Source organism: Pseudomonas sp. GW821-FHT02H09, from assembly GCF_059421425.1.
This window is the reverse complement of the sequence record NZ_JBWKVA010000031.1, coordinates 1-57,671: the sequence shown is the minus strand read 5'-3', so window position 1 is coordinate 57,671 and position 57,671 is coordinate 1. Positions and strand designations below refer to the sequence as shown.

Sequence of the window (57,671 nt, the reverse complement as noted above, 5' to 3'; positions counted from 1 at the left end):
ACTTATGAGCAAGATGTGCAATGGAAGCTTATTCTGGATCACGCGTGCGATTGTCTGGAGGATGATGACTTCGAGGACGAAAAGTTGATGTTCTTTCTAGAGGACGACGGTGCGGTGATTCATTTTCTTAATACATTCCTTGAAATGTACCAACGCTCATCAGCGGTATTTCCTCGTTCAGCATCTTGAGGGCCTGCTCCAGACCCACGGGTGTCCCCAAAACCGAGGAGTCCGCCAAGTCAGACTTCAAATCCAGCGTGGATAGAGGTTGGGAGGGAATGCGTTGGGGCGGTGTTATGACGCCACACCAGCCTACGCAAATCAGATCTACGTCCAGTCGTTCAGATTTGGGTGCCCCTTCCACGGTCCGTTGGTGACATCTCCCATCGCTGGAAGCGCTACTCACGGGACTCTGAACCCTCATTGAGTGATTAGCGCTATCGTATCCCTTTAAGATTTTCACCCCTCCCGCCGATACAGACACAAGCGCTGGCTTAAGTTTTGTGATTCCAGTTTGGATGAGCATCGGACATATTTTTTCGGCTGCAAGAGGGTCTTGTCGTGTTTGATCAGTTACTTGCCATGGTTAATCTGGGAGAGAGACTGCCGGAGGCTGTTGGCTGGAAGTTTATTGGCCCCTATGGGCTTTCTCTTCCCGAGGAGATTTTGGAAGCAATTAGCGATGAGCAGGCGAAAATCGATAGCACCTTCACCGGCTCAGCGTTGGTTGTGTACAACTACTCAGGTGTTTCGAAGGCTGAAATACGGGTTCTGTATAGCGGCAGCTTTAAGTTCAGACCCAAAGTCTCCTATGGACGCCGGAATGTTCCTGTGAAGTGGGAACACGACAGTGAGAACAATGAATTCGTCTTTTATGACACACCTCCCAACGAGAGCATCGAGATAGAGCTGTTTAATGTCTATCAGGATTTTTCCGTGGACCAGGTTCTCGTTGACGGAAAATTGATTACGAAATTCATGAACAAGAGGGCGTTGGCCAAGGCGTATCCCGATCTATTTTCGAGGGTAGTGCTTATCAGCTTGCCGATTCTTTTTATCGTGGTTATCGCGATGACCGCCTACACCAGCTATGCCGCTTACAAACAAAGTCAGGATAACAAGCTGGTCAGTGGAGCCTTTGCTGGTTTTTCCGGATGCGCGCTCTCCGTATATGACAACCCACCGGGTGAGAAAAGTAGAGAGGAGCTCGCCAGGAAAATCAAAAAACTGGAACCTTGGATGAAGCAGGTGCTGCTTGCAAGGAACAAGGTCTCTTCGGAAGCTGATCTTTACGACCTCGACCGGGTAATAATTTGCACCCCAGACGCGGTGTAAGGCGAGAGTCGCTTCGGTCCCTCTATGGCGGATGCACTCTCACGAAGTGTTAGACGCGATCGCCGGTGAAATCCGGCTCGGCTACGCGTGATGGGGGTTTCCAGCCAATACACCTGCTTTTGGGAGTAAACCATAACGGGGGTTTCGTGCCTCGAAACCTCTTGGTTCGCGCAAGTAACTTGACGTTGGAAAACGACCCAGAAGCCTCACTGGGTAATCTCGGAAACATTAGGTTTTATTACCAAAGCACTGAGCACTCCGCTTGAGCGTCAGCTTTGGTCAATCACAAAACCCGAATCGCGCGGGCCTAAAAACAGCAGTTTCGAAATCCCCCAGCTCAAGACGTTCACGTTTTTCACGGGCGCTAAACTCAACCGCGGCTATCGAGAGCTGACTTAGCAAAGTGACCAGCTTTGCACCACCACAGATCCGGTCATCAAACTGGGAATGTCGCGCTCGAATGCGTGCAAGTGACTCATTGGCTTGCCTAGCAATTTCGAGCGCCTTGCGCAGTTCAGCCCTATCTTGACCGAAGCCGACCACCAATACGCCAATGCGGCTCGCCATAAGGTGTGCTAGCGACTCAAGCGACTCAGTCATGCATTCTGCACAGCGCCAGCGATTGCAGCGCTGGGAACATCCTTAGGCGTCGGTCGGGGTGTTGGCACATCAGTCAGCCCAAGCAGAAAATCTGCACTCACATCGTACAGGCTGGCATACCGCAGAATTTGGAGGGTGCCGGGCAAGCGGCGGCCTTTTTCATGTTGGCAGACCTGCCCAAGATTCCGCTGGCCTAATGCTTTCCTAGCGTCATCAAGAGTCATCCCTGCCGCTGCCCTGGCAAGCTTTAGTCTCCTACCCAACTGAGCTGCCAATGCACTCTCGGCTTGGGGATCAATCCGAATTGCCATTAAGCTGAATGCCCCGCGGCTATGCGGTGCGGCAAGGCTTCGATACGGGCTAACATCTGGGCTGTCTCGCGAATGGCTTGACGGCGACCTTCAGCGTTTTGCCGCAACTCCTGCGCTCGCAAAGCCAGCGCCCGAACATCTGGTTCAGGTCCGATCGCAACCAATACCTGCGATTCTGTCAAACCGGTTTTAATTAAAACGGCGAATTTGCGCTGGTACTCAGAACTAGCCACCTTGCACTGAAGTTCAAGGTGCGCCGCCTCGGCATCGAGCTCCCGGGAGTAAACCCTCTCAGCCATCGCAACCTCATCGTTAAGCAGACGGTGAGCAGTCTCGCTTTCGACTTTCCGTGCCAGTTGAGCAACCTTGCGCCTAACTTCCAGATCGTCTAGAACTCGTTTTTGGAATGCACAAATATCGACCCCTGCATCGGCAAAAGCGAATCGGAGCTGGTCGATAGATTCATCATACCCACCCGCTTCAACTACTGTGGCGCGCGCCTTCAATACAGCGACCGACAACGCTAGGATTTCTGCCTGTGCTTGCTGAGCATCGCTCATGATTGGCCCTCCGGCCATTTGATTGAGACTATAGTTTGACCTCTCAGATCGAAGATCGAATGTCCGATATTCCGGCTCACTCAATGGTTACGGGCACACCCCAGCGGGCGTAAACGCAACCAGACGCGGGAGCCTCATCGGTGGGAAGTGCATTGCTTTCAAACACGCGGCGATGGGCGTTGTTGTCCAAAAAAAGGCGGGCGCCATCAACGCTATCATTGGGAACAGTGCGGCAGAGTGTAACGCCAGAAACGCAAAACCCCAGCAAGGCCGGGGTTTAGGGGGGTTGCTAGAGGTACCTTCTGACGCCGATACCAGCCCCACTCAGCTGGCGTTAGGAATTCAAACCTGCTCTTCGCAACGACTTCAATTTACGCCTGATCAGAACACTTGTCGAATGACTGCTGACTTCTCGATTACCGCCTTTGCAGCAAAGCTGCCAGAAGGCATGCGTTATCGCCTGCGCCTATTCGTTAGCACCTGCTCCAAAGGTATTGTCTCTGAACTACCAGCCCGAATATCAGCCAGGCGTCGCTCTGCGATACTCAAATCTTCAATATCGTCGAGATGCAGCGCAATAGCTTGAGTGACGTAAAAGGCTGTGGACCTGCCAGTAGCTTGAGCGAGCTTTTGAAGGCGTTCTTCAAGATCTGAGGGCAATTGAAGAGTAAGCATTGACGGGCTCCTGAGCTAACCACTACGCGAGCATAGCAAAAGGCTGATTCTTCTCGGCCTATTTAGGCAATGTGGGTGCTCGCAGCTTTCTGAAGCGGTCATTACCAAAACCATAACCATTCCCTCCATGTAGGCAGTGAAAAGATGACAGGGGAAGAGTTGCAATCCAACAAAAAACCGCCGAATTACCTAATTCTGGGAACACAATCATAAGGAGGGCGTACCTCGAAATCTCTTGGTTCACGCAAGTTACTTGACGTCGGGAAGTGCCCCAGAAACCTGTGGGACATCTGGGAAAGATTAGGCTTTATGTCCAAAGCACCGCGTGAAATGTGTCGCTTGTGGTGGTCACGGCGCTAGATGGGCCGCCCGTCAGCATCAGCTACTTGTCGCGTAATTGCATCGCAAATGACCACCAATTGCATTGCTACTGACCAGGCAGTTGCATTCGAGGTGACCACTGCTTGCGTCCGGTTGAGCAATGCACGCGCAAGAGACGAGCGGCAGAGAGCGGCCAGCAGCGGACTGTTGGAGCCGGCTGAAATCGACCCTTTGGAAACGTTCCGGAGTTCTGTTCCGGGCGCCCCCAGTTTTTGACCGCAGGCGCGGTGGCTTCGGCACCTCCCCAGCGATACACTTTGTCGCTGCAACTCAGAGGTGCTGAACTAGCAATCGGGGACCTACGACGCGCTTCAAGCCCACCATAAGGCTGCGAGGGCCTGCACCTCTGCATCTCGCCGACAGATATGACACAGCTACAGGCATTCGGAAGCTAATGGCCCAGTCTAAGAACACATCGAAGCCGAAAGCGCCTCGCAGCAGCAGCGTGAAACGCGCGTCCGCAACGCTGCGGTCGACGAGCGGCGCCGGGTTCGAGTTCGAGGACCTGATAAGCGCTTGGCAGTTGGTCAAGGCCCTGTCTGGTGAGCAGGCACCGGGTATCGGCGGCGTGGTCACCCAGGTCCAAGCCCAAGTCTCGACTTTGGGGTGGCGCATCGACGACCTACTGCTGACGGCTCAGGCCACTACCGCGCGGCGGCGGCTTGCTATCTCGGCGAAGGGCAATTTGCAGGTGACCGCGGCGGGCCTCCCCGCTGACTTTGTGACGCGCGCCTGGGATCAGTGGCGTGACCCGCAGGGGCCTTACAGCCGAGTAGCTGACGGGCTCGCCTTGGTGACGATCGGGACCGACCCGGCGTTCGACCCGGTGTGGCGCGAGGTGAAAAACGCGTGCAGCGGTACGGAGATGGCGCTCGCGTTGAGCCGCATTCGCAGCAACACGAGGCAGTCGCGCGTCTTCGACAGTGTCCAGAAGCCCGGTAGCGCGTCTGACGAAGAGACCATCGAGCTCATTCGCCGCCTACACGTGCTGCCGACTGACTTTCAGTTCGCGCACTCCGAGACCGAGGCCCAGGCTATCGCCCAATGCCGTCGCTTGCTCGCGTCTGGCCGTGACGACGAAGCGCAGGCTCTCTGGAAGGGACTCATCAATGTCGCGAAAGAGGTGCGCCTTCGCAGCGGGACCATCACTGTCCCGGATCTGTTGTCATTGCTTCGGGGCCAGTTCGGCCTCCGCCATCACCCAGACTTTGAGCGTAATTGGGAGACGCTCTCCAACATCACCGAGGACCACAAGGCGCGGATAGAGACGGAGCTGCCCTCAAGCTATACCGTGCCCCGTACGGCGGAGAAAGCGTCGCTCCAGACAGCGGTCGCCGACAACTCGGTCACGGTGGTATTCGGGGAGTCGGGCTCGGGCAAGTCGGCGCTGGTCAAGTCGGTGTTGGGCGGCGCGTACCCATCTTGGAACCAAGTATGGTTCGGTCCGGAAGACCTGAAGACGGCGCTCAGCGCGGCGCGCCGCAACACCCTTCCCCTGACGCACGAACTTTCGCTTGTGCTGAAAGCCACGGTGAAGCCGAAGAACGTACTGGTCATCGACTCTGCGGAACGCATCGAGGCCGGCGAGTTCGTCGTTATCCGCCAGTTGCTTCAAGCCATCCTGCCGAATGACGGCGGAGAGACCGAGGGTGCGTGGCGGGTCGTCATCATCACGCAGACGCAGAGCTGGGTCGAAGGCGAAGAGACGATACTCGGCGGACAGAACGCGCATCTGGTCGAGGTCGAAGCGCTCAAGAGCGATGCTGTGAAGTTGGCACTTCTGCCGTCGCCCACCTTGGGCTGGTTGGTCGCGCATGACGACACCATTACGGCGCTGACGAACCTGCGGACACTGGCGTGGGTCATTAAGGCTGGCGCGGCGCTGGGGTCAATCGCCGGCGGGCTGGCGTCTCACACCGCAATCGCCGACCGCCTCTGGAAGTATTGGACGAAGGACCTCGCTGACGTGCAGGCGCTGATGATGCGCTTCGCCCAGCGAGAAGCATCTTTCGAGCGCAGCTTCGCGCTAACCGACTTGGAGCCGGCGGACACGGCGACGTTCACGCAGCGGCCCCACGAGCTTCCGCTTCGCCTGAACGAGCGGACCAACTGCATCGAGTTCGAGCACGATCTCGCGGCGGATTGGGCGCGCTTCCAGTTCCTGAAGCAGATTTGTACTGACACGCCGCGGTGGGCCGCCTTGGCCAGCAATCCGCTCTGGACAAACGCTCTCCGGATGCTAGGCCAGTTCCTGCTGCGACAGCCGGCCGAGACTGGCACGGCCTGGGACGTCGCCTTCTCGCTCGCGGAAGCCGCGAAGAACGATCTGGCGGGCGATATCCTGCTTGACGCGCTCTGCTTGGATCCCTACGCCGAGCGCTTCCTGAACGAACGCTTCGACCTCCTGCTCGGCAACGGTGCGAAACACTTCACGCGGTTGCTTCTGCGCTTCCACCACATCGCGACGGTGCCGACCGGCGGCGGAATGGGACTGAGCGCGGTGGTCGGTTTGTACGTAGAGGCGCAAGACCGCTCGATTGTCTTCGGACGTTGGCCGCCCGTTCTCCGCTTCCTCATCGCCCAGCGAGAGCGACTGGCTGGTTTGGTTTCATCCGCTCTCGCAAAGGTCATCGAGACCTGGCTAGTAAAGACGCCACACATGCTGAGCAGCGGCAATCCGATGCCTTTCCGCCTGGAGATGGCGGAGATGGCGCTCGCCATGGCTCGTACCGTGCAGGTCGAGAAGGGCCACGGCGTGATGTACCTAATGCGTGAGTCGTCGCTGTACACCGCACCTCTGGCTGGCGCGGCAGACCTGCCAAACGAGGTCGGAAACTGGGCGCTCGAACTCGCAGGACGCCGAGAGGTCGACGCTGACGTCAAAAGACGCATCGCCGAGGTTCAGCTACAGAATACGAAGGCGCACGCCGAGCGCCTGAAGACCGATGCCGAGTACAAGGCACGGCACGAAGAACGGAAGCGGATGCCGCCATCCCTCGGGTCGTTCCGCGAGCGATTGCCGCCTTGGCCGGCAGGGGCCCGCGACAGGGTCGACATGGATTTCCGGACCGCGTGCATCAAGAATAACGGCATCCAGTCTCTGATGCGTGCGCAGCCTGAGCTGGCGGCCGAAGTACTGCTCGCGCTCATCATCGAAATCCGGCCGGAACAGAAGTACGGGGCCGCACGATTCGAAATGGATCTCTGCCTCGAATACTACCGGGACGCGTACCCGACGGCCTTCTGGAAGAGTCCGTTCTTCCCCTTCTTGCAGCTGGCGCCGGAAACGGCACTCACCTCGCTCATCATGCTAGTGAACTTTTGCACGGAACGCTGGGTCGCCGAGGTCATGAAGGGGCGCACCGGTGAGGCTCCCGGGGTGACACTGCAATTCGCGGACGGATCGGATAAGACCTTCCCCGGCTGGTGGCAGGTTTTTGGCTGGCCGCAGTCCAATGACTCGATGCGCAACGGAAACCTGTTCTGCGTTCTCGATGCGTTGGAGCGCTGGTTGACGCTGCGGCTCGACGCGGGTGAAGACATCACCGCTGATATCGAGAGAATACTCCAGGAGGGGAACTCTGCGGCGCTCGTCTGCGTGCTCCTTAACGTCGCCAAATATCGACCGTCGTTGCTAACGGGGCCCCTCGCGGCCCTGATTACATTCCCAAATCTGTTCTATTGGGACCGCGTCCGCGTGGAACAGGTGGGCGACAACTTCATCGCGTGGAGCAACGGGCTTCGGGGTGGCCAGGCGATGTTTGACTTCGCGCGCGTTTGGATCCTGGCGCCCCATCGCCAGCAGAAGTTCCTGGATGTCGTTGTCGAACTCCTGTTGGCTAACGACAACGTTGCGCGGCGCCTTCAAGCCCTGCTTCCGACCTGGGTGCTGCCTGAAGACCCGAAGGAAGCATTGGAGTTCAAGCTGCTATTCGCCGCGCTCGACCGAGTCAACTACCAGACCATCACCGACCCAGCGACGGGCGCGGAGACCCAAGGTCTCGTGTACCCTGATCAACTGCGCCTCGAAGTGCAGTCGTGGCAGACCGACAGCGCGCCAACCCTCGCGTACCTGCTCGTGCCAGACCGGTGCGACCAGCGGCTTCGGGGCGGCCAACTACTCAACGACGATGAGGCCGCAAATCTCTTCAATCTGCTCCAGGAGTGTGAGGCCGGAGCGGAAGGTAAAGATGAGGCCGCGAAATCGAATTGCCGTTTCGCTGCGGCCGGTACGCTCGTCGCATTGGGAGGTGCTTGGCTCGTCCAGAATGCCGAAGCGCAGAAGCACGTGTTCGAAGTGGTGCGCGCCGGTGTGACAGCGGTCGCGTCGACAGGAGAAGAGATTCGCGGGCGGCGCATGGGGAGCCTCCGCGACGAGCTGAAGTTCGTCGCCTACGCGGTCATGCACCTGTGGCTCACCGATGGAGATGGCGTTCAGGAATGGGAGACCGCCGTCCTGCGTCTTCTGACGAGCGGCGACACGCTAGCGACCGCCGTTGTGGTCGGCGTCGCCTACGCCTATCGAGAGCAGCTTGGCACCGCGTGGTGGCGGCTGCTCCGCGCCGGACTGTTCTGGTCGGGCCTCATCATGCTCGCTCCGCACCACAACGATGGCGACGACGCGGAGCGCGCCTGGAAGGCGTGGCTCGCGCGGCTGCGGCGTTTTCCGCTCCGTGGACCGAACGCGTCCCCGGACGACCTCGACTTCAAGCGTATCGTCGCGGGCCGAAATCGTTTGGACTTCCTGCGCCGGATGCGGCTCTACAATGCCGGCGACCAGACTTGGCGCGGAAAGCCGAAGCGTGAACGGGGCGGTTCGCTAGATGGTCACTTCCTCGAAGTCCTGTTCAACTGGCTCATCGAAGGTGATGGCACTGGCGACCGCGATCTCGACACGCGCTTGGCGCTGCGCATCTGGGACTACGACGCCACGCGCGCCAAGGCGCGCGAAAAGAAGGAAGACGGCGAGTACGACTTGCCGAGCCAGAACCTCGGCTACGACATCCTCCTGAAGCTAGGAGCCCTGGCGATCGCCGCGCCTGAAGGGAAAGAACGCGCAGTTTGGAAACCTGTTCTCTCCCACGGCCCGGCCGCGCACTACGCGCTGCAGCACTTCATTCGCGGCTTGTTCCTGCGTCTCGGGAAAGGTGACAACCCTGTGGCATTCGAGCGCGTCTGGCGAGCCACTGCGGAGTACGGCCTTGCCGTCGATTGGTCTCTTCCCGGCCTCTGGTTCTACGGCGAGCGCTTGATTTGTGACCTGCTCGGCTTCGGCTACGAGGACGCGCTGTCCCGGCTGAACCCAGGTACGGCTCTGCGGATGAAGGATCTCTACGAACGCTGGGGCGCCACGCACCTGGTTCACGACGAAGAATGCGTCACACGCTTCTGCCACTTTCTGACGACAAACTTCGGAGCCCCTCTTCGCCTTGACGGACTTCGCTGGATCGCCGCCATGCTGAAGGAGCGCGAGCCTTCCGGTCACTTGTACCGCGAGGGTACGGGCGACGCGTTGGTGGAGCTGGTTGCGACGGCGCTGAGTTCCGACGCTCATGCCCTGTCGCAAGACGCTCAGGCGCGGCAGGCGCTTGTCGAGATAGCAGCTGCCCTTGCAGCCAAGAACATCCCAACCGCCCTGGCTCTCCAAGAGCGCATTAAGCAGCTGCGATAGCGGTCGAGACAGGCTTCACTCGGTCGGCGTGACGAAAATTCAATCGTTGTCTCAATGTCTGTAATTGGCCGATTCTGTTGAAAAAGTCGGTTCTTCCAGACCGCCCACATACTTGCCGCTGAAAACGCGTTTTTTGCGTGCCGCTACGCGAAATCTGAGCCCGGAATCCTCTGTTCAATGTGAAGATTTCAATCTCACGCGCGTACTTTCTACCGTGGAAATCAGGGCCGACTTTTTCAACAGAATCGGCCGTTTTCAGTCGGTCGCGGCAGGCGGAAAACGGCCAGAAGCGGACCTTCCAGAAAATTTTGGTCGGTGATACCAACCAGCTCAAGCTCAAGCTCGTGACAGCGCCATAAAGCGCTTGGCCTTTTTCTAGATGCCTATCTCACAAAGCTTCGCCTACACCGGTGTTCGACACTACTCTTGCAACGCGTCAATCAAGGTAACGGAGGCTCTGCAGATGGGAAACTGGTCTGCAAATCGCTCATGGCCATTCACGGTCAAGATTTTTCGCGTGATTCCAATAGTTTGCGTCGCAAATCACTTTGCGTTAGTTTGGCCACACGTCGCTACATGGTCGACGGGCTGCCCACCCCTTGAGGCCTCACCGGCCGCAGCTAACCGGATCGAACCATGATCATCACAGCAATCTCTTGACCTAAGCCTCTTCCGGGCATTGGGGATGGCGGGTGGGCGTCTCCGATGTCGCTCCTTGGGAGCAACGGAGAAACTTATGGTACCGACTACACGCCGCGAAACCATCAAAGTGCAGGCCAAGCGCCTGCGTAATTTGTTCGATATCGACCTGACCACTGCCAAATACGTTTTAGCGCGCGGCCCCTATGGCTGTGCCAATTGGGCGGATCTGTGTACCCGACTCGATCAGGAGCCTCATCTTCAAGGTCCGCTGCAACTGGCCGAATTGCCCGAGTCCCCGAGCGCAACAGCATATCTGGCCAAGCACCTAAGTTCGTTGGCCGCCTCGGTCAGCCAACTGATCATCACCAACCACAACCTGCCTTCGCTCTGCGAAGCGCTGCGACAAGTCTTCGCGGTACCGGGCAACCCGGTGGCGCTGCAGGATGTGTTGCAGGCCATCACGCCAAGTGAGTGGCTACCCACCGACATGGGGCCTGACCCACTGGCAGTGATTCAAAGTCGAGTCTGTGTTAACGGGGCGAATCTGCTGCTGTTGGGAACCCGGATTTTCTGGCCGCGGTTATTTGCCTTTGATGCAGAGATCACCGTCGAGCCAGTGACTGCAGAGCCCTTTGGCGACGACCTCAAAATCATGTGGGAGGTCGCTCCGTGGTATCAAGCGAGCCGAGACTACCTGTTCGAGTATCAACGTGGAGACGACTGGGACGATCTGCCAGACTTCGTGGAACCGCTGATTCCCGACTGTGCGCGAATGCAACAGCATGCTCGGTGGTTTGCCCAGTGTCTGAAAGGGTGGTCGCAGGAGCGTCACTACAATGACGAGGGCGAGGAGTTCATTCCGTTCCTCTACCAGGGCCACGCCTACCTGGTCTTCGGTGTGCCCTGCGCCGAACCGGTGATGCACCCGCCGTTGCGTCGGCAGTACATCCAGTTCCCGGGCGAAGACAGTAACCGCTCTCAAGTTATCCTGCTCGGTGGCCAGTTGCTGCAGATCGAGATGCTGATCGTGCCCAAACCAGCCCAATACCAGGATTGGGATTACGCCGACTATCACCAGGCGCTGTGCAACGGATTGCTGGGCGGCGCAGCGGTCGCCGGCTGGATCAGCGCGCCCCTGCACGGTTGGGGTGACCTGTTACTCATCAACCCCGCCTGCCGCTTCACCCTGGAATGCCAATTGCGGGTGGAGATCAAGCCCGAGCCAAATGAAACGCTCCTTACCCTGCAGACCGACAATCCAGACCTTGCCATAGAAGTGCTGGAACGGGTGCACAAGGGGGATTTCATTCGCTACGAGCACGCTACGTTCGGTGTGCAGTACGCCATGCGCATTGATCTGCCGGCCGACGACGCCAGCGTTGATCTGAGCCTGTCGATGAACTGTATCGAACAGACAGTCTTCCACAGTGCCCATATGATCGGCCGGCGCGTGATTCAAAGCGATGGGGACAAGAAGACGCTGTACTGCAATATTGAATCAAACTTGCTCATACTGGTGGAACGCCAGCCGCTGAAGTTGCTGAAGAAAGCCATCCGCGAAGGGCAGATCCTGCGCGTCCAAGGGCTGTCCGAGCAGCTTCAGGCAGCGCCAACCTTGCAGGCCAGTGGACCGGCGTTCGATCCAACCTCCAACGGAGGGGCCAACCCCCTGGAGGAATCAATGTTCGATGGTGACGGCGAGTTGAGCTTCCACTTGATCCGCTATCAACGCACTAACTTCTAACCAAGTGCCCAGCGACGCGGCGGATACCGCGTCGCTGGACAAACGAGCCCTTCTGCCCTCCGCCAACCAGGCCTGCTCAACGCGCCCAATCGCCAAACGGAGCGGCGGCCTCGACATAACGCAGCGCCAAATAACGCTGCAGCCAATTTGGCCACCACGGACGCACTTACACTGCTCTTGTACAACGAGCACGCCATATGTGCGGCCATGGAAACGCTGGACCGGAATGCTCAAGACATCACAGACGCAATCATGCAAATACGTCAGTTATAGGTATGCCTTAGCTGATACGCGCAAATTTGCGTATATTTGCCCTTTCCGCTTGATAAGTAACACTCAAAGTGAAACAGTATTAGTGAGACACCTTAACTGATACGGGACGCACATCATGTTCATCCGCGCATACCTCCGAGCATCAACAGACGAGCAGGACGCCGGTCGCGCCCTATTTTCGCTTGAGCAGTTCGCCACGGACCATAACAAGGTTATTGCGAGCGTGTACCTAGAGAACGCGAGCGGCGCTACGGCAGACCGCCCTGAGCTGATGCGCCTGCTCAAAGATGCGCGCAAGGGGGACGTGCTGCTGGTGGAGTCGATAGATCGGCTCTCACGGCTACCTGTAGAGGATTGGCAGAAACTCAAGGCTGCGATCGACTCCAAGGGGCTGCGCATCGTCGCGCTCGATCTACCGACCAGTCACCAAGGAATGCAAGACACCAAAGGCGACGAGTTCACCGGTCGGATGCTGGGGGCGATCAACTCAATGCTGGTGGAGATGATGGCCGCGATCGCACGCAAGGACTACGAGCAGCGCCGCGAACGCCAGGCCCAGGGTATCCAGAAGGCCAAGGCGGAGGGCAAGTATCAGGGTCGGCCGGTCGACATCGATCTGCACAAGCGGGTGAAGGAATTGCTCAAAGCAGGCCTCGGCATCCGCGCCACCGCGCGACACGCCGATTGCTCCACGACCACAGTACTAAGGATAAAAGATGCACTTCTACCCTCTATCGAGGTGCAGGACTAACGCCTGACGAGTATGGCGGTCGTGTTCCAATAATCTGCAGCAAGGCCAATCTTAATGTCATCAATCACCGCCTTGCCAGCACCGTCAGGTGTTGGGTAAACCCGAGCTGCGTTGATACCTGCTTTGCTGCAGAGAAGCAAAAGCCGTACAGCCTCATAGACCGGAATCGTCAGTTTTATCAATGGCGATGGAATATCCGCAAAATAGTTTTCCAGACCCTGCACCAAAAATCTGCCCGCTCTATGCCCTGAGTGAGGATGCACGCTGAACAAACCGCCCTGAGCAGCTAAATGGCTGCTGACTGATCCTGGAGCGTTGTAAAGCGTAACGTCCGGATGCAAAGGTAGCTGTTCTGCATTCAACGCCCACACCGCTAGTTTGGAGTTCTCAGTCCATGCGGAGTACCGGCCTACAGCGCCGCTTGCGGCGAAGTACATCGCCACAGCGGGATTTACGCTCCAATCAAGTAGGCGAGTTGGAACACCATGATGCTGAGCCATCGCCATCAAATTAAGGGCAAGCTTGTTCGGCCATAGCGCAGGCACCTTGTAATAGGCATCCGCTCTCTGCGTGTTGATTACCTCGTCGCGAAACTCCCGAGAATCGCCGAAAATAGTGATCCCTACAGTGTCGCAATGAGCCAGAAAGGTTTGGAGAATGGCAAGCTCTAAAAAAACCATCTCACTGGCGTCGTCAAATGCGTCTAAAGGGATAATTGGCGATTCTGATGATTTCCGCAGAATCGATGGAATTAGAGACCAGTCAGCGTCACCATGACCGCGGTAGACGAACCGCGCAGGTCCTTCAGCAAGATCTGATGTAGGAGAAAGAGCCAGCCAGAGCTCATCAGCGGTCTGGAAATGACGCTCCTCGTATGTTCCAAATTTCCGGCTCAACCACTGTTCCTTAAAAGCAATATTTTCCAACGAAAAAGCCCCGACGAGCACTGCCGATCGGGGCTTTTTATTTCTTGCTGCTGCCACCCTGCTGTCATGAGCTTTTAAGCTGTCAGGCGAAATAGGCTGGAAGCTTTGGATTATATGGTGTCCCAGGGCAGGTTCGAACTGCCAACCTTCCCCTTAGGAGGGGGATGCTCTATCCAATTGAGCTACTGAGACATAGGGCGACCGCAAAGACATGCGCGGTGCGAAGGATGGCGTGCATGTTAACGGCCAAGCCGGCATTTGTCATGTCGTCTATAGGGCTTTTTAAGTGTAGGTCAGAGCCAGCGCAGGACCGCCGCGTCGGCGATCGTGAAAACGGCATCAATACAAAAAGCCATCACTGACGCCCTCCCGCACCAGCAGCCCGAGGAAATGCTCGACAGTGACAGACAATTCCCCGGAGTTATCCAGCCGTATGACAGGAGCGCCGTCGCCTGAGGATCCGCTGGCGAGAAACAGGTCATTGCGCTTCAGCCTCGCTTCAATTTCCTCGGCATTTTCACGCCTGCGTCGCACAAGGCGATGACGTAAAACCTCACTCTTCACCGATAACAAAACAGGTAGCAATGTCGGATAACGCTTGCGCGCTTCAGCCAAGTACTCTCTGGAGCCGTTGACCAGTACATTGCGCCCGAGGGCCAGCCATTCATCAATCTGGACCGGGATTCCGTAACCGAGACCGTTGGCGTGCCAATACAAGGCAAAACCTCCTTGTTGCTTGAGTCGCTCGAACTCCGCTTGAGAGACACCCATGGCATCCTCCCCTGCGGACTCGGCCGAGCGCGTAATGACTCGTCGCGCCACATCGCAGCCAATTCTGCGCAATGGTTCGCGGGAGGCATCGATAAGGCTGTCTTTACCCGCCCCCGACGGGCCCATCAAATAAATCAGTCTGCCCGGCATCTCGGTAACGTCTCTAGTCGCTTGCATGCCTAGTAAATCGGCCATTTGCCACTATCCTATACAAAAAGGATAAATGATCGAATCCGCATAAAATGCTCGCTCCGGAGGCTTCAGACACCTCCTGTCAGGCAATTGGAAGCGGTCAGATGTGCCGCATAGGGTAATCTTTTCAAACCAATGCGCATTTCTGATAATTAGTGCTGGCATAACGCCTTTATCCAGCTCAATATTTGTCATAGAATTGACGCCAACGATCTGGCATTTATGAGGCATGATGCGGGCCTCTTAACAATTCAGGTTGAACATTTGGTTGTGAAGCTTGTCCTAACAGACATCTTGCGGCCAATTCCGAAAACCGCTCCCCTGAACTAACCGGTTAAATATATGCGCCCATTGAAACAGGCAATTTATTCCAGCCGCACGGCTGACAAGTTCGTCGTGCGTCTGCCCGATGGAATGCGTGAACGCATCGCCGAGGTGGCTCGCAATCATCATCGCAGCATGAATTCTGAAATCATCGCGCGCATGGAGCAAAGCCTGATTCAGGAAGGCGCGCTGGGCGAAGAATTGAGCATGCGCCTGGACAGTCCGGAACTGTCACTCCATGAACGCGAACTGCTTCAACGTTTCCGCCAACTCTCACATCGTCAGCAAAACGCACTGGTCTCCTTGATCGCCCATGACGCCGAAATGGCAGCAGACGCCTCCTGATTCCACCCTGAAAGTTCAAGCCAGCCTAGCGCTGGCTTTTTTTTGCCCAAAATTCGGCACAACCGATCATGTCGGAGGGCGCACGCACCGCCCTGCTCAAGACCCATCAAGAATGAATATAAGGAGAATCGCACAGCCCGCCAAACGGTAAGACTGTGCAGGGAAGATTCAAAGCAGGAAAATCGTCGCCAGCCCAAGGAAGATAAAGAACCCGCCACTGTCGGTCATGGCGGTGATCATCACGCTCGCCCCCATTGCAGGGTCACGCCCGAATCTCGCCAGTGTCATGGGAATCAGGACGCCCATCAACGCCGCCAGCAACAGATTGAGGGTCATCGCTGCGGTCATCACCACGCCCAGCGACCAACTGCCATACAGCAAGTAGGAGACCACACCGATCACCCCACCCCAGACCAGGCCATTGATCAATCCGACGGCCAGTTCCTTGCGCATCAGGCGTGAGGTGTTGCCGGTGCTGACCTGATCCAGCGCCATGGCGCGCACGATCATGGTAATTGTCTGGTTACCCGAGTTGCCGCCAATACCGGCAACAATCGGCATCAAAGCAGCCAGGGCCACCAGCTTCTCGATGGAGCCTTCGAACAGACCGATCACTCGAGAGGCGACAAATGCGGTAATCAGGTTAATTGCCAGCCAGGCCCAGCGGTTGCGCAGGGACTTCCAGACTGAGGCAAAAATATCTTCCTCTTCACGCAGACCCGCCATGTTGAGAACTTCGTTTTCGCTCTCTTCACGAATCAGGTCGACCATTTCGTCGATGGTCAGACGGCCAATCAGTTTGCCGTTCTTGTCGACCACAGGAGCCGAAATCAAGTCATAACGTTCGAAAGCCTGAGCGGCGTCGTACGCATCTTCGTCCGGGTGAAAACTCACCGGATCGCTGGCCATGACATCCAATACTTGTTTGTCCGGGTCGTTGACCAACAACCGCTTGATCGGCAGCACGCCCTTGAGCACACCGCCGTAGTCGACCACGAACAGCTTGTCGGTATGACCCGGCAGTTCTTTGAGCCGACGCAGGTAACGCAATACCACTTCGAGACTGACATCCTCACGGATAGTCACCATCTCGAAGTCCATGAGCGCACCGACCTGCTCCTCGTCATAGGACAACGCGGAGCGGACACGCTCACGCTGCTGGCCATCGAGGGTTTCCATCAGTTCGTGGACGACGTCTCGCGGCAGCTCTGGCGCCAGGTCAGCGAGTTCGTCGGCATCCATCTCCTTGGCAGCCGCCAGGAGCTCGTGATCATCCATGTCGGCGATCAGCGTTTCGCGAACGGAATCGGACACTTCAAGGAGGATATCGCCGTCGCGCTCGGCCTTGACCAGTTGCCAGACAGTCAGACGCTCTGCAAGCGGCAAGGCTTCAAGGATGTGGGCAACGTCGGCGGAGTGCAGGTCATCGAGTTTGCGCTGCAACTCGACAAGGTTTTGCCGGTGAACCAGGTTCTCGACCCGGTCGTGATGATGACCTTCCTGGCGATGAGTCAGGTCTTCGACTACCCGCTGGCGCTGCAGCAGCTCAACGACTTGAGCGAGGCGGTCTTGCAAACTTTCTTGCGTTTTCTTTACTTCAACTTCAGACATAGGCGAACTCCACTCCCAGCAGCGGGGCACGCCGGAAGGATCAATCAGTCAATTCATGATTGTAAAAACGGGGTACTGAGTAACTACTGGGTAAGTCCATGGAGGTATTCCACAAGCCCCGGCGGGGCTGACGGGCGCAATGATACACCGCTTGATGTCGTTTAACGCTAAAAAATCTCGGCAAGAACAAGCGCTTGCAACGCAATCCTGATCGCTGTCCGAATCTGTAGAGCTGCGACGACTCATTCAGAAAAGAAAACACACCCGGGGCCAAAAAAGTACCGTCTATCCTGTTTCGGGACCGTCACGGAGGACGTCGCTTGCCACTGAGAAAGACCTCGCTCTTGTACCTCGCCCTGCTTTGGCTAGCGTCGCAAGCAAGCGCCACGACTGTGCAGCGATGCGAAAACGCTGACGGCCATGTCACCTTCACCTCCCAGGGTTGCGCGCCACAAGAGACACTTCGAATTCAGAATGTGGCCAATCCTGCTCCGAGCGGGGTCAAGGCTGCTTCCTCGAAGAGCAGCCCCCTGAAAATATTCAGAGCGAAATCAGCAAAAGAGGAGCCGGTCATTGTCGGGCAGCCCGATGACGTTTGTGCAAGCCTGCTCAGCGCCAAAGAACGCCGCCAGGCAATCATCAATCAACGAATCGTACCTGGCATGAGCCAACAGGAAGTCGAAAGCGCACTCGGCAAGCCAGACAAAATCAGCATTCGAAATGCGACCACGAGCTATCGCTACAACGCAAAGAAAGGTCGCAGCGCTCAAATCGTGTTCGATGAGAAAGGCTGCATAACAGGCAAACGCTAGCAGCAAAAAGCCCGCACTCGGCGGGCTTTGTGTTTTACAGCCTGTTTACGCCTTCGCGCCCAGCTTCTTCAGTTCTTCGCTGCGCAGTTCACGGCGCAGGATCTTGCCCACATTAGTGGTTGGCAGCGCATCGCGGAACTCAACGGCTTTCGGCACTTTATAGCCGGTGACGTTGGCGCGCATGTGTTGCATCACCTGCTCCTTGGTCAAGGTCACGCCCGGTTTGGCGACGATGAAAATCTTGATCGCTTCGCCCGATTTCTCGTCCGGCACGCCAATGGCTGCGCACTGCAACACGCCCGGCAAAGTCGCCAGCACGTCTTCGAGTTCGTTCGGATAGACGTTGAAACCAGAGACCAGAATCATGTCCTTTTTGCGATCGACGATGCGCATGTAACCGTCTGGCTGGATGATCGCGATATCGCCGGTCTTCAACCAGCCTTCGCTGTCGAGGATTTCATCAGTGGCTTCCTGACGCTGCCAGTAACCCTTCATGACTTGTGGACCCTTGACGCACAGTTCGCCCACTTCGCCCAGCGGCTGTTCGACACCCGCATCATCAATGACTTTGCAGACCGTGGACGGTACCGGAATGCCGATGGTGCCGATCTGGATGTTCTGGATCGGATTGACCGTGGCCACCGGGCTGGTTTCGGTCATGCCATAACCTTCGCAAATGGAGCAACCGGTCACGGCTTTCCAGCGCTCGGCAGCGGCCAGTTGCAGGGCCATGCCGCCAGACAGAGTGACTTTCATCGCAGAGAAGTCCAGCTGGCGGAATGCCTCGTTGTTGCACAGCGCCACAAACAGCGTGTTCAAGCCGACAAAGCCGCTGAACTTCCACTTCGACAGCTCCTTGACCATCGCCGACAGGTCGCGCGGGTTGCTGATCAGGATGTTGTGGTTGCCGATCAGCATCATCGCCATGCAATGAAAAGTGAAGGCATAGATGTGGTACAGCGGCAGCGGTGTGATCAGAATCTCGCAACCTTCATTCAGGTTGGACCCCATCAGCGCCTTGCACTGCAGCATGTTCGCCACCAAGTTGCGATGGGTTAGCATCGCGCCCTTGGCCACGCCAGTGGTGCCGCCGGTGTATTGCAGTACTGCGACATCGCCGCTGGCCGGGTTGGCATCAGAGACTGGCTGGCCGCGACCTTTGCTCAACACGTCGTTGAATTTGATGGCCTTGGGCAAGTGGTACGCCGGGACCATCTTCTTCACATACTTGATGACGCTATTGATCAGCAGGCGCTTGAGTGGTGGCAGCAGGTCGGCCACTTCGGTAACGATCACATGCTTGACTGAGGTCTTGGGCACCACGGCTTGCGCCAGGTGCGCCATGTTGGCCAGGCAGACCAGCGCCTTGGCACCGGAGTCGTTGAATTGGTGTTCCATTTCCCGCGCGGTGTACAGCGGGTTGGTGTTGACCACGATCAAACCGGCGCGAATGGCACCAAACACGGCGATCGGGTATTGCAGCAGGTTTGGCAACTGTACGGCGATTCGATCGCCTGGCTGCAAGTCGGTATGCTGTTGCAGGTAAGCGGCAAAAGCGCCCGACAATTCGTACAGTTCACCGTAGGTGAGCGTCTTGCCAAGGTTGCTAAAGGCCGGCTTGTTGGCGAAGCGTTGGCAAGATTGCTTCAACACCGCCTGAATATTCGGATACTCGTCTGGGTTGATCTCGACAGCAATCCCAGTTGGGTACTTATCCTTCCAAAAGTTTTCGATCATGGAAGCCCACTCCTCAGCAACGCGAATTCATCACCGCATTTAGTGCGATTATTATTGGTGTATGTATTGGTGAATCTGGCTTTTTACTTAGGCCGAGAAGTCACAAAGCGGGCCGAGAGTAGCAGCTTTGCCAATGGCCGACTAGAGCCAAAGAAGGCCTTACCAGTCACAAATATGACTTAAGAAAACTCAATAGTCACTTTTAGAGCAAAAATTCTATAAGCTCGTCAATCGCTCTAGAACGGTAGTTTCAGCTGTATTTATCAACCAAAAAAAAGATCACAGCCTATCGGTAGCTCCTACGCCGACCGTGTTCACCCATGAAATTGAGATGAGCACTGATCTCGCAGGAACTGCCGCAGGCTGCGATCATTTCAGGATCGATCGATCCCGCACTCTACTTACAAAATATTACGCGATATCGCGCAACTCCCGTCGCAGGATCTTGCCCACCGGTGTCATCGGCAGCGAATCGCGCAGCACGATGTGCTTCGGCACTTTGTAGCCGGTGAAATTTTCCTTGCAGTAAGCCTTCAGCTCTTCAAGGCTGACACCCGACTCGCGAGCGACCACAAACAACTTCACCGCCTCGCCCGAACGATCGTCCGGTACACCGATCACCGCACAGTTGGCGACTTTCGGATGGGCCATGACCACGTCTTCGATTTCATTCGGGTACACGTTGAAACCCGACACGATGATCATGTCTTTCTTGCGATCGACGATCCGCACAAAACCGTCCGGATCGATCACCGCAATGTCACCGGACTTGAACCAGCCTTCGGTATCCAGAATTTGCGCCGTGGCTTCCACTTGCCGCCAGTAGCCCTTCATGATTTGCGGGCCTTTGATGCAGAGCTCACCGCGCTCGCCCAGTGGCTGCTCGACGCCGTCATCGTCAATGACCTTCAGCGTTGTACCCGGCACCGGAAGACCGACCGTGCCCAGCCGCGATTTGTCGCCGTAAGGGTTGGTACACGCAACCGGCGAGGTTTCGGTCAGCCCGTAACCTTCGGTAATGCGGCAACCGGTCATTGCCTGCCAACGCTCGGCAGTGGCCTTGACCAACGCGGTACCACCGGAATTAGTGAGCTTGAGGCTGGAGAAATCCAGGGTCTTGAAATCCGGGTGATCCATGAGCGCAACGAACAATGTGTTGAGTCCCAGCAGCGCCGAGAAGCGCCAGTTTTTCAGCTCTTTGATAAAGCCGGCAATGTCCCGCGGATTGGTGATCAGAACGTTGTGGTTGCCGGTCACCATCATGCACATGCAGTTCGCGGTGAAGGCATAGATGTGGTACAGCGGCAATGGCGCGATCATCACCTCCTGGCCTTCCCTGAGCAGCGGCTGGCCATCGGCACCGAGCTGGGACAGGCAAGCCCGCGCCTGTTGCATGTTGGCAACCAGGTTGCCATGAGTGAGCATCGCGCCCTTGGCCAGGCCCGTAGTGCCGCCGGTGTATTGCAGCACCGCAACATCGTTGAGGCTGACGGTTAACGGCTTGATGCCATGACCACGTCCCAGCCGCAGCGCGCTCTTGAACGAAATGGCCTGGGGCAGGCTGTACGCCGGCACCATCTTCTTCACTTTGTCGACCACGGTGTTGATCAACCACCCCTTGGCACTGGGCATCAGATCACCCATCTTCGCCTCGATCAGGTATTGGATCTCGGTATCGGCCAGCACTTCCTGGACTTTCTGGCCGAACATATTCAGGTAAACCAGTGCCCGTGCACCGGAATCCTTGAACTGATGACGCATCTCACGCGGGGTATACAGAGGATTGGTATTGACCACGATCAACCCGGCACGCAACGCTCCGAACACGGCAATCGGGTAATGCAGGACATTGGGCATCTGCATCGCAATCCGATCGCCAGCGACCAGATCAGTGTGCGCTTGCAGATAACCGGCGAATGCTGCGCTGTAGCGTTCCAGCTCAGCGTAGGTCAGGGTCACACCCATATTGCTGAATGCTGGACGATCAGCGAACTTCTTGCAGGAACGCTCGAAAACCTCGATCACCGACTTGTAGGCACCCAGATCGATATCCAGGGGAACGCCGGCCGGGCGTTTGTCATTCCAGAATTCAGGTTGCATTGTTCTTGTCCTCTTTACCTGAGCGTGTCCGGGCCGCATCTCTGCTTCTTTGAAAGGCGGGGCTCTTCGGACGTTAGCAGCTATAGCGATTCAGGCAAATACACGCCGGCGTGTCATTGATAGCGTGAATCTTGTTGCTGAGGCACACCCTGATCAGGCGGCAATTGTCTGATGAGCTATACAATGCAACGACCCCGTGCAAAGGAATCGCCATGATCCACGATACTTTCTGGCTGACCGCGAGTGACCACTGCCGCCTTTATGTCAACCAGTGGCTGCCTGAGACTGCGCTCAAAGCGGTGATCTTGTTGGCCCATGGAATGGCCGAACATAGCGGCCGCTATGCCCGTCTGGCCGAAGCGTTGAGCAAACAAGGTTATGGGTTGTACGCCCTGGATCAACGCGGTCACGGCAAAACCGCCGAGCACGGCGTTCCGGGGCATTACGCAGACAAGGACGGCTGGCGCAAAGTGGTCGGCGACCTGGCCTGCCTTAACCAGCACATTGGCCAGAAGCATCCCGGAACGCCTATTGTGCTGCTCGGGCACAGCATGGGCAGCTACATCGCCCAAGCCTACCTGCTGCATCATAGCGCCAGCCTGCACGGGGCGATTCTGAGCGGTTCAAACTTTCAGCCCGTTGCGCTCTACCGCGTCGCCCGCCTGATCGCTCGTTTCGAACGCATGCGCCAGGGTGCCACCGGTCGCAGTGCGCTGATCGAATGGCTGTCATTTGGATCGTTTAATAAAGCCTTCAAACCCAATCGCACACCTTTTGACTGGCTCAGCCGCGATTGCGACGAAGTCGATAAATACGTCAACGACCCGCTCTGCGGCTTCCGCTGTACGAACCAGCTATGGATCGACATGCTGGGCGGGTTGCAGCAAATCAGCAAAGCGTCCAATCTCGCCCAGATTGATCCGGGCCTGCCGCTGCTGGTGATCGGCGGCGAATGTGATCCGGTGAGCAACGGCACACGTCTCAAAGACTTGGTCGATGCGCTGCGCGGGGCCGGAAGCCAGTACCTGCAACTGATTATCTACCCACAGGCTCGGCACGAACTGTTCAACGAAAGCAACCGCGACGAAGTAACGAGGGATGTACTCGCGTGGCTGGAGCAGGTATTGAAGAATCGTCGGCCACCACGAACTGAATAATTTTTGTTTAATATCAATAAGTTGATTTAATTACTTCGTCACAGGACTTGAGATAGATGACCCAGGTTACCAACACCCCATACGAAGCCCTCGAAGTCGGCCAGACCGCCAGCTACAGCAAAACCGTTGAAGAGCGTGATATTCAGCTCTTCGCCGCGATGTCCGGCGACCACAACCCGGTGCACCTGGACGCCGAGTTCGCCGCCGCGACCATGTTCAAGGAACGCATCGCTCACGGTATGTTCAGCGGCGCCCTGATCAGCGCTGCCGTTGCGTGCGAGCTGCCTGGGCCGGGCACTATCTATATCGGTCAGCAAATGAGCTTCCAGAAGCCGGTGAAGATCGGCGACACCCTGACCGTGCGCCTGGAAATTCTCGAGAAACTACCGAAATTTCGTGTACGCATCGCCACCCGGGTGTTTAACCAGCGCGATGAGTTAGTGGTAGATGGCGAGGCTGAAATCCTGGCGCCGCGTAAACAACAGACCGTGACACTGCCGACATTGCCGGCGATCAGCATCGGCTGACCCGATCGTTCCCACACTCCCGGACACTGGTGACGCGCGAGCGTGGGAACGATCAATGCGACCCACCCGCGCCCTTCTCCACCTGCACGCTAGCGGTCATCCCCGCGCTCAGGTTGATGCCTTCAGGCAGCTTATCGCGCTCGATCCCTAGCGCAATCCGCTGCGCCAGGAGCCCTCAGTTGAAGGTCGGCTCCACTTCCGCCAGCCGTTGCCCGTCCATCTGTATGATCTGCCAATTGGCCCGCATACAGAATGCCTGTATTTTCCAGGATGTTTGAATCAAGACGGCCGCATCATGAATCCCGAAAAGCTTGAACTGCTGGTCACCCGCGAAATGCCCTTTGGTAAATACAAGGGCCGCATCATTGCCGACCTGCCCGGCCAATACCTGAACTGGTTCGCCCGCGAAGGTTTTCCTCACGGAGAACTGGGCGGCTTGTTGGCCTTGATGCAGGAAATTGATCACAACGGTTTGTCCGACCTGCTCGATCCACTACGCGCCAAGCACGGCAAACCCAAACCTGGTGGCCTGTACGGCTAGTTCGTTAGCTCAAGTTCGGATGCCAGAAGTTCATAGCCAAAGCGCTGTGACGAGTCATAGCCCGCTATGGCGAGGAACAGCAACGCTGGATATGGGCTTCTGGCGCCGAAGTTGACTAACAGAACTAGCCACACAGGCCACTAACCACTGACCGAGTCGCCCCATGCCCGAGAATACCCGCCACGCCCGCGACGAAGCTTTTTGGCGGACATTCGCCGACCGCTTTGACATCGAACCGGGGCCCATCAACCTGGAAAACGGTTACTTCGGGCGCATGAGCCGTACCGTGGTTGATGAATACCAGCGCAATATCGCCTTTATCAACCGCAGCAACTCGGTGCATGTGCGCCAGCATTTCGAACAAGTCGAAAGCGTGCAGATCCGCCGCCAACTGGCCGACCTGCTGGGGGTCGATCCCGAAGCGGTCGCCCTCACCCGCTGCGCCTCCGACGCCCTGCAATCGTTGATCCGCAACTACAACACCTTGCAGCCCGGCGACCAGGTGCTGTTCAGCGACCTGGAGTACGACACGGTCAAAGGTGCCATGCGTTGGCTGGCGCGCAATCGCGGGGTGGAGGTGATCGAGATTGAGCATCGCCACCCCGCCAGCTTCGACAGCTTGCTGGCGAGCTACCGCGACGCCTTCATGCGTTACCCGCGTTTGAAGCTGATGGCATTGACTCACGTGACCCATCGCACCGGGCTGGTCATGCCGGTGCAGGCAATTGCCGCGGCAGCCCGGGAACATGGCGTCGATGTGATTCTCGACGGCGCCCACGCCCTCGGTCAGATTGAGTTCAACCTCGTTGAGCTGGGTATCTGCTTTGCCGGTTTCAATCTGCAGAAATGGATCGGCGCACCGCTGACTCTGGGCTTTGTCTATATCGCCCCGCAGCGTCTGGCCGACATTGATCCGGACATGGGCGAAAGTCATTTCCCGATCACCGACATTCGCTCACGCACGGCCTACAGCACGCCGAACATCCCGGCGTTGCTGACCTTGCCGCTGGTGCTTGAAGAACATCGGATCATCGGCGGTGCAGCCACCAAAGGCGCGCGACTCAATTATTTGCGTGATCTGTGGGTGAGAGAGGTTCGCGAGTTACCGGGAATCGAAGTGATGACTCCGGACGACCCGCGACTGTATTGCGGCATAACCTCGATGCGCTTCACCCGGCACGCCAATCAGCAGGTGATGGTCGAGCGGCTGCTCAACGAATACAACCTGTTTACCGTGGCACGCAGCGGCTCGGCGGTTGGCCCATGCATTCGGATTACGCCGGGGTTTATCACTTCGGCAGCAGATATGCGGTTACTGGCGCGGGCATTGATTGAGTTGAGCAGTTAGGTCTTTGTTGCCAGCACCATTGCCTTCGCGGGCAAGCCTCGCTCCTACAAATTACGCATACCTGTAGGAGCGAGGCTTGCCCGCGATGGCGCCCTGAGCGGCGATACAAAACCTGACGAAGATGGCTTTTGTTCAGGCAAAAAAAAACGGCGCACTGACCAAGTGCACCGTAAAGCCGTAGAACAACAACGATTTCAGTAAAACCAATCAGTCCAGCAGGGCCAGAGCCTCTGCAGTGCATTCCTGGATCCGGGCCCAGTCACCGTTTTTGATCCACTCGGGATCCAGCATCCAGCTACCGCCGACGCACATCACATTTTTCAGCGCCATGTAGCTCTTGATATTGGCCGGGCTGACGCCGCCAGTCGGGCAGAAGCGCACTTCGCCGAACGGACCGCCAAGGGCTTTGATCGCTGCGACGCCGCCGCTGACTTCCGCCGGGAACAGCTTGAAGCGACGATAGCCCAGTGCATAGCCTTCCATGATCCCGGAAGCGTTGCTGATGCCGGGCAACAGCGGAATCGGGCTGTCGACGCTGGCTTGGAGCAAGTCGCGGGTGATGCCCGGGGTGACGATGAATTGCGAACCGGCCGCTTCAGCAGCGGCAAGCATGTTGCGATCCAGCACAGTGCCGGCACCGGTGACCAACTCTGGACGCTGCTCGCGCAGCAGCTGAATCGCCTTGAGGCCGAACTGCGAACGCAAGGTCACTTCCAGGGCAGTCAAACCGCCGGCCGCCAGCGCATCGGCCAGCGGCAGAATGTCTTGTTCACGAGCGATGGTGATCACTGGCAGAATCCGCGCCTTGGCACAGAGGCTGTCGATCAGGGCAACTTTGTCCGCCATGGAAACGGTCGGGAGTGTGTTTGTCATAGCGGCTGATCCTTGGCTCATGGGCACCAGTAAATCTCTAACGTAGGTTGCAAAAATGCGCGAATCGGCATAACGGCGATATCGTCACCAGCCAGCGCGGCACTCAGGGTGGTCAATTTGGATTGACCGGAAATAGACAGAACAGTGACCTTCGCCGAAGCCAGCAGCGCACGGCTCATGCTCAGACGCTGATGCGGCACGGTCGGCGCCAGCATCGGCCAGCAGCGGCGCGAACCATCAAGCTTCAGTGCCTGGCCAAGGTTCGGGCTGTTGGGGAACAGCGAAGCGGTATGCCCATCATCGCCCATGCCCAGCACCAGCACGTCGATCGTCGGCAACTCGGCCAACAAGCGGTCTGCCAGCTGCGCAGCTTCTTCCAGGTTTGCCGAAGCGCTGTACAGGCTCAGGAACCGCGCTTTCGCAGCCGGGCCTTGCAACAGATAACGCTTGAGCAGGCCGGCATTGCTGTCAACGTGCTCCACCGGTACCCAGCGCTCATCGGCCAGGGAGACCACGACCTTCGACCAATCCAGATCCTGCTTGGCCAGGCACTGGAAAAATGCCACCGGACTGCGTCCGCCCGACACCACCAGAGTCGCTGCGCCACGGGCGCTGATGGCCTCGCGCAGCTGCTCGGCTACATTGAGTGCCAGGCCTTCAGCCAGCAGCATCGGAGTAAGGAACTCATGGGCGCTGACGCCCTGAGGCAGTTTGAATTCAGATATCGCCATACCACGACCTCCCATCCCGCGTAATCAGTGCAATTGAGCTCATCGGCCCCCAGGACCCGGCCGCATAAGGCTTGGGCGCATCACCGGATTTTTTCCAGCCGGCGATCAACTGGTCACACCACTTCCACGCAGCTTCGATTTCATCTTTACGGACAAACAGGTTCTGATTGCCGCGCATCACTTCCAGTAACAACCGCTCGTAGGCATCGGGAATCCGCGCGCTGCGATAGGTGTCGGAAAAGTTCAACTGCAATGGACCGCTGCGCAGTTGCATGCCTTTGTCCAGCCCTTGTTCCTTGGTCATCACGCGCAAGGAAATACCTTCGTCCGGTTGCAGGCGGATGATCAGTTTGTTGCTGATCTGCAGGCGCTGCTCGGGGGCGAAGATGTAGTGCGACGGTTCCTTGAAGTGGATGACGATCTGCGACAGCTTCTGCGGCATGCGCTTGCCGGTACGCAGGTAAAACGGTACCCCGGCCCAACGCCAGTTGCGAATATCGGCGCGCAGGGCAACGAAGGTTTCAGTGTCGCTCTGGGTGTTGGAGTTTTCCTCCTCCAGATAACCCGGTACCGATTTGCCTTCGCTGTGGCCGGCGATGTACTGGCCACGCACCACTTGAGTGGTCAGGCCTTCCGGACTGATCGGCGCCAGTGCCTTGAGTACTTTTACTTTCTCGTCACGAATACTGTCGGCAGACAAGTCGGCCGGAGGATCCATGGCGATCAGGCAGAGCAGTTGCAGCAGGTGATTCTGGATCATGTCGCGCAATTGGCCGGCCTTGTCGAAGTACCCCCAACGGCCTTCGATACCGACCTTCTCGGCCACGGTGATTTCCACGTGGGAGATGTAATTCTGGTTCCACTGGGTTTCGAACAAGCTGTTGGCAAAGCGCAGTGCGATGAGGTTCTGCACCGTCTCTTTGCCCAGGTAGTGGTCGATCCGATAGGTACGGTTTTCCGGGAAGAACTGCGCTACCGCATCGTTGACCTTGCGCGACGACTCGAGGTCCGAACCGATGGGTTTTTCCAACACCACGCGGGTGTTCTGAGTCAGCCCGACCTTCGACAGGTTCTCGCAAATCGCACCGTAGACCGCCGCCGGGGTGGCGAAGTAAGCAATCACACGCTGCGCGGTTGCGGCCCGTTCGGCCAGGGCGACGTAATCATCAGCCTTGAGGAAGTCGACATGCAGGTAACTCAGACGTGCCAGGAAGCGATCGACCACGGCTTCGTCGAGTTCCTTGGCATCCACATACCGGCGCAGTTCGGCCTCGATGAATGCCAGATGCTGCTGCTCGCTGCCAGGCTCACGCGCCAGCGCGATAATCCGCGTGTCGTCGTGCAGCAGGCCAGCACCATCGAGCTGATACAAAGCAGGAAACAACTTGCGAAGCGCCAGATCGCCGAGGGCGCCGAACAAGGCAAAGGTGCACGGTTCAACCGTAATCGAGGGCATGATGTTTGTTCTTTTATCAAGTTAAGCTACAAATACCTTTTTTTAAGGCATCACTCAAGAGAAAATGTAGTAATAAACACAACATTTACTCAAAATATAGATTCCGAGTGGTGGTAGGTCGAGGCCATCAGTAGGATAGGCCACCGCCGAGGGCCGCTTCAAAGGCCCAATTTGCATAGCCGACCCAAGGAACATATATGGACCGCGTGCGAAATCTTCTGGAACAGATCCAGAAACGCCTCGAAGAATTGAACAAGGCTGAACGCAAAGTCGCCGAAATCATCCTGCTCAATCCGCAGCAGGCGACCCGCTTCAGTATCGCCGCCCTCGCCCAGGCCGCTTCGGTCAGCGAGCCGACGGTCAATCGTTTCTGCCGCTCGTTCGGCGTCAGCGGCTATCCGGAACTTAAACTGCAGCTGGCCCAGAGCCTGGCCAGCGGCGCGGCCTATGTCAGCCGTGCAGTGGAGGCTGACGACAATCCTGAAGCCTACACCCAGAAAATCTTCGGCAGCGCCATCGCATCCCTGGACAGCGCCTGCCAGGCGCTGGACCCGAACCTGATCAGCCGCGCGGTAGATCTGTTGATTCAGGCACGGCAGATCCACTTCTTCGGCCTCGGTGCTTCGGCTCCGGTGGCACTGGACGCCCAGCATAAATTCTTCCGCTTCAACCTGGCCGTCACAGCCCATGCGGATGTGCTGATGCAGCGGATGATAGCCTCGGTCGCTCACACCGGTGAGTTGTTCGTGATCATTTCCTACACCGGCCGCACTCGCGAACTGGTGGAAGTGGCGCGCATCGCCCGGGAGAACGGCGCTTCGGTACTCGGCCTGACCGCCGCCGACTCGCCCCTGGCCAAGGCCAGTACCCTGAGCCTGAACATCCCGCTGCCCGAAGACACTGACATCTATATGCCGATGACTTCACGGATCATCCAGCTCACCGTGCTCGACGTACTTGCCACCGGCATGACCCTGCGCCGTGGCGTGGACTTCCAGCCGCACCTGCGCAAGATCAAGGAAAGCCTCAACGCCAGCCGGTATCCGATTGGGGATGAGTTCAACTGACACACTGATCGTTCCCAGAGACATTCCCACGCGGAGCATGGGAACGATCACTAAGCCCCGACTCTCGCCTGCAAGCTCAAATGCGCCCTCTCCCCCGGTGCCAGGCTGAGGCTGTCGGTCCCGCCGCTGGCCGCTTCAACGCAGACGAACCCAGAGACCTCACTCCAGCTCACGCCCAACAATGGCCGCGTCCCGGGATGCCAGACCACGGTGTCGGCGCTGTCACCGGTATCGATACACAATTCGCGCTGCCAGGCATGGTCCTTTAGCTGCAATTCACCCTCATGCTGGAACACCCGCTGGCAGCCGCCGTCCACCCGCAGTTCGCCTTCCTGTTGGCAAACCTTGCGATTCAACTGGTCATAACCCTGCGCGCCGTCGAGCCCAGACAGCGCTACCTCGCCAACGTCACCAATACGCCAGTAAGCGTGCAAAGCATGACTCAACTGGCACGGCAGACTGTCCTGATGCTCGGTGCTCAGGCGCAAGTCCATGCTTTCCCCCAAATGCGCATGGAGGTCCACTTGCCAGTCGCACAGTTGCAATTGCCAGTGCAGGCATACGCCATCATCGTCACTGCTGCTGTCGAGCAGCTTCCAGTCGATCAACCGTGCCCAGCCATGGGAGGGCCAGGCGTTTTCGCTTGGATGTCGGCCATACCAGGGCCAACACACCGGCACACCACCGCGAATCGCCCCGACCTGCGGCCACTTCGCCGCACACCAGAGCCAGGGCTTTTGCCCCCGTGGCTGGAAGTGCAGCAGTTGCGCCCCCTGGCGACTGAACACCGCCTGGCACAGCGGATGATCGATCACCAGCACATCACGCAACTGATAGCGCTCCCACGCAAACGTCGGGCGTGCGCGGAGTGATTTGAAAAAGCGTTGTAGCGGGTGCTCATGCATGTGCCGCGGTCCTGAAAATCATTTGCCTACCTGTTGATCGTTCCCACGTCGAGGCGTCGAACCGTCTGCGTGGGAATGCCGCTCTGGACGCAGAGCGTCACGGGATGCGTTCCCACGCGCGCGCGTGGGAACGATCATATGTGTGCCCCAAAAAAAAGCGGATAGCCAAGGCCATCCGCAAAATGCGCACATAGAGAGGGAGCTTATCGCAGCTGCGTTAGAACACCGACTGAATTTTCAGGCCGGCGACGATTGCGTTGTCGACTTGATCGACACCACCTGGGTGCATCACGTATTGCAGGTTCGGGCGCACGGTCAGCCAGTTGGTCACATGGAAGCCGTAGTTCAGCTCGGCGTTGTACTCGGTTTCCTGGATCGGCAGGAAGCTCGGGTTGTCAAAGTCGCTGATGCCGTTCAGGTCGTTGGTCAGACGACGTTGTTTTTGCGCATCGTCGTTGACGTGGATGCGGGCGATGCCGATACCGACGTCATCCTTCGGACGGGCATCGAACGGACCTTTGTAGACCAGCATGATCGACTGGTAGTTGTCGACGACGTTGGTGTCCTTGTCGTGGAAGGTGGCATTGGCGGCGATATTCAGGCCGCGCGAGGCATCGCCGTTGTGATCGGTAAGTTGCTGCTGGGCGACGAACCAGTAGCCATGCTTGCTGCTGTGGGATTTGAAGGCGCCACCGGACACCGGTTGCGGCTGACCATCGGCACCTTCAAAGACGTCGTCGGCCTTGGCGGTGCTGTAGTAGTAACCGACGCGGTATTCGCCTGGCAGGTTGTTGACCTTAGGCGACCAGACCAACTCCACCGGCAGGATGGTGCCTTTGGTGCCGCTGCCGCTGAGTTTGAAACTGTTGCCGGTTTCCAGCTGGGACGGGTTCTGGTTGTAGGCGCCAATCTGCGCAAAGAGTTCAGGCGTGATGTTGTACTTCACACGGATCGCCGCCTGACTGACGGGCCAGTTGAACCAGATGTTACCGACCCAGTTACCCACCTGGGAACCGCAGAACGCCAGGTTCTGGAAGTCGCAGGGGAAGGTGTTGAAGTCTTCGCCTTCACCGAAATAGCCGGCCTTCACGTCCAGCTTGCCGTCGAAGTATTTCTGCTTGAGCCACAGCTGGGTCAGACGCCAGGTCTGCCCACGCCCCCAGACTTCCTGAGATGAACTGAAGGTGCCGGCACGCGGATCACTGATCCGGTCGTTAGAGATGTTGCGACCGCTACGCTCGGTGATCGCCACTTTGAATTCAGTGTCTTTCCAGCCGAGAATCTTCTCCAGGTCCAGATGCGCGCCAAGCCCGAACTGGTCGCTGTAGCGTGCTGTCCTGTCGTTGTTGAAACCACCTTTGAGGTTAGCGCCGACCTCACCGACGTAGTCCAGCGTGAAGTCGTAGCCCTTCTCGATCAGCGCCGTCCGTTCCCCACCCCAGTCACCGGTCATCCACTTCGAGTTTTCGCTGAACGCATCTGCAGCCTGTACGCTACCGACCAGACTCATCGCCGCCACGGCTGACAACTGGCAGATAAGCTGGCTATTGGCGTTTCTTTTTTTCATCCCTACATCCTCGTCTTTATTGTTATTAACTGTTTTTATCTAACGCGGTTTACATCGATTGCGACGCGTGACAGACCACCCCGCCACGAACTCAGTGGCCCTTGAACTGCGCCACGTTGGTGCTACGAGCCTCAACTTGCGGCTGACCGGCAACCCCCAGACGTTCACCGGTTTTGGCGTCGAACAGCAGCACTTTGGATGGATCAAATTGCAGCGTCAGGGTTTCTCCCGCTTGCGGCGCGACGTCCGGCGCCAAACGGCAGCAAACCTTGGTTTCATTGAGATTGACGAATACCAGGGTGTCCGGACCGGTGGGTTCGGTGACCTGGACTTCAGCACGAATAATCGGCAAGCCGTTCGGCTCGTGCGCTGCCAGAACGATCTGTTCCGGACGCATACCGAGGATCACTTCACGTTCTTCAAGACCCGCATCCTGCATACCCAGCGGCAGCTCGCAACGCGCCTGGCCGCTGTCGAGCAGCGCCACCAGACGGCCTTCCTTGCGCTGCAAACGCAGCGGGATGAAGTTCATCGGCGGCGAGCCAATGAAGCTGGCGACGAACAGGTTGGCCGGATCGTTGTAGATCTGCTTCGGCGTACCGAATTGCTGAATGATCCCGTCCTTCATCACCGCCACTTTGTCGCCCAGGGTCATGGCTTCGATCTGATCGTGGGTGACATAGACCGTGGTGGTTTTCAGGCGCTGGTGCATCAGTTTCATTTCGGTGCGCATCTCGACCCGCAGCTTGGCGTCGAGGTTGGACAGCGGTTCGTCGAACAGATAAATCTTCGGCCGCCGAGCCAGTGCGCGGCCCATGGCCACACGCTGTTGCTGACCACCGGAGAGCTGGCCGGGTTTGCGGCTGAGCAGGTGTTCGATTTGCAGCAGCTTGGCGACGCGGGCCACTTCCTCTTCGATCTCGGCCGCCGGCATTTTGCGGATCTTCAATCCGAAGGCGATGTTGTCGCGCACGCTCATGGTCGGGTACAGCGCGTAGGACTGGAACACCATGGCGATGTCGCGATCCTTGGGGCTCATGCCGCTGATGTCAGCGTCGTCCACCAGAATCGCCCCGCCGCTGATGTTTTCAAGTCCCGCGATGCAGTTCATCAAGGTCGACTTGCCGCAACCGGACGGGCCGACGAGGATCAGGAACTCACCGTCATCGATCTTCAGTTCGATGTTTTTCAGGGTGTCCGGCAAACCGCTGCCGTAAGTCTTATTAACATTGCGTAATTCGAGAGTTGCCATGTTCTACCCCTTGACCGCGCCAGACGTCAGCCCACGCAGGAAATACTTGCCAGCGAATATGTAAACCAGCAGTGTCGGCAGCCCGGCGATCATCGCCGCCGCCATATCAACGTTGTATTCCTTGACCCCGGTGCTGGTGTTGACCAGGTTGTTCAGGGCCACGGTGATTGGCTGGGCATCGCCACTGGCGAAGACCACACCGAACAGGAAGTCATTCCAGATCTGGGTGAATTGCCAGATCAGGCAGACCATCACGATCGGAATCGACATTGGCAGCAGGATCTTCCCGAAGATGGTGAAGAACCCCGCACCATCGAGCCGCGCCGCTTTCACCAGCGCATCCGGAATGCTCACGTAGTAGTTACGGAAGAACAACGTGGTGAACGCCAGCCCGTAGACGATGTGCACCAGCACCAGGCCCGTGGTGGTATTGGCCAGGCCGAGTTTGCCGACGGTGAACGATGCCGGTAGCAGCACGGTCTGGAACGGCAGGAAGCAACCGAACAACAGCAGGCCGAAGAACAGCTGTGAACCACGGAAGCGCCACATCGACAGCACATAACCATTCATCGCGCCGATGAAGGTCGAGATCAGCACCGCCGGGACCGTGATTTTCACCGAGTTCCAGAAGTAGCCGCCCACGACGTCCCAGGCCTTGATCCAGCCAATGCCGTCGATCACTTGCGGCCAGCTCAGCAGGTTGCCGGTGCGGATGTCTTCCGGGGATTTGAAGCTGGTCAGCAGCATCACCACCAGCGGAATCAGGTACACCGCTGCGGCCAACAATAAGGTCGCGTAGATCGCTATGCGGCTAAAGCTGATGGCAGGTTTGCCAGGCTGATTACTCATGACGTTTGCCTCGCAGTTCGGAGTACAGGTACGGCACCAGAATCGCCAGGATCGCGCCGAGCATCATCATCGCGCTCGCCGAACCGATGCCCATCTGGCCACGGCTGAAGGTGAAGGAATACATGAACATTGCCGGCAGGTCGGAGGAGTAACCCGGACCGCCCGCCGTCATCGCCGCCACCAGGTCGAAGCTCTTGATCGCGATGTGCGCGAGGATCATGAAGGCGCTGAAAAACACCGGACGCAGGCTCGGCAGGACGATCTTCAAATAGATGGTCGGCAAGCTCGCACCATCGACTTGAGCGGCACGGATGATCGATTGATCGACACCGCGCAGGCCGGCCAGGAACATCGCCATGACAAAGCCCGAGGCTTGCCACACAGCGGCGATTACCAGGCAGTAGACCACGCGATCCTGATCCACCAGCCAGTCCAGGCGAAAGCCTTCCCAGCCCCAGTCACGCAGCATCTTGTCCAGCCCCAGGCCTGGGTTGAGCAGCCATTTCCAGGCGGTACCGGTGACGATCATCGACAGCGCCATCGGGTACAGGTAGATGGTGCGTATGAAGCCTTCCTTGCGAATGCGCTGATCCAGCAGCACCGCCAGAAACACGCCGAGCACCAGGCTGATGCCGATGAACATACCGCCGAAGACCGCGAGGTTCTTGCTCGCGACCCACCAGCGGTCGTTTTCCATCAACCGGATGTACTGCTGCAGGCCTACCCACTTGTAGCTCGGCATGAAGCTGGAATTGGTAAAGGACAGAACGAATGTCCATATGATGTAACCGTAAAAGCCAACCAGGACGATCAGCATGCTCGGCGCCAAAACCAGTTTGGGGAGCCAGCGCTGCAGTGCGTCAAACGGTGAGGCTTTGCTGAAAACCGCCACAGAGCTCATCGGGATAATCCAGGTGAAGAGAAGTGAATGCGCACAGTGACCCCTTGTGGGAGCGAGCTTGCTTGCGATGACGCAATAACAGTCAACATCTCTGTTGAATGTCAGTCAGCTATCGCGAGCAAGCTCGCTCCCACAGGGTCACGCGGCGTCAGGGACTACTGGGCGGCTTTGATGGCCGATGCCAATTGGGCGCTGGCCTTGGCCGGGTCAGCGCTCTTGTCGTTCATGAAGTTGGTCACCACATCGAAGATCGCGCCCTGTACCGCCAGGGACGTGGCCATGTTGTGCGCCATGCTCGGTTGCAGGCCGCCGGTCTTCTCGTCAGCCAGGAAATCCTTGGCCGACGCCTGGGCGCAGGAGTCGAAGCCCAACGTGCTCATGTCATTGAGCATGTCGGTGCGAACCGGGATCGAACCTTTGTTGATGCTGAAGACCTTCTGGAAGTCTTTACCCAGCGCGACCTTGGCCAGGTCCTGCTGAGCAGCGATATCGCCGGTGCGATCAGCCTTGAGCTTGAACACCGCGAGGGAGTCGATGTTGTAGGTGAAGGCTTTTTCAGTGCCCGGGAACGGCACGCACTGATAGTCCTTGCCGGCTACCTTTTGGGCGGCGGTCCATTCGCTTTTGGCCCAGTCACCCATCATCTGCATGCCAGCCTTGCCATTGATAACGTCGGCGGCGGCGATGTTCCAGTCACGACCCGCGCGGTTGGGGTCCATGTAACCGGTGAGTTTTTTCAGCTCAGTGAAGGACTTGACCATTTCAGGGCCGGAAAGGGTTTTCTGGTCCAGATCGACCAGGGCTTTCTTGTAACCATCAGCGCCCATGACCGAGAGCACCACGTCTTCAAACACGGTGCTGTCCTGCCAAGGCTGACCGCCGTGGGCCAGGGCAATGAAGCCTGCGGCTTTCAGTTTGTCGCCAGCGGCATAGAACTCTTCGAGGGTGGTCGGGGCTTTTTCGATACCGGCTTTCTTGAAGACGGCCGGGTTGATCCACAGCCAGTTGACCCGGTGGATGTTCACCGGCACAGCGACGTAATCGCCTTCGTACTTGACGGTATTGGCGACCTTGACCGACAGCAGGCTGTCCCAGTTTTCCGCTTTGGAAACGCCTTTCAGGGCGTCGGTGCTGAGCAGGCCAGTGCTGCCCCACTCCTGGATATCCGGGCCTTTGATTTGCGCGACACCCGGCGGGTTACCCGCCACGGCGCGGCTTTTGAGTACGGTCATGGCTGTAGCGCCACCGCCGCCGGCAACTGCACCGTCCTTCCAGGTGAAGCCGTCTTTTTCGACTTGAGCCTTGAGGACATCGACCGCTGCTTTTTCACCGCCAGAAGTCCACCAGTGCACAACTTCCACGGAACCTTTGGATTCGGCAGCCAGGGCGCTGAGGGGAAACAATGAGGCGAGAGAAATGACAGTGGCGAGGCGAGAAATCGCATTCATCTGAAGTACCTTTCTTGTTGTTATGCATGCAAGTCTGGTGCTTGCGCTGCATAGGATTTTAACCAGGGCTTTAGCCTTCGCAGGTAACGAAGGGACGCGTAAATGTCACGACATGGTTACACAGCAACGCTCAGGGATAACTGCGCCAGGGCAGTTGCCATGCTGGGCGCCAGAGGCAGACGGGGCAGCAGAACGGCTTGCCAGGCGTGATAGAGATCGGGTTTTCCGGCCCAGATATCGGCACTGGGTCGATTCTGCGGGTCCAGTTCGTGATGCCAACTGCCATTGTCTCGATCGATCAGCCGGGTTTCGCTGAACTCCCAAAACAACCGATACCAGGTTTCGTAACGAGGCTCACCCGTGCGCTTGAGCAAAGCGCTGGCGGCGGCACTGGCTTCGGCATGTGTCCAGTGCAATCGATGGCGAACCACCGGGCGATTGTCCCAGTCCAGGGTATAGACGATGCCCGGCGCCCCATCGACTGCCCAACCATAACGGCAGGCACTGTCGAACAAGCCCTGGGCATCCGTCGCCAACCATTGCGGTGTCAGCAGCCCCGCCCGATGACGAGCTGCTTCGAGGTGCAGCACCAGCCGCGCCCATTCGAAACCGTGGCCGGGGGTAGTGCCGTAGGGCCGGAAACCATCGTCGGGTTTGTCCTGGTTGTATTCGCGTAGCGGCTGCCAGTGTCGATCGAAATGCTCGATGACCATGAACTCATTGGCCGCAGCATGGGTATGAATCACTCGCTCGACGATGCGCAACGCGCGGTCCAGCCAGCGACTGTCCTGGGTGACATCCGCCAGGGCCAGAAAAGCCTCGGTTGCATGCATATTGCTGTTGGCGCCGCGATAGGTTTCTTCGTCACTCCAGTCACGATTGAAGGATTCGCGCATGGCGCCCTCCTCTTCGCTCCAGAAGTGCTCGTCGATAATCGTGATCGCATCCGCCAGTAAGGCCTGTGCACCCGGCCGCCCGGCGACAACCGCAGAGCTGGCAGCCAGCGCTACAAAAGCATGCAGGTAGGCGGCTTTGCCCGTGTTGCCGTCGCGGTGGGACGGCGCGGCAAACCAGCCGCCGTGCCTGGCGTCCCGAAGCGGTCCGCTCAGGGCGGCGATACCGTGATCGACCAGCTCGGCAAACCCGGATATGCCCTGAATGTGCGCCATGGCAAAGCTGTGGGTCATGCGCGCGGTGTTCATGGTTTCGGCTTGGGCATTGGCCGGGAGGCAGCCCTGATAGTCGAGATTGCCAAAGCCTTCGACAACTTTCGCGGCTTTGGCGAATGACAACAGACGCTGGCCTTCGGCGGCGAGCCAGGCGTGGTGGGCAGGCGAATTCAGCCAACTGCTGAACGTTGGAGGAGTGGTGTCCATTGGGTACCTTTTTTTGTTGTTATGACTGACTGGAGTCTAAACAACGCGTGGTACAGCGCAGGTAACGAAGGACCGGCCGAATGTCACCGCTCAGTGACACAAGAGGATCCGCTTTTCGTAGCAGCTGGCGAAGCCTGCGTTCGGCTGCGCAGCGGTCGCAAAATGGCAAACTACAATACGTCAGGATGATCGGAGATGGCCGGATTACGACTGCTGCGCAGCCGGACGCAGGCTTCGCCAGCTGCTACAAATTACCGGTCAATCCACACTGCGGGGCAAATGCAACGTCACCCGTAACCCACCCTCACGCAGATTCTGCAAGCTCACTTCGCCACCATGGCTATGAGCGATGTTGCGGGCAATGCCCAGCCCCAGGCCGTAACCCTGCTGCTGACCCGACAGACGAAAGTGCGGCTCGAAGACCTGCTCCAGACGCTGTTCAGGCACCCCCGGCCCCTCATCGTCGACATGCAGGATGAACGCGGCGTCATCGTCGTCGATATGCAGATGGGCCTTCTGTCCGTACTTCAACGCGTTGTCGATCAGGTTGCCGATACAGCGCTTGAGCGCTAGCGGTTTGCCAGGATAGGTCGCCAGCGCCCGCCCCTGTTGGGTCACCCGGCCATTGCCGTTGGGACTCAGATAGGGTTCGACCAGGCAATCGAGCACATGGTTGAGGTCCACTGGCTCGATGTTTTCGTGAATATCGGTGTCTTTGACGCATTGCAGCGCGCCTTTGACCAGCAACTCCAACTCATCGAGATCCCGACCGAACTTGGCTTGCAGCTGTTCATCTTCCAGCAGTTCGACCCGCAGCCGCAGACGGGTAATCGGCGTGCGCAAGTCATGGGAAATGGCGCTGAACAACTGGCTGCGCTCGGTCAGGTAGCGACTGATGCGCTCACGCATGGTATTGAAGGCGCGACCGACCTCGACCACTTCGCTGCCACCACCCTCGGCTACCGGCTCGACTTCGGCGCCCAACGACATGTCCCGCGCGGCCCGCGCCAGACGCTTGAGCGGTCGACTTTGCCAGTGCACCAACAGGCCGATGAACAGCAGCAGAAAGCCGCTGGTCAGCAGAATGAACCACACCTGCTGCGAAGGCAGCCCTTGCTCTTCGAGGCTGGTGTAGGGTTCGGGCAACAGCGAGGCGATGTATAGCCATTCGCCCGGGGCCAACTGAATTTGCGTGACCAGCACCGGCGGATTGACCGGTTCCAGGGTCAGCGCGTAATGGGCCCAGGAGCGCGGCAACTCATCGAGTTTCAAACCGCCATTGAATATCCGCAGGTCTTCGGCGCTGACGAATTGCACCGAGATAACCGCATCATTGCCCAAAGACTGGCGCAGCACCTCATCCACCGCCTTGAGCACCGCTAGCTTGCGCGGCGTCGGCGGTAGCACTTCCATACCCAAGGGTTTGTCGTTGAGGGTCACGACGAATCGCGTGCCGCCCATGCTGCGCAACTGGTCGAGCACCAACGGTCGGTAAGCCACCGGCAACGACCGGAAGTAACTGACGCTGGCAGTCATCGAATGCGCCAGGCTGCGGGCGCTGGTGACCAGTCCTTCAAGCTGGGTAGCGCGCAATTGCGAAACCCAGATCACACTCGACAGCGTCTGCGCGAACAGCACCGCCAGTAATGTCAGCAACAACATTCGCCCAAGCAACGAACGTGGCACCGGCACGCGGCGAGCGATTCTGGCGAAGAACTCAGTGACCATTGCTGGCAACCACATTGGCAGCCAATTGATAACCGCTGCCGCGCACCGTGCGAATCAGGCGCGGTGGTTTGTCGGTATCGCGCAAACGCTGGCGCAAGCGACTGACCGCCATGTCGACGATACGGTCCAGCGGCATCAGATCACGGCCGCGGGTGGCGTTGCCGATGGTGTCGCGATCGAGGATTTCCTGCGGGTGATCCAGGAACAGTTTCAACAAAGCGAAATCGGCACCGGACAAAATCACTTCCTCGCCGTCGGTATGAAACAAGCGGTGGCTGACCATATCCAGTCGCCAGTCATCGAAGGACAAGACTTCACCACCGGAGCGCTCCTGACCGAACTGGGCCCGGCGCAACAAGGCCTTGATCCGCGCCTGCAATTCACGAGGGCTGAAGGGTTTGCCCAGATAGTCGTCGGCGCCCAACTCCAGCCCGATCACCCGGTCGGCTTCGTCGGAACTGGCGGTAAGCATGATGATGGGCACCTGGGACTGACGCGGGTGCTGGCGAATCCAGCGACACAGGCTGAAGCCGTCTTCGTCCGGCAGCATCACATCGAGGATCACCAGGTCACTCGGTGCGTCGTTCAAGGCCTGGCGAAACCCGGCGCCGTCCGGCGTGGTCCGCACCTGAAAGCCGGCGCGGCTGAGGTAGGCGTCCAGCAACTCGCGTATCTCTTGATCGTCATCGACCAACAAAATCGACTTACTGACTGAGCTCACGTGGGTCGTCCTTGTTGTTATGGATGGAGCGGATTATGCCTTATGGATCACAGATCTGGATCGTTCCCACGCTCTGCGTGGGGATGCATCCCGTGACGCTCTGCGTCACATCTCGAAGCGGACGCGGAGCGTCCATGGCGGCATTCCCACGCGGAGCGTGGGAACGATCATCAGGAAACCGCCTGCTCCAGTGCCACGCCGGCACCCGTCAGGCCGGAATATGGCGCTGTCACCAGCCACACCGGAATGCCCTTGAAATAATCGCTCATGCAGCCCTTGTCGGCGAAGCAACGAGCAAAACCACTCTCCAGGAAGAAGTCGGCAAACCGCGGTATCACGCCACCCACGATATACACCCCGCCACGCCCGCCAGTGGTCAACACGTTGTTGCCGGCGACGCGACCGAGCCAGCAGCAGAATTGCTCCAGTACTTCCAGCGCAATCGGATCCCCCGCAAGCCCCGCAGCTGTGATCGACTCCGGCGTATCGAGGACCGGCTCATGCCCGTCCACCGCGCAAATCGCCCGATAGACCCGCGGCAAGCCGCTGCCGCTCAGCGCGGTCTCGGCGCTGACATGACCGATCTCACTGTAGATGTGTTGCCACAACTGGGTTTCCCGCAGGCTGCTCAACGGTAAGTCGACATGCCCGCCTTCGCCTGGCAACGCAGCCCAGCGGCCTACGCCAAGGTCTAGCAAGGTACCGACCCCGAGCCCTGTGCCCGGCCCGATCACCACCGCCGGACGCAACGGTTCGGGAGTCCCTTCGCAAACCACCCGATATTCACCCGGTTGCAGGCGGGTCATGCCCAGCGCCATGGCCGAGAAGTCATTGACCAACAGCAGCTGATCGACCTGCAAGGTCTGGCAGAAGGCTTTACGACTCAACCGCCAGTGGTTGTTGGTAAAGCGAAATTCGTCACCACTCACAGGGCCGGCCACCGACAGGCATACCGATCCGATCGAACCGAGGGGCAAGCCCAGCCCGCTCAGATAGACGCCGATGGCCTCTTCGGGGCTGGTGTGGTCCGCCGTCGCCAGCACCTGGATCGACTCCAGTTGCTGGTCTTTCCACAACGCAAAACGTGCATTGGTTCCGCCAATGTCACCGACCAGCGCTAGCTTCACTTCAGGGTCTCCAGTGCAGAGGTAAAGGCGCTGGCGCCCTGCTCTGCCGAGCTGAAGGCCATGCGCATGAAACCGAACAATTCACGACCGCAACCAATGCCGTTATCCAGCAGGCCTTTGGCCGGCTCACGTGCCGCGAATTCATCGGCGTCCACCATAAGCTGCAAGGTACCTTTGACGCCATCGACACGAATGATGTCGCCGTCGAGCACTCGCGCCAGCGCGCCACCGACAAAGGCTTCGGGGCTGACGTGGATCGCCGCCGGGATCTTTCCGGAAGCACCGGACATACGCCCGTCGGTGACCAGCGCAACCTTGAAGCCACGGTCCTGCAGAACACCGAGGAACGGGGTCATTTTGTGCAGTTCCGGCATACCGTTGGAACGCGGCCCCTGGAAGCGCATCACCGCGACAAAATCTTTCTCCAGCAGACCTGCCTTGAAGGCATCGGCCAGGTCCTGCTGATCCTGGAACACCATCGCCGGTGCTTCGACGATCTGGTGCTCTGGCGCAACCGCCGAGACCTTCATCACGCCACGGCCGAGGTTGCCTTCCATCACCCGCAAACCACCCTCTGGCGAGAACGCGCGAGCCACCGGCCGCAGGATGTTTTCATCGAGGCTTTCGATCGGACCTTCACGCCACACCAGTTCACCATTCTCCAGGAACGGCTCCTGGGTGTAGCGGCTCAGGCCATGGCCGGCCACAGTGTTGACGTTTTCGTGGAGCAAACCGGCTTCCAGCAGTTCGCGGATCAGGAACGACATTCCGCCCGCGGCCTGGAAGTGGTTGATGTCGGCTTTGCCATTGGGGTAGACGTGGGACAGGGTCGGCACCACCTCGGAGAGGTCGGCCATGTCCTGCCAGGTCAATTGAATGCCCGCCGCCATGGCGATGGCCGGCATGTGCAGCGTGTGGTTGGTCGAGCCGCCAGTGGCGTGCAGTGCCACGATGGAGTTGACCAGCGAACGTTCGTCGACGATCTCGCCCAGCGGCGTGAAGTTACCGCTTTGTTTGGTCAAACGGGTGATCTGGTGCGCGGCTTCGCGGGTCAAGGCATCACGCAGCGGGGTGTTCGGGTTGACGAAGGATGCGCCCGGCAAGTGCAGACCCATGACTTCCATCAGCAACTGGTTGGTGTTGGCGGTGCCGTAGAAGGTGCAGGTGCCAGGGCTGTGGTAGGACTTCATCTCCGATTCCAGCAGCTCTTCGCGGCTGCACTTGCCTTCGGCGTAGCGCTGGCGGACGTCGGCTTTTTCCTTGTTGGAAATCCCCGAGACCATCGGCCCGCCCGGGACAAAAATCGTCGGCAAGTGACCGAAGCGCAGCGCGCCCATCATCAGGCCGGGAACGATCTTGTCGCAGATACCGAGCATTATCGCCGCGTCGAACATGTTGTGGGACAGCGCCACGGCAGTCGACATCGCGATCACTTCGCGGCTGGCAATGCCCAGCTCCATGCCCGGTTCACCCTGGGTCACGCCATCACACATGGCCGGTACGCCACCGGCGAACTGGCCGACCGAGCCGATCTCGCGCAACGCGTGTTTGATCTGTTCCGGGTAGTGCTCGTACGGCTGATGCGCCGAGAGCATGTCGTTATATGACGAAACTATTGCCACGTTGGCGGCGTTCATCATCCGCAGAGTGTTTTTGTCTTCAGTGCCGCAACCCGCCACGCCGTGGGCGAAGTTGGCACATTGCAGTCTGGCGCGTTGCGGGCCATCGCTGGCGGCACCGCGAATCAAGGCCAGGTAAGCCTCGCGAGTAGCGCGACTGCGGGAAATAAGCCGTTCGGTGACCTCAAGAACGCGGGGATGCATATGTAGAACTCCAGGCTAACGGATGTGGCGACCTGATTGTCTATGCTGATTGAAGGTGTCTGCGCTTGGCATTGCAGACGTGCTTTTCAAGCATTCGGACCAGTTGATTCAGGCCACTCGTTGTAGATAAAACAAAATATTGCCACTAAAAAGGCTTGTTTTCTATTTTTTTACGAATAATCTTGTAATTCCAACAACAAAATTACAGCAGGCGCTTTTCAAATGACTCTACGAATTGCAATCAATGGTTTTGGCCGTATTGGCCGTAACGTCCTGCGAGCACTTTATACCCAAGGCTATCGTCAGGATCTGCAGATCGTCGCCATCAACGATCTGGGGGACAGCGCGATGAACGCGCACCTGCTCAAGTACGACACCGTCCACGGCACCTTTGATGCCGATGTGCAGCACGATCAGGAAAGCCTGACAGTCAACGGTGACCGTATCGCGGTCAGCGCCATCCGCAACCCGGCCGAACTGCCATGGGCTGCCGAGAAGATCGACGTGGTCTTCGAATGCACCGGCCTGTTCACCGACCGCGCCAAAGCTGCTGCCCATATTACTGCCGGCGCACGCAAAGTGATTATCTCGGCACCGGCCAAAGGCGCCGACGCCACCGTTGTCTACGGGGTCAACCACGACATTCTGCGCCAATCGCACCAGATCATTTCCAACGCGTCGTGCACCACCAACTGCCTGGCCCCCGTGGCCCAGGTGCTGCACCGCGAGCTGGGCATCGAAAGCGGTTTGATGACCACCATCCACGCCTACACCAATGACCAGCACCTCACCGACGTCTACCACGTCGACCCGTACCGTGCCCGTTCGGCCACACAGAACATGATCCCGAGCAAGACCGGCGCCGCCGAAGCGGTGGGCCTGGTGCTGCCGGAGCTGGCGGGCAAACTGACCGGCATGTCGGTGCGCGTACCGGTGATCAACGTGTCGCTGGTGGACCTGACCGTGCAGCTCAAACGCGAAGCGACAGCCGATGAGGTCAACGCGCTGCTCAAAGACGCCAGCCAGCATTCAAAGATCCTCGGTTACAACACCCTGCCGCTGGTCTCCAGCGACTTCAACCACAATCCGCTGTCGTCAATCTTCGACGCCAACCACACCAAGGTCAGCGGCAAGCTGCTCAAGGTGCTGGCCTGGTACGACAATGAATGGGGCTTCTCCAACCGCATGCTCGATAACTGCCTGGCCCTCTGCAACGCGGAGTAGGTGCTGGCGCAGGCTGCGATCTTTTGATCTTGACGTCCGCATGACCGCTGAAAAAATCGCAGCCTTCGGGCGCTCTGCAACGCCCAATAAAGCGAATCGCCTATGGAACAGCAACCGATGATCGGTATCAGCTTCACCCAGAAAACCATGGCGGCGCGCAAGCGTATCGCCCTGGTCGCCCATGACCACTGCAAGATTTTCCTGTTGGACTGGGCCGAACGGCAAAAGGACAAGCTCGCCCAACACGAACTGGTCGCTACCGGCACCACCGGCCTGCTGCTGAGTAAACGTCTGGGCCTGCCCGTAGAAAGTATGATCAGCGGCCCGTTAGGCGGCGATCAGCAACTCGGTGCACGGATCGCCGAGCAGCGGGTGGATATGCTGGTGTTTTTCTGGGACCCCTTCGAGCCACAACCACACGACCCGGACATCAAGGCGTTGCTGCGGGTTGCGGCGGTCTGGAACATCCCGGTGGCCTGCAATGAATGCAGCGCCGACTACCTGCTCAGCAGTCCGCTGATGGATCAAACGCACTCGTACCGGATTCCCGATTACGAGGCTTACCTGTTGGGTCGTCAGTAACTCTCTCACAAAGTAGTACTTGACCATTCGCGCAGATGATAAGCATTATCATTAACTGCAAAATGGATCAGGTCCTACCGTGAGTCAATCGCGCTTCAACCACGTCTTCCTCGCTCAGCGAGTCTCTCTGCTGCGCACGCTGGAGCGGATGGTCAACAACCACAGCACCGCCGAAGACCTCTTGCAGGAAACCTACCTGCGCGTGACCCGCGCCTTGAGCGAACGGGCGATCGACCATCTGGAACCCTTCGTTTTTCAGACCGCCCGCAACCTTGCTCTGGATCATCTGCGCTCGCTGCGCATCCAGGCCCGGACCCTGCTTGAGGACGTCCCGCTGGATGTGGTGCAAAGCGTCGCCGCGCCGCTGAGCAGTGCCGAAGATGCCGCCCATGCCGAACAGTTGCTCGAACGCTTGAACATCAGCCTCAGCCAACTCAGCCCGCGCCAGCAGCAGATTTTCATTCTCAGTCGCCTGCACGGACACAGCTACCTGGAAATCGCCGAGAAGCTCGGCGTGTCCCTGAGCACCGTACAAAAAGAACTCAAACTGATCATGGCCATCTGCATCGGCGTCGCCGAACGCTTAAACAGCTGATCGGTCTGCCGGATTACTCTTTAATACAGTATGGGTGTCAGACAAATCAGTTTGTTACCCTTAGCCCTCTTTCCAGATATCCATCCAGTAAAGCAGTCGTGCTGCAGACACCACCAAGGAACGCCCGTGACGGACACCGAACGATTCCGCCCGCCAGCCATAGCGCCGGACACCTCCAGCGACAGTGCCATGGACCAGGCGCTGGATTGGCTGATCGTGCTGGAACGTCCGGGCGAAGAGCAAACCCGGCAATTCCACGACTGGTTGGCGGCCTCGCCGTTGCACGCCCAGGCCTTTGCCAAAGCCCAGGCCATCTGGGACGGTCCGCAGGTAGCACAGTGCGCTCAAAGCCTGAGCGCACAGCATAAAAAGTCGATCCTCTCGCGCCTGCGCCCGCACTGGAAGCCGCTCGCCACAGCGGCCGTGTTGGTGCTCGGTTTATTCAGTTTCAGCAACCTGCCACTGCGTTTGCAGGCCGATCATCTGACCGTGGTCGGCGAGCGCCAGCGCCTGCAACTGGAGGACGGCTCCCAGGTCCTGCTCAACACCAACTCGGCGTTGTCCAGCACCATCAACGAACAGCAGCGCGTTGCCCGCCTGTTTCAGGGCGAGGCGTTTTTCGACGTGACGGCCAATCGTGGTCAGCCGCTGGAAATCGATGCCGGCCCGGTCAGGGCCAGCGTGCGCGACACCGCATTTGCCGTGCGTTATCTGGACGGAGTGGCCCAGGTCAGGGTTCAGCGCGGTGACGTCGATCTCCAGACGACCCGTGACGACGCGCGAATACGCCTTTCCGCCGGGGACAGCATCCGCATCGGCCCGAACGGTTTTGATCGGCCCGCCAGGCTGGACCTCGACAAGGACCTGGCCTGGGTCCAGGGACGCCTGGTGTTCGAAAACTGCCCGCTGAGCCAGGTGCTGGCTGAACTGCGTCGTTACTACCCGGGCTGGATCATCAACAACAACGCACAGCTTGCCGATGTTGCGGTAACCGGCAACTACCGTCTCGACCAGCCGCTGGAGGTGGTTCGCTCCCTGGCCCACATCACTTCCGCCAGGCTCCAGGAATTCCCGGCACTGGTAATCCTCAACTGATTCGAACTTATTTTTACTCGATAGCCATCGGTAGAACGTCTCGTTATAGCCAATGCAATTGATTCGCATTTTTAATGCTGATCTGCACCTATAAGATTCGTGCGACACGGAGCGCTATCGATGTCCCCTCGCCTCAACAGCCGGTCCCCTTCATCTTCTGCACGCCTGCAAAACGGCACGCTGTCCTTGCTCGCCGCCGCCATCCTGCTGGCCGGCGCACCAGCCACCCCGGCCATGGCCGCCACCGCAGCCCAACAACCGACCCACAACATGGGCGATTACACTTTCGCCATCGCCCAGCAGCCGCTGGTGTCGGCACTGAACGCCTTTACCGCCGTCACCGGCTGGCAAGTCGGGCTGCCCGCAGAGCTCGCTGAAGGCGTCGCATCGCCTGGCGTGCGCGGTTCACTGGCGCCGGAAAAAGCGCTGGACCGACTGTTGTCGGGCACCAACCTGAGCTATCGCAAGCTCGGTAACAACAACATCGTTCTGGAAAGGCGTACCGGCGGCGCACTGGCCCTGCAACAAGTGACCATCAGTGCCACTCGTCAGGCACAGGACGTGACCACCGTGCCGAGCACCGTCACGGTTCACGACCGTCAGGAGCTGGACCGCCAGAACGTCAACACCATCAAGGAACTGGTGCGCTACGAGCCGGGTGTTTCGGTGGGCGGTGCCGGTCAACGTGGCGGCATTACCGGCTACAACATCCGTGGCATCGATGGCAACCGGATTCTGACCCAGGTCGACGGCGTCGAAGTCCCCAACGGCTTCTTCAACGGCCCCTATGCCAAGACCCAGCGCAACTTCGTCGACCCGGAAATCGTCAAGCGCGTGGAGATACTCCGCGGCCCGGCGTCAGTGCTCTACGGCAGTAACGCCATCGGCGGCGCGGTCAGCTATTTCACCCTCGACCCGGACGACATCATCAAACCCGGCCAGGACTTCGGCGTACGCCTGAAGACCGGCTACAACTCTTCCGACGAGAGCTGGCTGAAGTCCGGCACTTTCGCCGGCCGCGTCGATCAGTTCGATGGCCTGCTGCACCTGAGTCAGCGCGACGGTCATGAAACCGAGTCCTTCGCCAGCAACAACGGCACCGGGCTGGAGCGCACCGCTGCCAACCCCGAAGACGTGCGCATCACCAACGTGCTGGCAAAACTTGGCTGGAACTACAACGAAGATTCGCGTCTGGGCCTGACCTACGAAAAGTACAAGGACGATCGCGACATCAATCAGAAAAGCGCCGTCGGTGGTCCGTTCAACGCGGGCCAGCCACTGGGTATGTATCGTTCGCGTACCGGTAACGACACCGTTACCCGAGAGCGTTTCGGCCTGGAGAACAACTTCGCTCTCGAGACCACAATGGCCGATCACCTCAAGTGGAGCCTGAACTACCAGATTGCCAAGACCGACCAAAGCACCCTGGAAAACTACTTCCCGTTCAGCCGCAATGTGATGCGCTCGCGCGACACGCTCTTTGAAGAGCAGCAGTGGGTGTTCGACGCACAATTGGACAAGGCATTGAGCATCGGTGAGACCGATCACCTGCTGACCTACGGCACTACCCTCAAGCAGCAGAAAGTCACCGGCTCGCGCAGCGGTAGCGCTACTTGCCTGGTGGTCGGTCGTGGCTGCACGGCCATCGGTGCAATCAGCCCGGCGGATGTATTGAAGAAGTCCAGCGACTTCCCGGACCCGACCATCAACACCTACAGCCTGTTCGCCCAGGATCAAATCAACTGGAACCAGTGGACCTTCCTGCCGGGCCTGCGCTACGACTACACCCAGCTCAAGCCGCACATCACCCAGGAATTTCTCAACACCGTCGCCGCCGATGGCAAAGGCGCCGTGAGTGACGAGAACAAAACCTGGCACCGTGTGTCGCCCAAGTTTGGACTGACCTACGCGCTGACCGATCAGTACACCTGGTACGGTCAATACGCCGAAGGTTTCCGCACCCCGACCGCCAAGGCGTTGTACGGACGCTTCGAGAACACCACCACCGGCTACCGCGTGGCGCCTAACCCTGATCTGCAACCGGAAACAAGCAAAAGCTACGAGACCGGCCTGCGCGGCAACTTTGAATCCGGCTCGTTCGATGTGGCGGTGTTCTACAACCAGTATCGCGACTTCATCAATGAAGACGCCGTCACCCCGGGCTACACCGAGCTGACCTTCCAGAGCAGCAACATCAAGCACGCCACCATCAAGGGCATCGAGGTCAAGGGTCGCCTGCAACTGGATGCCTTTGGCGCACCACAAGGCCTCTACAGCCAGGGCTCGGTGGCCTACGCCCACGGTCGCAACAACGACACCGGCGAGCCAATCAACAGCATCAACCCGCTGACCGGCGTGTTTGGCCTGGGCTACGATCAGGACAACTATGGCGCCTTGCTCAGCTGGACGGTGGTCAAGAAGAAAGATCGCGTCGACAACAGCAACTTCAAGTCGCCTGACGGCGTCAGCACCCAGTTCAAATCGCCTGGCTTCGGCATTCTCGACCTCAGCACTTTTTACAAGGTCACCGACGAGGTCACCGTCAACGCTGGCCTCTACAATCTGACCGACAAGAAGTACTGGCTGTGGGATGACGTGCGCGGCTTCGACAGTGTCGGCGAAGCCGCCGTGATCAGCCCGGCCAACCTCGACCGCCTGACCCAGCCGGGTCGCAACTTCGCGGTCAACCTGATTTGGGATATCTGATCCGGGGTCCTCACTGCGTCGCTCTTATCCATGACGCAGTGAGGATTTTTTACGCTACCACGTCTCCCCGTTCGTCTAGTTACAAAGCGCCTCTCATTCTCAAGGACATCTTCATGACCAATCAGGATTCAACCCAGCGCCCAAGCCTGCGCTCCCAGCGTCTGAACCAGATCACAAACGAACCTCATGCCCGACTCGACGCGCTGGTCAAAGCACACGCGCCGTTTGAAACCCAAGCCAGCTTCGCCCGTTTCGTCGTTGCCCAGTACCTGTTCCAGTCGGAGCTGGTGGCGCTGTACAACGACGCTGAACTGATCAGCATCGTCCCGGACCTGCCAGCCCGCTGCCGTGCCGAGCAGGCCAGGGCCGACCTTGCCGATCTCGAGACAGATGTACCGGCATCGGTTGCTGGCGCGGTTAAAAACCCGAGTAAAGCCCAAGCCCTGGGCTGGATCTTCGTTTCCGAGGGTTCGAAACTCGGCGCAGCGTTTTTGATCAAACGTGCCGTCAGCCTGGGCTTGAGCGACACCTTCGGTGCCCGCCACCTGGGCGAGCCGGCTGGCGGTCGTGCCGAAGGCTGGAAGAGCTTCATCAAAACCCTCGACGGGCTTGAGCTCAGCGCCGAAGAAGAAGTCGATGTAGAGAAAGGCGCGATCGACGCATTCAACCGCTTCACCGTATTGCTGGAACAGGCGTACGCCACGGCACCCGAACTAGCCTGAACCGGACATGCTTTTGTAGGAGCAGGGGGGGCGCCTAGCCCTTGCCCGCGATGAACGATGACGCAGTCTGTCTGATACACCGCAGCGCATTGATCGCGGGCAAGTCGGATCGCCGCACCGCTCGCTCCTACAGGGTTCGGAGATGTTTCAAAAGAACCGATACAATCAAGCCTATGACCCGCCAATCCCTCCCCACCTCAAAACCCGCCCGCCTCCTCTTTGGCCTGCTGGCCTACGCCAGTCTGGCCTTGGGCCTGATCGCCATCGTCGTGCCAGGTTTGCCGACCACCGAGTTCATCCTGCTGGCCGCCTGGGCTGCGACCAAAAGCTCGCCGCGCCTGAGTGCCTGGCTGGAAAACCATCGGTTGTTCGGGCCGATCCTGAACAACTGGCGCAACGGCAAAATCATCGCCCGTAGAGCCAAGGTCAGCGCCACCCTCAGCATGCTGCTATGCGCCGGGCTAATGCTGGTGATGCTCGACCACGGCTGGCCGATCTACCTGGCCATTGCCGGCATGAGCCTGGGTAATCTGTGGATCTGGTCACGACCGGAAACTGTGCCGCAGACGTCCTGATCCACCGCCCCCTCGCCACAACTTTCGGGGGTAACCCCCGTAGGAGCGAGGCTTGCCCGCGATCAACGATGAGCGGGCTGGTCTGATACACCGCAACGCCCATTTCGCGGGCAAGCCTCGCGCCTACAGATACCCGCGCAGCTTTTGATCTTTTGATCATTAATCTATGATTCCCCCTCTTCCGGAGGGCCTTTGATGACTGATTTTCTGACGTCCATTCATGCTGCACTTGGCTTGCCGCAACCCCCTGAAACCATCCGTTTCACCTCCCTCGGCGCCCTGCCCTCGGCGTTTGCCGTCACCGATCTGGCTGCTGCCAGCATCGCTGCCGCAGGCCTTGCCGTTGCCGAACTGCTTCGCAGCCAGACTGGCCGCTTGCCCGCGCTGGAAGTCGACCGGCGTCTGGCGTCGTTCTGGTTCGCCACCTCACTGCGTCCAGTCGGCTGGAGCGTCCCGCCACTGTGGGACCCGATAGCCGGTGACTACGCCACCCGCGACGGCTGGATCCGTCTGCACACCAATGCACCGCATCACCGCGCCAGCGCCGAACGCGTCCTGGGCCAGTGCGCTGATCGGGCGGCGATGGCCGCCAAGGTCGAACAATGGGGAAAAACCGAGCTGGAACAAGCGCTCGTCGACGCCGGAGGCTGCGCCGCCGAAATGCGCTCCTGGGCGCAATGGCAAGTGCATCCCCAAGGTGTGGCGGTGAATGCCGAGCCGCTGATCCATTTCGCACCGAGCAGCCGTGAAGCCGCAGAAAAATGGCAAGGTTCGGTGGCGCAACCACTGGCCGGGATCAAGGTATTGGACTTGACCCGCGTGCTCGCAGGCCCGATTGCCAGCCGCTTCCTCGCCGGGCTTGGCGCCGATGTGCTGCGCATCGATCCGCCGGATTGGGATGAGCCCGGTGTTGTACCAGAGGTGACCTTGGGCAAACGTTGTGCCCGACTGAATCTCCATGACAGCGTCGATCGCGCCGTATTCGAAAGTCTATTGGGAAAGGCCGACATCCTCCTCCACGGCTACCGCGCCGACGCACTGGAACGTCTCGGTTACGGGCAGATTGAACGCCAGAACATCGCTCCTGGCCTGATTGATGTCTGCCTCAACGCCTACGGTTGGAGTGGCCCCTGGCAAAACCGCCGGGGTTTCGACAGCCTGGTACAGATGAGCAGCGGAATTGCCGACGCTGGCATGCTCTGGAAAAAGACCGACAGACCCACGCCGTTGCCGGTCCAGGCACTGGACCATGGGACCGGTTACCTGATGGCCGCCAGCGCGATTCGCGCGCTGACAGAACGCTTGAATCATGGCCACGGCAGCTCGGCCCGATTGTCATTGGCGCGCACCGCGAAGTTGTTGGTGGAGCATGGGCCTGGCAACGCGCAAGAGCCTCTGCGGGCAGAAGATGCAGAGGATCAAGGCATGCTGGTCGAGCAGACAACCTGGGGGCCGGCCCATCGCCTGCAAGTGCCGTTGAAGATTACCGGCTCACCATTGCAGTGGGCATCTCCAGCCTGTGAGTCAGGTTCACATCGGGCGAAATGGTGGTGATTTTAAAGTGACTTTCTCGAGCAAGCCCGCTTGTACAGGCACAGCAGCAGTCCGGATCCGAAGGTCAGTGTCGAGGCATTGCAAGGTTTGACTGCCAGGCCAGAGATCCGTTGAACGGCAATCGATGATCAGCTGAGCGACGTCCAAAGATGCTGTGCCGCATAGGCCCGCCACGGCCGCCAGGCTTCGGCTCGCAATAATAGATGTCGGGCCGTGACCGGCTTGCCTTCGAGGGCCGCCAAGGCATTGATCAACCCCACATCGCCCGATGCAAACGCATCGGGCTCGCGCAACTGGCGGATGGCAATGTACTGCGCCGTCCAGTCACCAATACCGGGTAACTCCAGCAATCTCGCCACACTGTCCTGCAGGCTGGCCTTGGGTTCGAATATCTGCGGATCATCCAGCAAGGCCTGCGCGACCCCAGACAACGTCCTGCCACGACTTTTGGGCATCCCCAATGCAGCGAGATCAGCTGCGGCCATGACCGCCGGCTCCGGGAAGACATGGGTCAACCCCGGCAGTTTCGGGTTCAGTGCGCGCAGCGGCTCGCCATACTGCGCCACCAGCTTACCTGCCAGTTTAATCGCCGCGCCGATGGTGATCTGCTGGCCCAACACCGCCCGGATCGCCAACTCCAGAGCGTCCCATGCTCCAGGTACGCGCAGCCCCGGGCGAGCGGCCGTCAACCGGCCCATCAACGGGTCACGCGCCAATTGCTGATTGATCATCCGCGGCTCAGCCGCCAAATCAAACATGCGCTGCAATCGCCCCAGAATCTGCGGCATAGAGGCCCGGTCCGCAAAACGCACCGTCACCTCAAGTGCATCTCCCGTCCCCGGTTGCACGCTGAGCGTGCCATGAACACCTTTCAGGCTGATGCTGCGTGAATACGCGCCATCGGCCACGGTCTCCAACCCGGCAATCGACCGTGCAGCGAGGAAACCGAACATCGCCGACCAGTCATACGGCGGCCGGTAAGGCAGAAAAAGTGTCACTTCTTCTGCACTGCAAACATCGCGCTCAGTCACAACGAAAAGATCCTGCTGCCGATCATCGAACCCACTACCAGAGCGATTAACGGGCTGAGTCGAAGCTCTTGCGTCGGCTGGGTCATTTTTACCTCGGCGTTCAAGTGTTTTCAAACGAGCGAAACTACAGCACGTATTCATCCAACTAAATAATCACAGGGTAATAACGTTTATCAGGTAACGCCACAAACCCTGTCTTGCTTAGAACTAATGATTCTATGCGCCAGCCATCGCTTTGCAGTTCTGTGGTGTGTTGCTGATAAATCAATCACCCAGCGGAAATCGCTATCAGACAGCGCACATTTGAAAAAACGGACTAAGTTCATATTTCCAGGCAGTTGAATCCATTCAGCTTTCATATTAGCCACAGCCTCTGGAAAAGGCTTCCACAGCATCCACTGTCATACCGTTGAAATAACCATAAACCGTTCATAAACAATGAAATGTACCCATGCACCGATCCACCTCAGTTATTGGGTTACTTCGTCCTGCCGTTCAGTACCCCTGGATATTTCTCCCCGATCTTCGGCGAAGGCAACACTGTGGCTGCCGTCATCCGGCCAATATCGCCCTGGAGCAAGCGCAATACCCTATGCACACGATCAAGGCGATCCTGCGTCGCGGTGAAGCCTTGACCGCAGCAGGCAGGCCCCAAAGTCCAGGCTGCCTGCAAGTTCGCCCACAACACTGGCAAAGTCGCGGTGATCGGTTCACTCTCGGACATCGACGCGATCGTCCAGGGCAGGCCGGTACTCACATCAGCACGGCGAAACCCGGGATCAGCGACTACCGAGAAGCTTGCTGCAAGAATTTCGAGGGCAGACCGGCGGTCTGCCCTTTTTCAGCCTTGAAGGAGAGACACCCATGGCCATATTCGAACCCGGGCATTTGCACATCGAGCGCCACGCGCTGCAAAAAGGCGACGTCAGCTATGACCTGTGTATCGACTATGAAGTGGTCCAGGATCCCAAGGAAGGCATAGGCATGCTCTTCACCCTGCACGGGACTGTCGAGGGTAAGGAGCTCAAGGAGTCGTTTTTTCTGCCCAAGGACCAGGCCTTCGATTTTGCTCGCCACGCCACCCATATCGCACAGAAATACGGCATGCCCAAGACCGCCAACATCATCTCGATGCACAAATACTACGACGAGATGTTCGAGGACGTGCGCAAGCAACTCGGTGTCAAATCCGGTGACCCGGTCAAGCCGGAGCATCTGGAGTAAACCTGCTCCGAAATTATCGGCGCAAGGGACATCCACCCCTCACCCTTGGGGAGAGGGCTGGGGTGTGTAGTGGTTTTCGAAACCGACGATAATTTCGACATTTCACCAACTACCCTCCTCCAAGGCATACTTGCCACCCCTCGCATTGCAGAACCGTCAACCGCCCCATGCGTATCCACGTCAGTTTCATCGACCGCGTCGGCATCACCCAGGAAGTCCTGGCCTTGCTCGGCGGGCGAAATCTCAATCTGGATGCGGTGGAAATGGTTCCACCCAACGTCTACATCGACGCCCCGACGTTGAGCCCGCAGGTGCTGGAAGAGCTACGTGATGCACTGTTCAGCGTGCGTGGCGTGCAAGCGGTGACAGTGGTCGACATCCTCCCCGGCCAGCGCCGTCATCTGCAGCTTGACGCTTTGCTCGCGGCGATGACCGACCCGGTGCTGGCTCTGGACAGCGCTGGCAACGTCCTGCTGGCCAACCCGGCGCTCGTTGCCTTGTACGGCCGCGAACCGGCCGGGGAAAGTATCACCGAACTGTTTGCCGATCCGACGCTGCTGGATGCGTTGCTCGAACATGGCTTCCGTCTGCCATTGCGCGAAATCACCGTCAATGGCCAGACCCTGTTGCTCGACGCCACACCGATCACCGACGCCGGGGCTCTGCTGACGCTGTACCAGCCCAATCGCATCGGTGAACGCCTGTCCGCGCTGCATCACGACCATGCCGAAGGCTTCGACGCACTGCTCGGCGAGTCCCCGGCGATCCGTACCCTCAAGGCCCGCGCCCAGCGGGTGGCGGCCCTCGACGCACCGTTGTTGATCCAGGGCGAAACCGGTACTGGCAAAGAGCTGGTGGCCCGCGCCTGTCACGCCATCAGTGCACGCCACAGTTCGCCGTTTCTGGCGCTGAACTGTGCGGCACTCCCGGAAAACCTCGCCGAAAGTGAGCTGTTTGGCTACGCCCCCGGCGCCTTTACCGGCGCCCAGCGCGGCGGCAAGCCGGGGCTGATGGAACTGGCCAACCAGGGCACGGTGTTTCTCGACGAAATCGGCGAGATGTCGCCCTATCTGCAAGCCAAGCTGCTGCGTTTTCTCAACGACGGCAGCTTCCGCCGGGTTGGTGGTGATCGTGAGGTCAGGGTCAATGTGCGGATCCTCAGCGCCACCCACCGCGATCTGGAAAAAATGGTCAGCGAAGGCAGCTTTCGTGAAGACCTGTTCTATCGCCTGAACGTGCTGAATGTCGAAGTCCCGCCGCTGCGCGAACGCGGCCAGGACATTCTGCTGTTGGCGCGCTACTTCATGCAGCAGGCCTGTGCGCAGATTCAGCGTCCGGTCTGTCGCCTGGCTCCCGGCACTTATCCGGCGCTGCTGGGTAACCGTTGGCCGGGCAATGTCCGGCAATTGCAGAACGTGATCTTCCGCGCCGCAGCGATCTGCGAAAGCACGCTGGTGGACATCGGTGATCTGGACATCGCTGGCACTTCCGTGGCGCGCCAGAGCGACACCGAAGTCGACAGCCTGGAACAGGCCATGGAAGAGTTCGAGAAAACCCTGCTGGAAAAACTCTACGTCAATTACCCCTCGACCCGCCAACTGGCCAGCCGCCTGCAAACCTCCCACACCGCCATCGCCCATCGTTTGCGCAAATACGGCATTCCCGGCAAGGTCTGAAGCCATCTGCGCCCTGTAGGAGCGAGGCTTTCCCGCGATTCAGACAATAAGGTGCGCCAGACGTACCGCGTTATCGTTCATCGCGAGCAAGCCTCGCTCCTACGAAGGACGACGCATCAAAAACGACCTCCACCTGTACTGAAAGCGCTACAGTGGAATGATATCGATACACCCCTCGGTAATCTCCGCCATGCAAGGCTTTGATCCTCATAGGCTTTTTTCTTCGCCTTCCGCTGTAGCGATTTCGCTACAGCTATGGATTTATTTGCCCACTCAAAAACACCCAAGCAATTGATTTATAAAGAATAAAAAACATTGGCCGCAATTTTGCTAAGCAATTGCTCATTCAGCTCTGCCCTGCACGAGCATTCAATCGCGTCTACCAGACGAGTCTGGCCCCTGAGGAGTTTCCATGAGCGAGTTGCGTTTTACTGAAGATCACGAATGGCTGCGCACCGAAGCTGACGGCAGCGTTACAGTCGGCATCACCGCCTTCGCACAGAACGCCTTGGGCGACGTGGTCTATGTGCAACTGCCAGAACTGCAGTCCTACGACAAAGGCGCCGAAGCCGCCACCGTCGAATCGGTAAAGGCTGCCAGCGGCGTTTACATGCCATTGGACGGTGAAGTGGTTGAAACCAACCCGGCCCTCAACGACAGCCCTGAACTGGTCAACGAAGATCCGCTGGGCGAAGGCTGGTTCTTCCGCTTCAAGCCGACCGACGCCTCGGCTGTCGCCAACCTGCTGGATCAAGACGCCTACGACCGTCTGATCAAAGCCAACGCCGAAGCCTGAGGAATAGCGCCATGACTCAAGTCAACCTGAGCACCGCCAACGAATTCATCGCGCGCCACATCGGCCCGCGTCAGGACGACGAGCAAGCCATGCTCAACAGCCTGGGCTTCGACTCCCTGGAAGCCCTGAGCGCCAGCGTCATCCCCGACAGCATCAAGGGCACCAGCGTGCTCGACCTGGGCGCCGGCCTTAGCGAAGCCGACGCCCTGGCCTCGATCAAGGCCATCGCCGCCAAAAACCAGCTGTTCAAGACCTACATCGGCCAGGGCTACTACAACTGCCATACGCCATCGCCGATCCTGCGCAACCTGCTGGAAAACCCGGCCTGGTACACCGCCTACACCCCGTATCAACCAGAGATTTCCCAGGGTCGCCTGGAAGCGCTGCTGAACTTCCAGACGCTGATCAGCGACCTCAGCGGCCTGCCGATCGCCAACGCCTCGCTGCTCGATGAAGCCACCGCCGCTGCCGAAGCCATGACCTTCTGCAAACGCTTGAGCAAGAACAAGGGCAGCCACGCCTTCTTCGCCTCCCGCCACTGCCACCCGCAAACCCTCGACGTACTGCGCACCCGTGCCGAGCCGTTGGGCATCGAGGTGGTGGTCGGCGACGAACGCGAGCTGACCGACGTCAGTGCGTTCTTCGGCGCCCTGCTGCAATACCCGGCCAGCAACGGCGACCTGTTCGACTACCGCGAACTGACCGAACGCTTCCACGCCGCCAACGCCCTGGT

General features: G+C 58.6%; 47 protein-coding genes, 1 tRNA gene and 4 pseudogenes (1 of these 52 running past the window's edge). 26 read left to right on the top strand and 26 right to left on the bottom strand.

The annotated features are described in order from the left end of the window. Both AC07VR_RS29520 and AC07VR_RS29515 read left to right on the top strand, forming a co-directional pair. A protein-coding gene (locus tag AC07VR_RS29520) for a hypothetical protein (RefSeq protein WP_495013371.1) crosses the window boundary here: on the top strand, nucleotides 1-189 show its 3' portion. Its footprint begins 117 nt before the window's first position; the window shows 189 of its 306 coding nt (coding positions 118-306); its start codon lies off the left edge, out of view; the stop codon is at nucleotides 187-189. 372 nt (nucleotides 190-561) lie between these two features. Continuing rightward, the gene (locus tag AC07VR_RS29515; RefSeq protein ID WP_495013370.1) at nucleotides 562-1,335 is read left to right on the top strand and encodes a hypothetical protein; all 774 of its coding nucleotides are present in this window, start codon (nucleotides 562-564) and stop codon (nucleotides 1,333-1,335) included. 279 nt (nucleotides 1,336-1,614) lie between these two features. On the opposite strand, the gene AC07VR_RS29510 is transcribed toward AC07VR_RS29515, so the two are convergent. The 3 genes from AC07VR_RS29510 to relB all read right to left on the bottom strand — a co-directional run bounded on the left by AC07VR_RS29510 (nucleotide 1,615) and on the right by relB (nucleotide 3,481). Then, the gene (locus AC07VR_RS29510; protein WP_495013369.1) at nucleotides 1,615-1,935 is read right to left on the bottom strand and encodes a hypothetical protein; all 321 of its coding nucleotides are present in this window, start codon (nucleotides 1,933-1,935) and stop codon (nucleotides 1,615-1,617) included. A gap of 310 nt (nucleotides 1,936-2,245) precedes the next feature. Then, nucleotides 2,246-2,806, bottom strand: coding sequence for a hypothetical protein (locus tag AC07VR_RS29505; protein WP_495013368.1), 561 nt, complete (start codon nucleotides 2,804-2,806; stop codon nucleotides 2,246-2,248). Between the two features lie 453 nt (nucleotides 2,807-3,259). Continuing rightward, nucleotides 3,260-3,481, bottom strand: coding sequence for a type II toxin-antitoxin system RelB family antitoxin (gene relB / locus AC07VR_RS29500; protein ID WP_414875184.1), 222 nt, complete (start codon nucleotides 3,479-3,481; stop codon nucleotides 3,260-3,262). Between the two features lie 775 nt (nucleotides 3,482-4,256). On the opposite strand from relB, the gene AC07VR_RS29495 reads away from it, so the two are divergent. Then, the gene (locus AC07VR_RS29495; RefSeq protein ID WP_495013367.1) at nucleotides 4,257-9,533 is read left to right on the top strand and encodes an ATP-binding cassette domain-containing protein; all 5,277 of its coding nucleotides are present in this window, start codon (nucleotides 4,257-4,259) and stop codon (nucleotides 9,531-9,533) included. On the opposite strand, the gene AC07VR_RS29490 is transcribed toward AC07VR_RS29495, so the two are convergent. After that, on the bottom strand, nucleotides 9,517-9,867 hold the full coding sequence (locus AC07VR_RS29490; RefSeq protein ID WP_495013366.1) for a hypothetical protein: 351 nt from the start codon (nucleotides 9,865-9,867) through the stop codon (nucleotides 9,517-9,519). The genes AC07VR_RS29495 and AC07VR_RS29490 overlap by 17 nt on opposite strands. 402 nt (nucleotides 9,868-10,269) lie before the next feature. On the opposite strand from AC07VR_RS29490, the gene AC07VR_RS29485 reads away from it, so the two are divergent. Beyond that, nucleotides 10,270-11,919: a hypothetical protein gene (locus AC07VR_RS29485; RefSeq protein ID WP_495013365.1), complete on the top strand. Its 1,650-nt coding sequence runs from the start codon at nucleotides 10,270-10,272 to the stop codon at nucleotides 11,917-11,919. A gap of 388 nt (nucleotides 11,920-12,307) precedes the next feature. Continuing rightward, nucleotides 12,308-12,943 (top strand): recombinase family protein, encoded by a 636-nt coding sequence (locus tag AC07VR_RS29480; RefSeq protein ID WP_495013364.1) that lies wholly within the window; start codon nucleotides 12,308-12,310, stop codon nucleotides 12,941-12,943. On the opposite strand, the gene AC07VR_RS29475 is transcribed toward AC07VR_RS29480, so the two are convergent. The 3 genes from AC07VR_RS29475 to phnN all read right to left on the bottom strand — a co-directional run bounded on the left by AC07VR_RS29475 (nucleotide 12,940) and on the right by phnN (nucleotide 14,790). Then, a complete protein-coding gene (locus tag AC07VR_RS29475) occupies nucleotides 12,940-13,926 on the bottom strand; it encodes an FRG domain-containing protein (RefSeq protein WP_495013363.1) in 987 nt (328 codons plus the stop codon). The genes AC07VR_RS29480 and AC07VR_RS29475 overlap by 4 nt on opposite strands. A 58-nt stretch (nucleotides 13,927-13,984) precedes the next feature. Beyond that, nucleotides 13,985-14,061 (bottom strand) — tRNA-Arg (locus AC07VR_RS29470). 147 nt (nucleotides 14,062-14,208) lie between these two features. Further along, a complete protein-coding gene (phnN, locus tag AC07VR_RS29465) occupies nucleotides 14,209-14,790 on the bottom strand; it encodes a phosphonate metabolism protein/1,5-bisphosphokinase (PRPP-forming) PhnN (protein WP_494992156.1) in 582 nt (193 codons plus the stop codon). 384 nt (nucleotides 14,791-15,174) lie between these two features. Between phnN and AC07VR_RS29460 the strand changes: the two genes are divergently transcribed. Continuing rightward, complete coding sequence (locus AC07VR_RS29460) at nucleotides 15,175-15,501, top strand: Arc family DNA-binding protein (RefSeq protein ID WP_133837973.1); 327 nt, start codon at nucleotides 15,175-15,177, stop codon at nucleotides 15,499-15,501. Nucleotides 15,502-15,669: 168 nt separating this feature from the next. Here AC07VR_RS29460 and mgtE read toward each other — a convergent pair whose 3' ends face one another. Continuing rightward, nucleotides 15,670-17,112: a magnesium transporter gene (gene mgtE / locus AC07VR_RS29455; RefSeq protein ID WP_494992127.1), complete on the bottom strand. Its 1,443-nt coding sequence runs from the start codon at nucleotides 17,110-17,112 to the stop codon at nucleotides 15,670-15,672. Nucleotides 17,113-17,456: 344 nt separating this feature from the next. Here mgtE and AC07VR_RS29450 point away from each other — a divergent pair, with 344 nt between their 5' ends. Continuing rightward, complete coding sequence (locus AC07VR_RS29450) at nucleotides 17,457-17,924, top strand: DUF4124 domain-containing protein (RefSeq protein WP_495013362.1); 468 nt, start codon at nucleotides 17,457-17,459, stop codon at nucleotides 17,922-17,924. 45 nt (nucleotides 17,925-17,969) lie between these two features. On the opposite strand, the gene fadD1 is transcribed toward AC07VR_RS29450, so the two are convergent. Both fadD1 and fadD2 read right to left on the bottom strand, forming a co-directional pair. Then, the gene (fadD1, locus tag AC07VR_RS29445; protein ID WP_494992125.1) at nucleotides 17,970-19,661 is read right to left on the bottom strand and encodes a long-chain-fatty-acid--CoA ligase FadD1; all 1,692 of its coding nucleotides are present in this window, start codon (nucleotides 19,659-19,661) and stop codon (nucleotides 17,970-17,972) included. A gap of 411 nt (nucleotides 19,662-20,072) precedes the next feature. Beyond that, nucleotides 20,073-21,761, bottom strand: coding sequence for a long-chain-fatty-acid--CoA ligase FadD2 (gene fadD2, locus AC07VR_RS29440; protein WP_494992124.1), 1,689 nt, complete (start codon nucleotides 21,759-21,761; stop codon nucleotides 20,073-20,075). A 212-nt stretch (nucleotides 21,762-21,973) separates the two neighbouring features. Here fadD2 and AC07VR_RS29435 point away from each other — a divergent pair, with 212 nt between their 5' ends. Both AC07VR_RS29435 and AC07VR_RS29430 read left to right on the top strand, forming a co-directional pair. Further along, on the top strand, nucleotides 21,974-22,918 hold the full coding sequence (locus tag AC07VR_RS29435) for an alpha/beta hydrolase (protein ID WP_494992123.1): 945 nt from the start codon (nucleotides 21,974-21,976) through the stop codon (nucleotides 22,916-22,918). A gap of 56 nt (nucleotides 22,919-22,974) precedes the next feature. Beyond that, on the top strand, nucleotides 22,975-23,445 hold the full coding sequence (locus AC07VR_RS29430; RefSeq protein ID WP_020295762.1) for a MaoC family dehydratase: 471 nt from the start codon (nucleotides 22,975-22,977) through the stop codon (nucleotides 23,443-23,445). A 52-nt stretch (nucleotides 23,446-23,497) separates the two neighbouring features. Here AC07VR_RS29430 and AC07VR_RS29425 read toward each other — a convergent pair. Then, nucleotides 23,498-23,662, bottom strand: a pseudogene (locus AC07VR_RS29425) (HlyD family secretion protein); the annotation flags it as partial. 78 nt (nucleotides 23,663-23,740) lie between these two features. Here AC07VR_RS29425 and AC07VR_RS29420 point away from each other — a divergent pair. Together AC07VR_RS29420 and AC07VR_RS29415 are read left to right on the top strand one after the other, a co-directional pair. Next, nucleotides 23,741-23,986 carry a DUF3820 family protein gene (locus tag AC07VR_RS29420; RefSeq protein WP_489075735.1) on the top strand — a complete coding sequence of 82 codons (246 nt, stop codon included), beginning with the start codon at nucleotides 23,741-23,743 and terminating at the stop codon, nucleotides 23,984-23,986. Nucleotides 23,987-24,149: 163 nt separating this feature from the next. Beyond that, entirely contained in the window at nucleotides 24,150-25,334 is a 1,185-nt protein-coding gene (locus AC07VR_RS29415; protein ID WP_495013361.1) for an aminotransferase class V-fold PLP-dependent enzyme, read from the top strand. Between the two features lie 207 nt (nucleotides 25,335-25,541). Here AC07VR_RS29415 and AC07VR_RS29410 read toward each other — a convergent pair whose 3' ends face one another. Genes AC07VR_RS29410 through zwf form a run of 3 tightly spaced genes read right to left on the bottom strand, consistent with a single transcriptional unit; the run spans nucleotide 25,542 to nucleotide 28,394 of the window. Then, nucleotides 25,542-26,207 (bottom strand): bifunctional 4-hydroxy-2-oxoglutarate aldolase/2-dehydro-3-deoxy-phosphogluconate aldolase, encoded by a 666-nt coding sequence (locus tag AC07VR_RS29410; protein ID WP_494992121.1) that lies wholly within the window; start codon nucleotides 26,205-26,207, stop codon nucleotides 25,542-25,544. A gap of 17 nt (nucleotides 26,208-26,224) precedes the next feature. Then, on the bottom strand, nucleotides 26,225-26,938 hold the full coding sequence (gene pgl / locus AC07VR_RS29405) for a 6-phosphogluconolactonase (RefSeq protein ID WP_494992120.1): 714 nt from the start codon (nucleotides 26,936-26,938) through the stop codon (nucleotides 26,225-26,227). Beyond that, a complete protein-coding gene (gene zwf / locus AC07VR_RS29400; RefSeq protein WP_494992119.1) occupies nucleotides 26,925-28,394 on the bottom strand; it encodes a glucose-6-phosphate dehydrogenase in 1,470 nt (489 codons plus the stop codon). The genes pgl and zwf overlap by 14 nt, the downstream gene beginning before the upstream one ends. Nucleotides 28,395-28,600: 206 nt before the next feature. On the opposite strand from zwf, the gene AC07VR_RS29395 reads away from it, so the two are divergent. Continuing rightward, on the top strand, nucleotides 28,601-29,461 hold the full coding sequence (locus AC07VR_RS29395) for a MurR/RpiR family transcriptional regulator (protein ID WP_494992155.1): 861 nt from the start codon (nucleotides 28,601-28,603) through the stop codon (nucleotides 29,459-29,461). A 50-nt stretch (nucleotides 29,462-29,511) separates the two neighbouring features. Here AC07VR_RS29395 and AC07VR_RS29390 read toward each other — a convergent pair whose 3' ends face one another. The 11 genes from AC07VR_RS29390 to edd all read right to left on the bottom strand — a co-directional run bounded on the left by AC07VR_RS29390 (nucleotide 29,512) and on the right by edd (nucleotide 43,158). Next, a complete protein-coding gene (locus AC07VR_RS29390; protein WP_494992118.1) occupies nucleotides 29,512-30,366 on the bottom strand; it encodes a D-hexose-6-phosphate mutarotase in 855 nt (284 codons plus the stop codon). A 217-nt stretch (nucleotides 30,367-30,583) separates the two neighbouring features. Then, on the bottom strand, nucleotides 30,584-31,933 hold the full coding sequence (locus AC07VR_RS29385; RefSeq protein ID WP_494992117.1) for a carbohydrate porin: 1,350 nt from the start codon (nucleotides 31,931-31,933) through the stop codon (nucleotides 30,584-30,586). A 91-nt stretch (nucleotides 31,934-32,024) separates the two neighbouring features. Continuing rightward, nucleotides 32,025-33,185, bottom strand: coding sequence for an ABC transporter ATP-binding protein (locus AC07VR_RS29380; protein ID WP_495013360.1), 1,161 nt, complete (start codon nucleotides 33,183-33,185; stop codon nucleotides 32,025-32,027). 3 nt (nucleotides 33,186-33,188) lie between these two features. Continuing rightward, the gene (locus tag AC07VR_RS29375; protein WP_494992115.1) at nucleotides 33,189-34,034 is read right to left on the bottom strand and encodes a carbohydrate ABC transporter permease; all 846 of its coding nucleotides are present in this window, start codon (nucleotides 34,032-34,034) and stop codon (nucleotides 33,189-33,191) included. Next, nucleotides 34,027-34,935 (bottom strand): carbohydrate ABC transporter permease, encoded by a 909-nt coding sequence (locus tag AC07VR_RS29370; RefSeq protein ID WP_123426692.1) that lies wholly within the window; start codon nucleotides 34,933-34,935, stop codon nucleotides 34,027-34,029. The genes AC07VR_RS29375 and AC07VR_RS29370 overlap by 8 nt, the downstream gene beginning before the upstream one ends. Nucleotides 34,936-35,090: 155 nt before the next feature. Then, the gene (locus AC07VR_RS29365; protein ID WP_495013359.1) at nucleotides 35,091-36,383 is read right to left on the bottom strand and encodes an ABC transporter substrate-binding protein; all 1,293 of its coding nucleotides are present in this window, start codon (nucleotides 36,381-36,383) and stop codon (nucleotides 35,091-35,093) included. Nucleotides 36,384-36,499: 116 nt separating this feature from the next. Beyond that, the gene (locus tag AC07VR_RS29360; protein ID WP_495013358.1) at nucleotides 36,500-37,759 is read right to left on the bottom strand and encodes a D-mannose isomerase; all 1,260 of its coding nucleotides are present in this window, start codon (nucleotides 37,757-37,759) and stop codon (nucleotides 36,500-36,502) included. A gap of 258 nt (nucleotides 37,760-38,017) precedes the next feature. Then, entirely contained in the window at nucleotides 38,018-39,487 is a 1,470-nt protein-coding gene (locus tag AC07VR_RS29355) for an ATP-binding protein (RefSeq protein WP_494992112.1), read from the bottom strand. After that, complete coding sequence (locus AC07VR_RS29350; protein WP_494992111.1) at nucleotides 39,477-40,208, bottom strand: response regulator; 732 nt, start codon at nucleotides 40,206-40,208, stop codon at nucleotides 39,477-39,479. The genes AC07VR_RS29355 and AC07VR_RS29350 overlap by 11 nt, the downstream gene beginning before the upstream one ends. Before the next feature lie 170 nt (nucleotides 40,209-40,378). Next, the gene (locus tag AC07VR_RS29345; protein WP_495013357.1) at nucleotides 40,379-41,335 is read right to left on the bottom strand and encodes a glucokinase; all 957 of its coding nucleotides are present in this window, start codon (nucleotides 41,333-41,335) and stop codon (nucleotides 40,379-40,381) included. Continuing rightward, nucleotides 41,332-43,158 (bottom strand): phosphogluconate dehydratase, encoded by a 1,827-nt coding sequence (gene edd / locus AC07VR_RS29340; RefSeq protein ID WP_494992109.1) that lies wholly within the window; start codon nucleotides 43,156-43,158, stop codon nucleotides 41,332-41,334. Before edd ends, AC07VR_RS29345 begins: the two co-directional genes overlap by 4 nt. 222 nt (nucleotides 43,159-43,380) lie before the next feature. On the opposite strand from edd, the gene gap reads away from it, so the two are divergent. The 8 genes from gap to AC07VR_RS29300 all read left to right on the top strand — a co-directional run bounded on the left by gap (nucleotide 43,381) and on the right by AC07VR_RS29300 (nucleotide 52,211). Next, nucleotides 43,381-44,382: a type I glyceraldehyde-3-phosphate dehydrogenase gene (gene gap / locus AC07VR_RS29335; RefSeq protein ID WP_494992108.1), complete on the top strand. Its 1,002-nt coding sequence runs from the start codon at nucleotides 43,381-43,383 to the stop codon at nucleotides 44,380-44,382. Between the two features lie 117 nt (nucleotides 44,383-44,499). Then, nucleotides 44,500-44,964, top strand: coding sequence for a methylglyoxal synthase (locus tag AC07VR_RS29330; protein WP_495013382.1), 465 nt, complete (start codon nucleotides 44,500-44,502; stop codon nucleotides 44,962-44,964). Between the two features lie 79 nt (nucleotides 44,965-45,043). After that, nucleotides 45,044-45,559 (top strand): RNA polymerase sigma factor, encoded by a 516-nt coding sequence (locus tag AC07VR_RS29325; protein WP_494992107.1) that lies wholly within the window; start codon nucleotides 45,044-45,046, stop codon nucleotides 45,557-45,559. Between the two features lie 126 nt (nucleotides 45,560-45,685). Further along, nucleotides 45,686-46,654, top strand: a complete 969-nt coding sequence (locus tag AC07VR_RS29320) for a FecR family protein (RefSeq protein WP_495013356.1) — start codon at nucleotides 45,686-45,688, stop codon at nucleotides 46,652-46,654. Between the two features lie 120 nt (nucleotides 46,655-46,774). After that, the gene (locus AC07VR_RS29315) at nucleotides 46,775-49,360 is read left to right on the top strand and encodes a TonB-dependent receptor (protein ID WP_495013355.1); all 2,586 of its coding nucleotides are present in this window, start codon (nucleotides 46,775-46,777) and stop codon (nucleotides 49,358-49,360) included. Nucleotides 49,361-49,473: 113 nt separating this feature from the next. Further along, nucleotides 49,474-50,082: a biliverdin-producing heme oxygenase gene (locus AC07VR_RS29310; RefSeq protein ID WP_494992104.1), complete on the top strand. Its 609-nt coding sequence runs from the start codon at nucleotides 49,474-49,476 to the stop codon at nucleotides 50,080-50,082. 173 nt (nucleotides 50,083-50,255) lie between these two features. Then, nucleotides 50,256-50,657, top strand: a complete 402-nt coding sequence (locus AC07VR_RS29305) for a YbaN family protein (protein WP_494992103.1) — start codon at nucleotides 50,256-50,258, stop codon at nucleotides 50,655-50,657. A gap of 195 nt (nucleotides 50,658-50,852) precedes the next feature. Continuing rightward, nucleotides 50,853-52,211, top strand: a complete 1,359-nt coding sequence (locus AC07VR_RS29300; protein WP_495013354.1) for a CoA transferase — start codon at nucleotides 50,853-50,855, stop codon at nucleotides 52,209-52,211. 128 nt (nucleotides 52,212-52,339) lie between these two features. Here AC07VR_RS29300 and AC07VR_RS29295 read toward each other — a convergent pair whose 3' ends face one another. Further along, the gene (locus tag AC07VR_RS29295) at nucleotides 52,340-53,209 is read right to left on the bottom strand and encodes a DNA-3-methyladenine glycosylase family protein (RefSeq protein WP_495013381.1); all 870 of its coding nucleotides are present in this window, start codon (nucleotides 53,207-53,209) and stop codon (nucleotides 52,340-52,342) included. A 506-nt stretch (nucleotides 53,210-53,715) separates the two neighbouring features. Here AC07VR_RS29295 and AC07VR_RS29290 point away from each other — a divergent pair. From AC07VR_RS29290 to AC07VR_RS29265, 6 genes and pseudogenes are all read left to right on the top strand, one after another. Beyond that, nucleotides 53,716-53,799: pseudogene (locus AC07VR_RS29290) on the top strand (hypothetical protein); the annotation flags it as partial. A 90-nt stretch (nucleotides 53,800-53,889) separates the two neighbouring features. Continuing rightward, nucleotides 53,890-54,026 (top strand): annotated as a pseudogene (locus AC07VR_RS29285) (carbamate kinase); the annotation flags it as partial. Nucleotides 54,027-54,106: 80 nt separating this feature from the next. Next, nucleotides 54,107-54,466, top strand: a complete 360-nt coding sequence (locus tag AC07VR_RS29280) for a DUF5064 family protein (protein ID WP_494992101.1) — start codon at nucleotides 54,107-54,109, stop codon at nucleotides 54,464-54,466. 167 nt (nucleotides 54,467-54,633) lie between these two features. Continuing rightward, the gene (gene gcsR, locus AC07VR_RS29275; RefSeq protein ID WP_494992100.1) at nucleotides 54,634-56,142 is read left to right on the top strand and encodes a transcriptional regulator GcsR; all 1,509 of its coding nucleotides are present in this window, start codon (nucleotides 54,634-54,636) and stop codon (nucleotides 56,140-56,142) included. A gap of 412 nt (nucleotides 56,143-56,554) precedes the next feature. Continuing rightward, nucleotides 56,555-56,938, top strand: a complete 384-nt coding sequence (gene gcvH / locus AC07VR_RS29270) for a glycine cleavage system protein GcvH (protein WP_494992099.1) — start codon at nucleotides 56,555-56,557, stop codon at nucleotides 56,936-56,938. An 11-nt stretch (nucleotides 56,939-56,949) separates the two neighbouring features. Then, nucleotides 56,950-57,671 (top strand): annotated as a pseudogene (locus tag AC07VR_RS29265) (glycine dehydrogenase (aminomethyl-transferring)); the annotation flags it as partial.

Excerpts from the sequence above, each read along its gene's own strand:
- AC07VR_RS29375 (WP_494992115.1), bottom strand. The coding sequence starts at position 34,034 with ATGAGTAATCAGCCTGGCAAACCTGCCATCAGCTTTAGCCGCATAGCG.
- AC07VR_RS29280 (WP_494992101.1), top strand. The coding sequence starts at position 54,107 with ATGGCCATATTCGAACCCGGGCATTTGCACATCGAGCGCCACGCGCTG.
- AC07VR_RS29485 (WP_495013365.1), top strand. The coding sequence starts at position 10,270 with ATGGTACCGACTACACGCCGCGAAACCATCAAAGTGCAGGCCAAGCGC.
- AC07VR_RS29430 (WP_020295762.1), top strand. The coding sequence starts at position 22,975 with ATGACCCAGGTTACCAACACCCCATACGAAGCCCTCGAAGTCGGCCAG.
- AC07VR_RS29410 (WP_494992121.1), bottom strand. The coding sequence starts at position 26,207 with ATGACAAACACACTCCCGACCGTTTCCATGGCGGACAAAGTTGCCCTG.
- AC07VR_RS29365 (WP_495013359.1), bottom strand. The coding sequence starts at position 36,383 with ATGAATGCGATTTCTCGCCTCGCCACTGTCATTTCTCTCGCCTCATTG.
- AC07VR_RS29310 (WP_494992104.1), top strand. The coding sequence starts at position 49,474 with ATGACCAATCAGGATTCAACCCAGCGCCCAAGCCTGCGCTCCCAGCGT.
- AC07VR_RS29305 (WP_494992103.1), top strand. The coding sequence starts at position 50,256 with ATGACCCGCCAATCCCTCCCCACCTCAAAACCCGCCCGCCTCCTCTTT.
- gcsR (WP_494992100.1), top strand. The coding sequence starts at position 54,634 with ATGCGTATCCACGTCAGTTTCATCGACCGCGTCGGCATCACCCAGGAA.
- AC07VR_RS29480 (WP_495013364.1), top strand. The coding sequence starts at position 12,308 with ATGTTCATCCGCGCATACCTCCGAGCATCAACAGACGAGCAGGACGCC.
- gcvH (WP_494992099.1), top strand. The coding sequence starts at position 56,555 with ATGAGCGAGTTGCGTTTTACTGAAGATCACGAATGGCTGCGCACCGAA.
- AC07VR_RS29505 (WP_495013368.1), bottom strand. The coding sequence starts at position 2,806 with ATGAGCGATGCTCAGCAAGCACAGGCAGAAATCCTAGCGTTGTCGGTC.
- AC07VR_RS29390 (WP_494992118.1), bottom strand. The coding sequence starts at position 30,366 with ATGCATGAGCACCCGCTACAACGCTTTTTCAAATCACTCCGCGCACGC.
- phnN (WP_494992156.1), bottom strand. The coding sequence starts at position 14,790 with ATGCCGGGCAGACTGATTTATTTGATGGGCCCGTCGGGGGCGGGTAAA.
- AC07VR_RS29435 (WP_494992123.1), top strand. The coding sequence starts at position 21,974 with ATGATCCACGATACTTTCTGGCTGACCGCGAGTGACCACTGCCGCCTT.
- zwf (WP_494992119.1), bottom strand. The coding sequence starts at position 28,394 with ATGCCCTCGATTACGGTTGAACCGTGCACCTTTGCCTTGTTCGGCGCC.
- edd (WP_494992109.1), bottom strand. The coding sequence starts at position 43,158 with ATGCATCCCCGCGTTCTTGAGGTCACCGAACGGCTTATTTCCCGCAGT.
- gap (WP_494992108.1), top strand. The coding sequence starts at position 43,381 with ATGACTCTACGAATTGCAATCAATGGTTTTGGCCGTATTGGCCGTAAC.
- AC07VR_RS29300 (WP_495013354.1), top strand. The coding sequence starts at position 50,853 with ATGACTGATTTTCTGACGTCCATTCATGCTGCACTTGGCTTGCCGCAA.
- AC07VR_RS29420 (WP_489075735.1), top strand. The coding sequence starts at position 23,741 with ATGAATCCCGAAAAGCTTGAACTGCTGGTCACCCGCGAAATGCCCTTT.
- AC07VR_RS29380 (WP_495013360.1), bottom strand. The coding sequence starts at position 33,185 with ATGGCAACTCTCGAATTACGCAATGTTAATAAGACTTACGGCAGCGGT.
- AC07VR_RS29460 (WP_133837973.1), top strand. The coding sequence starts at position 15,175 with ATGCGCCCATTGAAACAGGCAATTTATTCCAGCCGCACGGCTGACAAG.
- AC07VR_RS29355 (WP_494992112.1), bottom strand. The coding sequence starts at position 39,487 with ATGGTCACTGAGTTCTTCGCCAGAATCGCTCGCCGCGTGCCGGTGCCA.
- pgl (WP_494992120.1), bottom strand. The coding sequence starts at position 26,938 with ATGGCGATATCTGAATTCAAACTGCCTCAGGGCGTCAGCGCCCATGAG.
- AC07VR_RS29510 (WP_495013369.1), bottom strand. The coding sequence starts at position 1,935 with ATGACTGAGTCGCTTGAGTCGCTAGCACACCTTATGGCGAGCCGCATT.
- mgtE (WP_494992127.1), bottom strand. The coding sequence starts at position 17,112 with ATGTCTGAAGTTGAAGTAAAGAAAACGCAAGAAAGTTTGCAAGACCGC.
- AC07VR_RS29360 (WP_495013358.1), bottom strand. The coding sequence starts at position 37,759 with ATGGACACCACTCCTCCAACGTTCAGCAGTTGGCTGAATTCGCCTGCC.
- AC07VR_RS29330 (WP_495013382.1), top strand. The coding sequence starts at position 44,500 with ATGATCGGTATCAGCTTCACCCAGAAAACCATGGCGGCGCGCAAGCGT.
- AC07VR_RS29370 (WP_123426692.1), bottom strand. The coding sequence starts at position 34,935 with ATGAGCTCTGTGGCGGTTTTCAGCAAAGCCTCACCGTTTGACGCACTG.
- AC07VR_RS29495 (WP_495013367.1), top strand. The coding sequence starts at position 4,257 with ATGGCCCAGTCTAAGAACACATCGAAGCCGAAAGCGCCTCGCAGCAGC.
- fadD1 (WP_494992125.1), bottom strand. The coding sequence starts at position 19,661 with ATGATCGAAAACTTTTGGAAGGATAAGTACCCAACTGGGATTGCTGTC.
- AC07VR_RS29385 (WP_494992117.1), bottom strand. The coding sequence starts at position 31,933 with ATGAAAAAAAGAAACGCCAATAGCCAGCTTATCTGCCAGTTGTCAGCC.
- AC07VR_RS29315 (WP_495013355.1), top strand. The coding sequence starts at position 46,775 with ATGTCCCCTCGCCTCAACAGCCGGTCCCCTTCATCTTCTGCACGCCTG.
- relB (WP_414875184.1), bottom strand. The coding sequence starts at position 3,481 with ATGCTTACTCTTCAATTGCCCTCAGATCTTGAAGAACGCCTTCAAAAG.
- AC07VR_RS29415 (WP_495013361.1), top strand. The coding sequence starts at position 24,150 with ATGCCCGAGAATACCCGCCACGCCCGCGACGAAGCTTTTTGGCGGACA.
- fadD2 (WP_494992124.1), bottom strand. The coding sequence starts at position 21,761 with ATGCAACCTGAATTCTGGAATGACAAACGCCCGGCCGGCGTTCCCCTG.